The following is a 57,671-nucleotide window of genomic DNA, read 5'->3' as shown; positions in this document are numbered from 1 at the left end:
CAGGTGCGCGGACGCGTCGTGGGCGGGGTTCCGCGTCCTGCTGGATGACCCGACAGAGGACAACCGGGGAGAGTGGTTCCGTGAGCTGCACGCCCTCCGCGCAGTGGCCGAGCGGGTGGCCGCCACCGGCGAGGGGCTCGACGGCAAGACAGTGGACACCGCCGCCAAGGGCTTCCAGGAGAACTATCCCAAGATCCTGGACAAGGTCGCCAAGGCGCAGGACGTCGGGACGACGCCGTGGGAGGTGTGGCGAGGATTCCTCGGCTCCGGTGCGCCCAAGTCGCTCAAGTCCATCTTCGGGGACCTCAAGGGGCGGATCCACGGCGAACTGCTGTCCAACACCGCGTTCCACCAGGACCTCGAGGGCTACATCCGCGGTGTGTTCTCCTGCGCGGCGGACTGCATCGACGCCTACGAGGAGTTCAAGCGGGCCAATGCGCTCATGGACTTCGTGGACCAGGAGGCCAAGGTCCTGGAGCTGGCCCGGCACAACGAGGCATTCCGCATCGCGTTCCGTGGGCGGATCCAATTGCTGGTCGTCGACGAGTTCCAAGACACGAGCCCGCTCCAACTGGCCCTCTTCCTCGAGCTGGGCGCGCTCGCCGAGCGGGCCGTCTGGGTGGGCGATCCGAAGCAGGCCATCTACGAGTTCCGCGGCACCGACCCGGAGCTCATGGAGGCCGTCATGGCCCAGATCCCAGCAGAGCGGCGCGAGCAGCTCTCGGAGACGTACCGGTCGCAGCAGGCAGTTGTTGACCTCTCGAATGCCGTGTTCGAGCGGGTCTTCACGCGGGACGCGGACGGGCACCGCATGACACGCGAGTCGGTGCACCTCGAGCTGCCCGCCGTGAAGGCAGCCGAGTACGGTGACGACGCCGGGAGCGTCGAGGCGTGGTCCCGCTGCCAGGGCAGGGCCCAGGACCGCCTGCGCGCGACCGCGGCCGGCGTCAAGGAGCTGCTCGGGCGAGGGCTCCTGGTCAGAGGGGAGCCGCTGCGCCCGTGCGACGTCGCCATCCTGACCCGGACCAACGCCGAAGTGGGCGTCATCGCCACGGCCCTCGACGAACTGGGGCTCCGGGCGAGCCTCGACACCCGCGCGCTGGGCGGCTCCCGTGAAGTTCAGCTGACCCGCGCGGGCATGGCCTATGTCGCTGACCGTTTCGACACCGTGGCCCTCGCGGAGCTCGTAGCCCTGCATCCCGACCACCCCTCGCACGCGACATGGCAACGGGAGCTGCTGGGCGCCGTCGTGCCTCGCGACCAGACGCACGACGCCGAGGGGATCCTCGTCGCGGGACCGCGCCTCGTGCACGAGGCGTGGCGGGCCGCACCCGTGGTCGCCTCGCTGGACGCGCTGCGCGCGCAGGCCGTGGCGGCGACGCCGACGGAGGTCCTCGAGGCCGTCACCGGGGTGCTGGGGCTTCCCCGGCTCATTGCCGGGTGGTCCGCGCCGGAGCGGCGGTTGCGGAATCTGGACGCGTTCCGCGGAGCGGTGGAGCTGTACTACGAGAGGTGCCGGGCGCTGCGGGAGCCGGCTACCCTGCGGGGTTTCCTCGACTACTTCGCCTCGGGCGAGCACGCGTCGGCCGAGAGTGCCGGGCCGGACGTGGTGAATGTCCTCACCTACCACGAGGCGAAGGGGCTCGAGTGGCCCGTGGTGGTCATGGAGAGTCTGGACAAGGAGACGAAGGCGCGGCCGTTCGGGGCGGGGGTCGAGTCGACCCGGACGCTTGACCTCGCCGACCCGCTCGCGGGGCGCTGGATCCGGCTGTGGCCGAGCCCGTTCCCGTACGGCGGGTCCCCACTGGACGTTCGCGCGCAGGCCAGCGAGGCCGCCGCGCAGTTCCTTGGGCGCGAGCAGCGCAACCAAGCCAGGCTCCTGTACGTGGGCATGACCCGCGCCGCCCACACCACGGTGCTAACGGCGAAGAACGGCTCGCCGAGCATGCTCAACGACCTCGGCGTCGACTCGCTCGTGGGATGGAAGGCCCCCGCCGAGGGCTTCGCGGACGGGGTTGTGGCCGTGTGCCGGGAGACGGAGATCCCGGCACGGCTTACCTCCTTGGTGCCCGCGGAGGCTTCTGCGCCCGACGGCGTGTGGGAACCCCGGTGGGTCGACGCGCCCGAGTCGGGGCCCGCCGTCGTGCGTCTGCCCGCTCGGCTCACCGCCAGCTCGGTCGTCTCGGAGGGGCTCGAGGCGGAGGTGCGGGAGGCGGGCGTCCTCGGCACGCCGCTCGCGTCGCACGGTTCGGAGGACTGGGGTGCGGTGGGCAGCGCGGTGCACGCCTACCTCGGCACGGAGTTCCGGATGCTGGACGCGGCCGGCCGGGGACGCCTCGCGGAGCGCCTCGTGAGCCGTTGGGGCGTTGCCCGGACCGTCGAGCCAATGCTCCTCACCACGGCCGGCGAGCGGTTCGAGGCCTGGCTCGACGCGGAGTTCCCCGGGTGGGCGCGGCATCGCGAGGCCGCGATCGGCTGGCGCCCGGACGGCCAGACGATGGAGGGGTGGATCGACCTGTTGCTCGAGGGGCCGGAGGGGTTCGTCGTCGTCGACCACAAGACCTATCCGGGCTCCGACCCGGTCGAGCACATCCGCAGCCACTATCTGGGCCAGATGGCCACGTACCGCGAGGCGGTCGAGGCGGCGACCGGCAAGCCCGTGCTGCGGATCCTCATGCACCTGCCCGCGCTGGGACGCGTGTTCGAGGTGGGAACCGAGCCGGCGCGCGGCTACCGGTGCCGCCGATAGTGCAGGTTGACGATCCCATTGGGATAGGCGGTGTTGTTGACGAGGTCGAGCTGGTACGACTTGGGCTCCCCGTCGAACAGCCTGGTTCCCTCCCCCGCCACGTAGGGGTGCAGGTCCACGTGGATCTCGTCGATCAGGTCGAGCAGCATGAGCGACCGCCAGAGGCCCACGCCGCCCCACACCACGATGTGCCCGTCGCCGCCCTGCCTGAGCCTGTCGACCTCCTCCGACGTGTTCCCGGAGACGATGGTCGTGTTGGCCCAGTCCGCCCGCGTCATGGTGCGGGAGAAGACGACCTTCCGCCCGGCGTCCATGATGTCCGAGAACGGGTGGTCAGAGCCCGGGAGGTTAGCGGACATGCCCTCGTAGGCGGTCCGGCCCATGATGTGCGCGTCCGCGCTCCCGTAGAGGTCCACCTGCTCGGCGAGGTGCGCGGGGTCGAGGGGCATCCCGAAGGCGTATCGCCAGAAGTCGGTGCCCTCGTCTGCTAGGAGGCCGTCGAGCGAGTACAGGAATACCCAGGCAATGAGCGTGCGCATGGTCAGAACTATGCCCGGGTTGCGCCCGTCCGGCCAGCCCGCGGCGGGTGCACTTCCGAGGTGCGGCTGGACCTGCAGGACGATGCGGCGAGGGCGGGATCTCGGCTGGCCAAGGTGGTCTAGGACAAACTGGTGGGGTGAGCGGAATCCCCTGGGTGCTGCACGTTGACCTCGATCAGTTCCTCGCTGCGGTCGAGGTGCTCCGGCGCCCGGAGCTCGCGGGGAAGCCGGTCATCGTGGGCGGGCGCGGGGATCCGACGGAGCGGGCCGTGGTCTCGACCGCCTCCTACGAGGCCAGGGCGTTCGGGGTGCGCTCCGGGATGCCCCTGCGGATCGCGGCCCGGAAGGTCCCGGACGCCGTCATCCTGCCCGTGGACCGGGAGGCCTACCTTGAGGCTTCCGACGCGGTGATGGCCGCCGTGCGCGCCCAGCCCGGCGCCGTCGTGCAGGTGCTCGGCTGGGACGAGGCCTTCGTGGGCGTCGAATCAGAAGCTCCGGAGGCCTACGCCCGCGCGCTGCAGGCCGCCGTCCTCGAGCGGACGCGGCTGCACTGCAGCGTGGGCATCGGCGACACCTTGGTCCGGGCCAAGGTCGCCACCGGTTTCGGTAAGCCCGCCGGCGTCTACCGCCTCACCGCCGCGAACTGGCTTGAGGTGATGGGCGCCCGGCCCACCAAGGACTTATGGGGCGTCGGAGCCAAGGTGTCGGGCCGGCTGGCCAAGCTCGGCATTATCACGGTCGCCCAGCTCGCCGCGGCCGACCCCGAGGACCTCGTTCCGGAGTTCGGCCCGAGGATGGGCCCGTGGTACGCGCAGCTCGGACGGGGGGACGGCAGCAGCGTCGTGGACAGCACCCCGTGGGTGGCCCGCGGGCACAGCCGGGAGACCACCTTCCAGCGCGACCTGACCGAACCGGCCCAGGTGGATGAGGCCGTGCGGGAGCTGATGGCCCGCGTCCTGCAGGACGTCGCCAAGGAGGGACGCCCCGTGGTCGGGCTGACCCTCAAGGTCCGGTACGCACCGTTCACCACCAAGACCCACGCGCGGAAGATCCCCGAGACCTCGGACCGGGACGAGATCCTCGCCCGCGCCCTCGAGCTCGCCGCAGAGATCGAGCCCGCCCGCCCGATCCGGCTCCTCGGCCTGCGCGCCGAGATGGCCATGCCAGAGGATGCCCGGGAGGGGCACACGCCGACGCGCAGCGGGTGGTGACGGCGCTGGCCCCTCCACGGCGAGGATCCACCGAAGCCTATGCCCGTCCCCGAGACGGCGCTATCATCTCTCCACACACGCCGTCGCGGCTGGGTGCGCAGCCGCTCGAGGAAGAAGTCCGCAGTGGTCGCGCCGCAGCTCCAGTCAGTCAGGACCCCGGATGGGGGCGTCCTGAGCGTCTACAGCTACGGCACCGGGCCTGGTGCCGTCCTCGCCGCGGGCAGCCTGACCCGGACCATCCTGTACAGCACCTTCGCCAGCAGCCTCTCGGCGACCATCCCGGTGCACGTGTACGACAGGCGGGGCCGGGGCAAGTCGAGCCCCCTGCCGGCCGACTACTCCATGGACGCAGAGCTGGACGACCTCAAGGCCGTCCTGGACGCGACGGGCAGCTCGGTGGTCCTCGGCCACAGCTATGGCGGCGGCATAGCCCTCGAGGCCGCGCTCTGCCTGCCGGTGAGCCGCGTGGCCGTCTACGATCCCGCCGTCAACATCGCAGGATGCCTCCCCACGCGGATGCTGCCCGAGCTTATCGAGGCAGCGGCCAAGGGGGACTATGTCCGGGCCGTCCAGGCCTTCTCCCGGGAGATCGATCCGCGCGTTCAGAAGACGGTGCTCCCCGACCAGGCCGTCCGGCTGGTCCTGTGGGCCATCTCCCGGATGACCAAGGACGGCCGTGCGTGGAAGGAGATGGTACCTGCCCTGGCGCAGGAGATCGCCCTTCTGGACAGCAGTCATCCGGCTTCCACCCGATACGCCGGCATCGCCGTCCCGGTCCTGCTCCTGGCCGGCGCCGACAGCCCGGACTACTTCCACACCATCGCGGCCAGCCTCGCGGCGTCGCTCGCGAGCAGCACCAGCGTGATTGTGCCGCGGTCCAGCCACGGCGCCCTGCAGCACCCGTCCGGGATGATCGTCAACCTCTTCCGGCGGTTCCTCCGGCAGGAGGCGTAGGCGGGCTCTTCGCACGACGGCGCGCGCTCCCCTGTGCGGGCCGGCGGTCAGTGCGAGGAGGCCTCGTCCCGGTCGCGGTGAACCGGCTCGCGGACGGCGGCTGGGTGCGGTGGCGCCACCCCGGGACTACGCGTGCAAGGGATTGAGGCCCGGCAGTGTAGACTGTTACAGACGCGGACACTTCAGGTCGTGATTTTCAGACCGGTTCGCGTCCCGTTCCCTCTACCGAAAGTATCCATCGCACGTACTCTGATTCATCTGCCCGGCGACAGCGCGCAGTTGATGGACCCGTAGAGGAAGACCCCAACGGCCTTCAGGCCGTTCACATCCGGCATTCCCCCATTCTCTTCTCATCACCACAGTTGTCCGCTCTGGCACATTGCCCGCGCGGAACACAGGCCGACGTGTCGGCCTATCTCAAAGAAAAAAGGAAAAAACACATGGCCACTGGCACCGTGAAATGGTTCAACTCCGAAAAGGGCTTCGGCTTCATCGCCCCCGAGGACGGCACGCCGGACGTGTTCGCGCACTACAGCGCGATCGCGACCAGCGGCTACCGCTCCCTCGAAGAGGGCCAGAAGGTCGAGTTCGACTCCGAGCGTGGCCCCAAGGGCCCGCAGGCTGCGAACATCCGCCCGCTCTGAGCTCTGAGCTCTCTAGCGGCACCCGCCGTGCCGGCGGACCGTGGACTGCGGTCCGCCGGCACGGCAGCACCCCATCGAATCCCTGCTGACAATCGAATCACTGCTGAAGCAGCCCCGCCGCGCACGCGCGCTTGCCTGAAAGGGGTGCTCTGATCGCCACCGTATCGAGCCCCGCCCTCCGCCCCTCACTCACAGGCCGCGCCTCCGGCAGCATCCCGGGCCTCCAGCAGTACGCTGGCACCGGCGACTTCCCGCCGATCGCCCAGGCCTACCTCGAGGTCTCCAAGAGCGTCCGCGAACGCGGCCTGCTCAAGCGCACCCCCTGGTTCTACCTCCTCGTGGGCGCCGCCCTCGCGATCGGGCTCGCCGCCTGCGCCACGGGATCCGTCCTTCTCGGTGAGAGCTGGTTCCAGCTGCTGATCGCCGGCGGTCTGGGCGTCCTGTTCACCCAGGTCGCGTTCCTCGCCCATGAGGCCGCACACCGGCAGATCCTCTCCGCAGGCCCCGGGAATGACAGGCTCGCGAGGTTCCTCGCCGCCGTCGTGGGCATCAGCTACTCGTGGTGGGACTCCAAGCACTCCCGCCACCACGCGAACCCGAACAAGGTGGGCCGCGATCCGGACATCGAGGTGGACACCATCTCCTTCGTCGCCGAGGACGCCGCGAAGGCCCGTGGCCTGCGGGCCTTCATCACCCGCCGGCAGGGGTGGCTGTTCTTCCCGCTGCTGACCCTCGAGGGCCTCAACCTGCACCTCCTCAGCGTGCGGCACCTGTTCTCCGCCGGTCAGGTCAAGGGGCGGTGGTCGGAGATCGGGCTTCTCGTGCTGCGCTTCGTGCTGCTCCTGGCGCCGCTGTTCTGGCTCCTGCCGGTGGGGATGGCGTTCGCGTTCCTCGGCGTGCAGCTGGCCGTGTTCGGCGTGTACATGGGGGCTACGTTCGCGCCGAACCACAAGGGCATGCCCGTGATCGCGCCGGAGGCGAAGCTGGACTTCTTCTCCAAGCAGGTCCGGACGTCCCGGAACGTCGCGGGCGGCTGGTGGGCCACGTGGCTCATGGGCGGCCTGAACTACCAGGTGGAGCACCACCTGTTCCCTTCCATGCCGCGCCCGCATCTGGCCAAGGCGCGGCGGCTGGTCCGCGAGCAGTGCACCCGTCTCGCGGTGCCCTACACCGAAACGAGCCTGTGGCGCTCCTACGGGATCGTCATCCGCTACCTCAACCGGGTGGGCCTGGCGGCCCGCGACCCGTTCGAGTGCCCCGTCGCCGCCCAGTTCGGGCGCCGGTAGTGGCCTCACCCCGCCCCGGAAGGGCGCATCTCGAGTTGACCGCATCACAGCGCGGGGCCGAGCCGCGCGCCCGGACGGGGGCGGGGGCGTGAGGACCAACTACGTACGGGGCGCCTCGCTCAGCTGCGCCGCCCTGCAGGCCGACATCCAGGCGATGCTCGCCGAGGCCGCGGCCCAGGACATCCTCCTCGGTCCGGGCAACGGCGCCTCCGTGGCCTTCTCCCACGGGGGCCGCCGGTTCCGGATCGCCGCCCGCGCCAGCGGCCGAGCCCACGACCACGGCTCGGCGCAGGAAGCCGCGCGCCACCGCTGGCGACAGCTCGCCCTGCTCCTGCGGGCCAAGCTCGAGGCGGTTGATTCCGGAATCGTCACCTTCGACCAGGAGTTCCTGGGGTGCATGGTCCTCCCCGGCGGCGGCACCGTGTTCCAAGCCGCCGCGCCTGGGATCGCCGCGGCGTATCTGGTAACTGAGAAAGAGCGCGGAGCAGACGAAGCATGAATGAGTACGAGGCATCGCTGGTGCTCCGCGCGGGTGCGGAGCTGCTGCAGACCGCCTCCGGGGATCCCCGCTCTGACGAGGGCTACGAGGCGGTGAGGGCGAACGTCTCGGCGGCGCTGAACTCCCTCGCCGACGCCCTGCAGAACTTCGAGGGCGCCTCGCTTCACCGGAACCGGTCGATGGGCTGGTGCCAGGACCTCCGCCGGGTGGCGGACGACGTCGCCGAGCAGTGACGGCCGGCCCTGGCCTTAGCGCGTTCGCTCCGTGGATGCGGACGACGGCGCGGGCGGCCTTGCGCGCGCACCACACCTATCGCTTCTTTTGGGCGTTGTTCCTCCCCGCGCCGGTACTCACGGGAAGGTGAAGCCGTCTACGCTGAACCGCCTTTACTCGCCAGATCGGAGCGCATCACGCCAGCGGCGGGATCGCGCGGCCGGGGTTGAGGATGCCGTGCGGGTCCATGGCGCGCTTGACCGCATGGTGCAGGGCCAGGCTCGCCGGCGGGAGCTCCTTGGCCAGCCCGTCGAGCTTGAGGGTCCCGACGCCGTGCTCGCCGCTCACGGTGCCGCCAGCGGCGAGGGCGGCGTCGATGATCTCGCTGAAGGCGGCGTGCGCGCGGGCCTTCGCGGCGTCGTCCCCGGGCTGGGTGATGATGAGCGGGTGGAGGTTGCCGTCGCCGGCGTGGGCGATGTTGGCGATCAACACGTCGTGGGCCGCGGCGATCTGCTCAATCCGCGCGAGCACCTCGGGAACCTTGGCCTTGGGCACGCACACGTCCTCGGTGAGGACCGGGCCGAGCCGCTCGAGCGCCGGGTAGGCGAGGCGGCGGGCGGCGTAGAGGGCCTCGGACTCCTGCTCGTCGGCCGAGACCGCGGCGAAGCTCGCCCCGGCCTCCTCGAAGCAGCGCGCGAGCTCGGCGGCCTCGAACTCGCCCTGCTCGCCGCGCGCATCCGAGCGGCCGATCAGCACCGCGTTCGCGTCCGTGGACAGGCCCATGTGCTTCCACTCGTCCACGGCCTTGAGGCAGTGGCGGTCCACGAGCTCGAGCACCGAGGGGCTGATCCCGGACTCGGCCACGAGCGCGACGGCCCGGCCGGCGTCCACTAGCGAGTCGAACATGCCGGCCACCGTGATCGGCGCCGGCGGCAGGGGCCGCAGCCGCAGCACCACCTCGGTCACGACGGCGAGCGTGCCCTCCGAGCCCACGATGAGGCCCACGAGGTTGTAGCCCGCCACGCCCTTCGCCGTCCTGGTGCCCAGCCGCGTGATCTCCCCCGTGCCGGTGACCACCTCGAGCTCGAGCACGTAGTCGCGGGTCACGCCGTACTTGACGCAGCAGATGCCGCCGGCGTTGGTCGCGACGTTGCCGCCGATCGTGGACCACGGTGACGAGGCCGGGTCCGGCGGGTACCAGAGACCATGCTCGGCCACGTGGGCCCGCAGGTGGTCGTTGACCACGCCGGGCTGGACGCGGGCCCAGCGCTCGGCCTCGTTGACCTCGACCACCGCGTTCATCCGCTCGAACGAGACGACGACGCAGCCCTCGATCGCGTTGGCCCCACCCGAGAGCCCAGTCCCCGCCCCGCGCGGCACGAGCGGCGTGCCCGTCTCCACGCACCAGCGCACCACCGCGGCCACCTCCTCAGTCGTCTCCGGACGCACGACGGCGCGTGGGGTGCCATAGACGGCCCACTCGCCTTCGTCGTGGAGATAGCCTGCGAAGGACGCCTCCGCGGTCAGGACCCGACCCTCCGGGAGGCGGGCTTTGAGGGTGGACACGGTGGCGTGGTCGGAGTCGGGCATGTCTCGAATCTACCTGCCGTGCAATTCGGGCTCGACATGATAAACGTTGGCACCGCATGAAGCCGTCACCCATCAAAATCAGGCGGTCGAGCGGGCGATCTGCGCAGCGAGGGCGATGCCGCACCACTCACGACAGAGTCGCTGGGCACGTTATCGGGTGGCGCCGGGGCTGCCGATTGAACGTACAATGAACGTCTACAACGGTCCGCGCTTCGCACCCCGCGGCCCTCGAAGTGTTAATTAGGGGATTCACTTTGATACATACAATGGCGCGTCGTCGCGCCTTTCTGCTGCTTGCCGTTCTCGGCATCACCGTTCCTGGGGGACTTACTTCCTGCTCTTCAGACGGCTCTGTGCAGGCGAAGATCGTCCGGGTTGTGGACGGCGATACGTTTGAGGCCGAGTACAGCGGCCAGAAGAAGACGGTCCGCCTCCTGAACGTCGACACTCCCGAAACGAAGCATCCGAACAAGATCGTCCAGTGCCTTGGGCCGGAGGCGACACGGTTCCTCGAAGGCAAGCTGCCGACCGGGAAGACGGTCACCCTCCGGTTCGATGAGGAGAAGACGGACAAGTACGACCGCGCGCTCGCAGCGACGTTCGTCGGGGACGAACTGGTCAACGCGTCAATTGCCCGCGCGGGACTCGGGATCGCAATGTCGATCTCGCCCAACACCAAGTACTTCAGCGAGGTGAAGGCAGCCCAAGAAGAGGCCCAGGCCAAGAAGGCCGGACTCTTCCAGGACACCCTCGCCTGCAGTCCGGAGACCGTGGCACAGGACCAGGTCACGGCGCTCACTGCCATCACCGATCCAGCCGCGAATGCGTCATCGGCAGACATTTCAGCCTCCGCAGCCGCCCTCCTCACAACGATCTCCGGCGCCCGTGCCGGCACAGACATCCTGAACGGTGCGCAGAACGCTGTGCTGATCAGTGCAATCGGCAGCACTAGGCTCAGCGCGGCCACGAGCAGGGTCACTGAAGCGCTAGCGAGGGCGGACGGCCGCCACAAGGCGCTCACGGAACGGGCGGCGTCGGTCAAGGCTGAGGAAGAACGCAAAGCAGCCGAAGCACGGGCCGCCGAGGAGCAACGCAAAGCGGAAGAGGCCGCTGCTAAGGCCGCCGAGGAAGCACGAGCCAAGGCGGCAGCAGAAGCCGAAGCAGCCGCGAGGGCGCAGGCCGACGCGGCCCGGAACCGCGCCCAGCCTGCACCTTCACAGCAGAACCCCTATCCGGGGTACTACGGGCCGCGCTGCTACGCACCGGGGGGCCAGACATGGACCCCGTGCCCGGAGAAGGCCCCCGGCTACGGTGAGGCTCCGACCCAGAGCAATCCGTATCCGGGGTACGTTGGCCCGCGCTGCTATGCCCCCGGCGGGAAATCATGGACACCATGTCCCGAGAAGGCCAGGAAGTAGCCGGGATGGCTATGGTCCAGGAAAAGTGCCCAGCGTGTGGCAAAATCCCCACCAACCCGCCTGGCGGACGGGTCACCCGCCACGCCGGACGGGATGGGAATCTCTCTGCAAAGGCGTCGGCGAGCTGACCGTCATGTCCGAAACCGGTGCGGTCGGCCGCAGCCAGGCGCGGAATAAGGAGAAAGTGACCGCACGGAAAAAGGCGGGGCGGCCTCCAGCTAAAGCCGGCGACAGCCGCGAAAGCCGCGCCGACTTCAAGGAACGCGAGAACCGCAACTACTGGACGCTGTTCCCGGAAGCGTTCCATCAGGACCTCGAGGACGATTCCGACTGGCGCCGCACGCGCCGTGGCCCCTCACAGGGAACTGGACGCCGGAGGTAGGCACACGCCTACCGGCAGGCCATTGAGGCGGCGACCGGCAAGCGCGTCCTGCGGGTGCTCATGGACCTGCCGACGCTGGGACGGGTGTTCGAGGTAGCCGAGTCCCGACGCGACGGCCGCGTCGGCAATGCTCTCGGGGCATGCTCGTGATCGCCGAAGGAGGCAGGAAATGAGTGAATGAGCTGGAGGCGTCGCTGGTCCTCAAGGCCGGGGCTGAGCTGCTGAAGGGCGCGCCTCTGGCGGACGTCCCCGATGCCCGCGTCGCGGCGCATGGGTTTCCCGCAGAGCGGCACCCGGCCGTAATGTTGTGCCAACGGAGCATGAGGGGAGTGGCCTGTGGCACAGACGTTGCGGCGGAAGCCGAGCATCACGGACGTGGCCAGGATCGCCGGTGTCTCCTACCAGACCGTCTCGCGGGTCATCAACAGCGCCCCAGACGTCAGCCCCACAACGCGCGAACGGGTCCTAGCGGTCATCAAGGAGGTCGGCTACCGCCGTAACCGGACGGCGACGGCGCTCGTCACGAACCGCTCGATGGTGATTGGGATCCTCACGGACGGCTCCCCCAGATTCGGTCCCGTGGGCACCCTCATCGCCCTTGAGAACGTGGCGCGCCAGAAGGGGTACGGCACCACAGTGGTGACCGTCGAAGAACCGTATGAGGACTCAGTCCCCAAGGCCCTCGACTCGCTCGAGGATGTCGGGGTCGCGGGCGTCATCGCAATCGCCCCACGCGTTCCTCTGGCAGCGGCGGTCTGGAATACACCGCGGCGGGTCCCGCTCGAGATGATCGCCGCGGGCGCGTCATCGACCCCCAACGTGTTCACCTACTCCGAGAACCAGGAGTTGGGCGCACGCATGGCCACCCAGCACCTGATCGACTTGGGCCACACCGACATCGCGCACATCGCCGGCTCGATGGAGTGGTTCGACGGACGCGTGCGCAAGCGCGGGTGGGAGGCCGCCCTTCGCGACGCAGGCCTCACGCCGGGCCTCTGCCTCGAGGGCGACTGGAGCCCCCGGTGGGCCTATGAGACCGGCCTCCGCCTCGTCGACGAGGGACGAGTGCCGCAGGCCATCTTCGCGGTGAGCGACCACACGGCCCTCGGACTCATCCGTGCCTTCGCCGAGCATGGCATCCGCGTTCCCCACGATGTCAGCATTGTGGGTTTCGACGACGTCGAGGGCTCGGACTACTTCCTCCCGCCCCTCACGACGGTGCGGCAGGACTTCCGCGCTTTGGCCCAGGCCAGCATCGACGTGCTCATCGGCGCGATCGAGGGCCGCGAGGCAGACCGGACACCGAGCGTCCCTACCCTCGTAGTCCGAGAGAGCACCATGCCAGCCCGGCTGCGCGCCGAGGACTGAGCCGAAGCGAGATCTAGACCTCACTTTCCTGTGATGCTTGACACCAACAGCCGTGAACGTTCACGATGATAGGACCGTGAACGTTCACAGAAGGTGCTATGACCTCGAGGGAGAGGAGGACACCATGCACGACGGCGAGATTGCCGAGGTTCTGGCGCTCCACCCTGACGTCGAGGTCCTGAACATCGATGGCGGCCAATGGTCCCACGCTCAGCGGCTCCTCGACGGCAGCTCGGCGCTGGGCGCGGACTTCTCCCGGGCGATCGACGCCTTCGTCCGCCCAGGCTCCTCGGCGGTGGTCGGCGTCTTCCACAAGGGAGCGCTCTGGGCGAGCCTCGTGGTCACCGTGGACCCCGCGAAGGTCCTCGCGGCGGTGACGACCGCGGACCCGGCCCAGGTGAACCTGCACGGCGACATGGCGACGGTGTCGTCCGATGTCGTGGCATGGGTCCGCCGCAGGCTAGGGCCGTGCTCACTCGGACTCTTCTTCGACAAGCCCTACGCGGAGGCGTTCCTCGCCTCCCCCGACAAGGCTGCCGCAGTGCGCGCAGCCGCAACCGACGGCGCGCTCGTCCTCTCGCCGACCCCCCCTGCTCTCGCGATAGCGCTCGCCTGACCCCCCCGTTCCTCCCCACGGCAGCGATTTTCCTCGCCGAACGTCGGTAGCTGCCTGACTCCCCGCAATACTCCACCCATCCCCCATCAGGAGAAATACCATGATCCGCAGGACACCCCTCCTCGCAGCGGCGGCGGGCCTCGCGCTCGCCCTCACCGCCACCGGATGCAGCTCATCGTCGAACAGCGCCGGCACCGCCGATTCCGGCGTCTCCCAGAAAGCCGAGGCCGCCCTGAAGGAGATCACCGGCAAGGTTGTCAGCAAGGGCCCCAATGGGGAGACCCCCTCCCCTGTCTCCGCCGCGGACCTGACCCCTGACGAGGTCGCCAAGGTCAAGGCCTTGGGGGCCACCGCCGCCATCGTGATGCACTACGGCGGCAATGACTGGGCTACCGCCCAGGTGAACGGCCTCAAGGCGGAGTTCGAGAAGCTCGGCATCAAGGTCGTCGCCACGACCGACGCGAACTTCAAGCCGGACAAGCAGGTCTCCGACCTCGAGACCGTCCTGACGCAGAAGCCGAACATCATCGTCTCCATCCCCACGGACCCGGTCGCCACCGCCTCCGCATACAAGAAGGCCTCGGCAGCCGGCGCCAAGCTCGTCTTCATGGACAACGTCCCGCAGGGACTCACCGCCGGCAAGGACTACGTCTCGGCGGTCTCGGCGGACAACTACGGCAACGGCGTCGTCTCAGCCCACGAGATGGCCAAGGCCCTCGGCGGCAAGGGCAAGATCGGCGTCGTCTTCCACCAGGCCGACTTCTTCGTGACGAAGCAGCGCTACCAGGGCTTCAAGGAGACCATCCAGAAGGAGTACCCGGACATCAAGATCGTCGAGGAGAAGGGCATCGCCGGTCCCGACTTCGCAGGCGACGCGCAGGCTGCGGCCAACGCAATGCTGAGCAAGTACGCGGACCTCTCCGGCATCTGGGCCGTCTGGGACGTGCCGGCGGAGGGTGTCATAGCCGCCGCCCGCGCCTCGGGCCGGCAGGACTTGAAGATCGCCACCGAGGACCTCGGCAAGAACGTCGCCATCGGTCTGGCCAAGAACGAGCTCGTCGTCGGCCTCGGCGCACAGGTGCCGTTCGACCAGGGCGGCGCGGAGGCCCGCCTCGCGGCAGGTTCGCTCATCGGCAAGCAGGCCCCCGCCTATGTAGCCCTCAGCGCCCTGCCGGTCGACCACTCGAACGTCCTCGAGGCGTGGAAGAAGGTCTACCACGAGGACGCCCCCAAGGATCTCCAGGATTCTTTCAAGAAGTAGCACGAGCCGTAGGTGCGTGGGCCTAAGCCCCCGCACCCACCGAAAGGCAACCATGAACACCGCAGACAACGTCGTCGAGATGCGCTCCGTTTCCAAAGGCTTCAACGGCGTGCCGGTCCTCAAGGACGTCGGCTTCGACGTCCGACGAGGCGAGGTCCATGCCTTGGCGGGCGGGAATGGGGCCGGGAAGTCGACCCTCATGAAGATCCTTCAGGGCGTCTACCAGGCCGACGCCGGGGAGATCCTCATCAGCGGGAAGCCGGTTCGGATCACCTCGATCCAGGACGCGAAGGCCGCAGGGATCGGCATGGTCTTCCAGGAATTCAGCCTCGTGCCGAGCCTGACCGTCGCACAGAACATCTTCCTCGCGGCCGAGCCGTTGGACCGCGCCCGCCTCATTGACGACCGCACCGCTGTCCGCAGGGCCAGGGAGCTCTTCGCCGAGATGGAGGTCAACGTCGACCCCCGTGCCGGGGTCTCGCGCCTCGGCACCGCGTACTGGCAGCTGACCGAGATCGCCAAGGCGCTCTCCCAGAACGCCCAGGTGCTCATCATGGATGAGCCGACCGCCAGCCTGGCCCGCCACGAGTCCGAGGCCCTCTTCGAGCTCATCGACCGGCTCAAGGCGCGAGGCATCTCGATCATCTACATTTCGCACCGAATGGACGAGGTGTACCGTCTCGCGGACCGGATCACGATCCTCCGCGACGGGCGCCGGCTCCTGACCGAGCCCCTGACCAGCGTCACCCCCGAGCAGATCGTCGAGGGCATCGTGGGGAAGAAGATCGAGGGCCAGCTCGCCTACCGGCAGCGGGACCACGCGGCGCACGACGGCGCGCCCCTCCTCGAGGTGCGCGGCCTCACCGCGGGCCGCCGGGTGCGGGACGTGTCCTTCACGCTCCGTCCCGGAGAGATCCTCGGCCTCGCCGGCCTGATGGGCAGCGGGCGCACCGAGCTGGCGCGGGCGCTGTTCGGGATAGACCGTGTGGACAGCGGCGAAGTCCGGATCCGCGGGAAGAAGGTCAGCCTGAGATCCCCGCAGCAGGCCATCGACGCCGGCGTCGCCCTCGTCCCGGAGGACCGCCGCGCGCAGGGGCTCGTCCTGGACCACTCCGTCCGGGAGAACCTGCTGCTGCCGCTGCTGGGCCAGATCCAGCGGGGACCATTTTTGAACCAGGGCGCCGGGAAGGACCTCTCCAGCACGCTGATCGGAAAGTTCGCGGTCAAGGCCGCGCACCCGCAGCGTCCGGTCCGCCTCCTCTCGGGAGGCAACCAGCAGAAGGTCGTGATTGCGAAGTGGCTGGGCACCGACCCGGACATCCTCATCCTCGACGAGCCCACGGCCGGCGTCGACATCGGCACAAAGAGCGAAATCCTGGACATGATCCGGGACCTCGCCAGCGCGGGGAAGGGGATCGTTGTCATCTCCTCCGAATATCCCGAGCTCCTCGCGGTCAGTGACCGCGTCCTCGTCCTCAAGGACGGCTCCGTCATCCGTGACATCCCCCGCAGCGAGATCGCTGACGAGGAATATCTCCAACTCGCAGTCCAGGGAGTCTGACCAGTGAGCAAGGCAAGCACCATCACCCCCAGCGACACCTCCCGCACGTCCCGCAGCTTCGGTTCCGTGTTGAAGGAACTCGACTGGCGCCGCTACGTCATCTACATCGGCTTCGTCGTCGTCTTCCTCTTCTTCGCCATCCTGCTGCGCGACCAGGGCTTCCTGTCGCCGCAGAACCTGCTGAACATCTTCCGGCAGACAGCGACCATCACGGTCATCGCCGTGGGGATGACCTACGTCATCTCATGCGCCGAGATCGACCTGAGCGTCGGCTCCGTCGCCGGCCTCTCGAGCGTCTGCACGGCCATGGCCCTGTCCCAGTGGGGACTCATCCCGGGCATCCTGGCCGGGCTCGCCGTCGGTCTCGTGGTCGGGTCCATCAACGGCGCACTCGTGAGCCTCCTGGGCATCCCGTCCTTCCTGGTGACGCTCGGCATGCTCGGCATCGCTGTCGGCGCTGCCCAGTGGATCACCGCCTCGGCCCCGCAGCCGATCCTCAACGACACGTTCAACACCCTGTTCGGCGCCGGCAACTTCGGTCCCGTCCCCGGGCTGATCATCTGGAGCGCGGTCTTCGTGGCTATCGGCGCCGTGGTGCTGAACCGCACCAGGTTCGGCCGACAGGTCCTGGCCACGGGCGGCAACCGCACTGCGGCTGAGTTCACCGGCATCAACACCAAGCGCATCAAGTTCCAGGTGCTGCTCATCTCGGGCGCCGTGGCGAGCGTCGCGGGCATGCTCTACGCGGGCCGGCTCCAGTCCGGGCGCTTCCAGTGGGGCACGGGCGATGAGCTCTCGGCCATCGCCGCCGTCATCCTCGGCGGGACGAGCCTCTTCGGCGGCGCCGGGTCCGTCATCGGCACCCTCTTCGGGGCCCTGCTGATCGGCCTGATCAACAACGGGCTGATCCTCGCCGGCCTTGACAGCAGCCAGCAGCAGGTGGTCCGAGGCGCGATCATCATCCTCGCCGTCGCGTTGGCCCGGAAGAAGTAGCCGTGGACGCGCTCCCCTCCACGGGCCTGCGGTCCGGCATCATCGGCACGGGGTTCATGGGTTCCGTCCACGCACACGCGGTGCGGGCATCGGGGGGACTCGTGAGCGCCGTCGCCGGGAGCAGCCCGGCCAGCGCCGAGCGGGCGGCGACCGTGCTGGGGGCCTCGTCGGCGGCTGCCTCTGCGGAAGAGCTCATCGCGAGGGATGACGTCGACGTCGTGCACATCTGCACCCCGAACGCGACCCACGCACAGCTTGCGAGGACGGCGATCGACGCCGGCAAGGCGGTCGTGTGCGAGAAGCCACTGGCGACCTCCGCGCATGACGCCGCAGAGCTCGCCGAGCGGGCGGAGCATGCGGGGATCGTCGCGGCGGTGCCGTTCGTGTACCGGTTCTACCCGGCGGTGCGCGAGGCGCGCGGCCTCGTGGACCGGGGCGAGGCCGGCCGGCCCTGGCTCCTGCACGGCTCCTACCTGCAAGACTGGCTCGCGAGCCCCGACGCGACGAACTGGCGCGTGGACCCGCGTGCCGGGGGCGCCTCCCGCGCCTTCGCGGACATCGGCGTCCACTGGTGCGATCTGATGGAGTTCGTCACCCGGCAGCGGATCGTCCGCCTGGTCGCCTCGACTTCGCGGGCATTCGAGGAGCGGCCCACACCGGTCGGCCCCGCGCCCGTCGCGACGGAGGACGGCGCGACGGTCCTCTTCGAGACAGACCACGGCGCCATCGGCTCCGTAGTCCTCAGCCAGGTAAGCCCCGGGCGCAAGAACCGGCTCTGGTTCTCGTTCGACGGCACCGAGGCGTCCCTGAGCTTCGACCAGGAGCAGCCGGACACCCTCTGGGTGGGCCGCACGGGAGGCGCCACGCGGGTCGCCGTCGGGCCGGACACCCTGACCACCGACGGCGGGCGGCGCTACGCGCGGCTCCCCGCCGGGCACCCCCTCGGGTATCGGGACAGCTTCACCGCCTTCGTCACGGACGTCTACGCCGCGGTCCGCGGGGACACCCCGGAGGGGCTGCCGACCTTCCGGGACGGGCTCCGGGCCGCCCAGCTCACCGAGGCCCTCGTGGCGTCGACGCGGGGCGGCTCCTGGACCGACGTTCCCGCGCACCACGTGCCCTCTCACCCTTCCCCTCTTTCTCCCAGCGTCTGAAAGGCCTCATCATGAAACTCGGATACTGCACCATTACGTGGGGCGGCGTCGTTGGCCATCCCGTCGGGGTGACGAGCGTCAAGGACCTCTTCTACCTCACCCACGGGCCCATGGACCGGGCCGTGGCGGACATCGCCGCCGCCGGGTACGCCGGCGTCGAGATGTTCGACGGGAACCTCGCCGACTACGCCGAGAGGCCCGAGGAACTCCGCGGGATCCTGGACCGGGCCGGCGTGCAGCTCGTGAGCGTCTACACCGGAGCGAACTTCATCTACGCGGACATCCTCCCCGACGAGCTGCACCGCATCCGGCGCGCCGCCGAGCTCGCAGCCCAGTTCGGGGCCGAGCGCCTCGTCGTCGGCGGCGGCGCGCGGCGGGCGGCCGGGACCACGGACGAGGAGTACCGCCGGCTCGGCGAGGCCTTGGACCGGGTCACGGACATCGCGGAGGAGTTCGGCCTCTCGGCGAGCTACCACCCGCACCTGACCACGATCGTGGAGAGCCCCGACGAGCTGGAGCGGCTCATGGGCCTAACCCGGATCGGCTTCTGCCCGGACACCGCGCACCTCGCCGCGGGGGGCGCCGACCCGGCCGCCGTCATCCGCAGGTACTCGGAGCGGATCCGCCACGTCCACCTCAAGGACTTCCGGCGGGACCCGTTCGCGTTCCTGCCCCTCGGGCAGGGCGAGCTGGACTTCCCGGACATCGTCCAGGCGATCAAGGAGAGCGGCTACGACAGCTGGCTCATGGTCGAGCTGGACGAGTACGACGGCGACCCGCGCGCTGCCGCCGAGGCCAGCCGCAGGTACCTCGAAGAGCTCCTCCCGTAACCTCGCCGCCCCGACTCTGACCCCAACCCTGACCACCGAGAAGGAACTGATCACCGTGAAGAACCTCAACGTCGGCCTCATCGGAGGCGGCTTCATGGGCAAGGCCCACTCCCTCGCCTACTCCGCCATGCCCATGTTCTTCTGGCCGGCGCCGGCCATCCCCGTCCGCCACACGATCGCCGAGGCCAACGAGCAGCTCGCCGCCGAGGCCGGGCGCCGCTTCGGCTTCGAGCAGTCGACGTCGGACTGGCGCAGCATCGTGGACGACCCGGCGATCGACGTCGTCGACATCGCCACCCCGAACCACCTCCACGCCGAGATCGCGATCGCCGCCGCCCAGGCGGGCAAGCACATCATCTGCGAGAAGCCGCTCGCCCGCACCACTGAGGAGTCCAAGGCGATGTACGAGGCGGTCAAGGATGCCGGGATCGTGCACATGGTGGCGTTCAACTACCGCCGCACCCCCGCCGTCGCCCTCGCCAAGAAGTACATCGAGGAGGGCGCGATCGGGCGGATCCTGAACTTCCGGGGCACCTACCTCCAGGACTGGAGCGCCTCCCCGGACTCGCCGCTCTCGTGGCGCTTCCAGAAGTCGATCGCCGGCTCCGGCGCCCTCGGCGACATCGCCACCCATGTGGTGGACATGGCCCGCTACCTCGTGGGCGAGTTCGCCTCGGTCAGCTCGCTGCTCTCGACCTGGATCCCGGACCGGCCGCTGCAGACCGGCGGTGCCGACGCGCTCGGGAACGTCCGCGGCGGCGAGGGCCCGCGCGGCGAGGTCGATGTCGACGACGAGGTCATGACGATGATCCGCTTCGCCGACGGGGCCGTGGGCTCGATCGAGGCCACGCGCAACGGCTGGGGCCGGAACAACTTCATCACCTTCGAGATCCACGGCACCGAGGGCAGCATCGTCTTCAACTACGAGCGCCGGGACGAGCTCCAGGTCTGCTTCGCGTCCGACGGCGGCGACCGCCGCGGCTTCCGGACCGTCTACACAGGCCCCGCACACCCGTACGGCGAGGGCCTCTGGCCCATCCCGGCCCTGGGCATCGGGTACGGCGAGACGAAGATCATCGAGGCGCATGACTTCTTCAAGGCCATCTCCGAAGAAGGCAGCGTGAGCCCAAACTTCGCCGACGGGTACCAGACTTCGCTCATTGACGAGGCCATTGTGGCCTCGTCGGCGAAGGGCGAATGGATCGACGTACCACGCGTGGCCGAACTCGCGGGCTAGCAGGAAACGGCGCAGGGGGTGAGGGGCGGGGCGCACCGCCGCTCCTCACCCCTTCCCCCATCAGGAGGAAACATGACACCTCGTTCCCCACAGGCGCCAAACCAGCAGACATCGGGGGCGCGCGAAGTTTGGTTGATGCCGGTCTTCACGCCAAAACCCGGCCGCACCGCCGAGCTCCGGGCCGCTCTCCAGGACCTCCAGCAGACGAGCCGCCAGGACCAAGGCTGCCTCGAATACAGCGTGTACGCGTGTGACGAGCGATTCGTCCTCATTGAGGGCTGGGACAGCCAAGCCGACCTCGACGGCCACAACGAGCAGGCCCACGTCCAAGGATTCGTGCGCATCTCGTTGGACCTGCTCGCCGGTCCGTTCACCGTCACCGCGATCACCCCCGTGAATTGAGAACCCCGCCCAGCCAAGGAGGAGCAATGCCCCGCCCGTTCACCCTGTTCACCGGCCAGTGGGCCGACCTGACCCTAGAGGAGGTGGCCCGGTACGCCGCCGAGTGGGGCTACGACGGGCTCGAGATCGCCGTCTCCGGGGAGCACCTCGACGCCGCCAGGTGGGACGACCAGGCGTACATTGCCGAGCGGCTCGGGATCCTGGAGAAGCACGGGCTGAAGCTCTGGGCGATCTCGAACCACCTCAAGGGCCAGGCGGTGTGCGATGACCCGATCGACTTCCGCCATCAGGCCATCGTGGGGTCCAAAGTCTGGGGCGACGGCGACCCGGAAGGCGTGCGCACCCGCGCCGCCGAGGACCTGAAGGACACCGCCCGCCTCGCCAAGGCCCTCGGTGTCCGGACGGTCGTCGGATTCACCGGATCGAAGATCTGGCAGTACGTCGCGATGTTCCCGCCCGTCCCAGCCGAGGTCATCGACGCTGGCTACGAGGATTTCGCAAGGCGGTGGAACCCGATCCTGGACGTCTTCGACGAGTGCGGCGTCCGGTTCGCCCACGAAGTCCACCCCTCCGAGATCGCCTACGACTACTGGTCCACCCAGAAGAGCCTGGAGGCCATCGGGCACCGCGAGGCGTTCGGGCTGAACTGGGACCCCTCCCACATGCTCTGGCAGGGCCTCGACCCGGTGGCATTCGTCACCGACTTCGCCGACCGGATCTACCACGTGGACTGCAAGGACACCCGGATGCGCATGGGCAACGGCCGCGCCGGAATCCTCTCCTCCCACCTGCCCTGGGGCGACCCGCACCGCGGCTGGGACTTCGTCTCCGCCGGCCGTGGCGACGTCCCCTGGGAGGACTGCTTCCGCGCGCTCACCGCCATCGGCTACGACGGCCCCATCAGTGTCGAATGGGAGGACGCCGGCATGGACCGCCTCACGGGCGCCCCCGAAGCCCTGGCAGCCCTGAAGAAGTTCGACTTCGCCCCCAGTACGGCCTCCTTCGACGCCGCCTTCAGCAATCAGGACTGACTGATCGACCGCGATGTCTCGCCCGCCGGATTCAGCCAAGGGGCTTAGCGCTGCCAGAGACGCATCGCCACACTGGTGCCGTGGGCGGAAGCCTGTGGGTGCTGCACGTGGACCTCGACCAGTTCATCGCCGCCGTCGAGGTGCTGCGGCGGCCCGAGCTCGCGGGCCGGCCGGTCATCGTCGACGGCCGGGGCGACCCGACGGAGCGGGCGGTGGTCTCCACAGCGTCCTACGAGGCCCGCGCCTTCGGCGTGGGATCCGGGATGCCGCTGCGGATGGCGGCTCGGAAGGTCCCGGACGCGGTGATCCTGCCGGTGGACCACGAGGCCTACCTCGCGGCCTCCGAGACGGTCATGGCCACCCTGCGCGCCCCAGCCCGTCGCGACCGTGCAGGTGCTCGGCTGGGACGAGGCCTTCGTGGGCGTCGAGACCGAGGACCCGGAGGCGTACGCGCGGCGGCTGCAGGCCGCCATCCTGGAGCGGACGCGGCTGCGCTGCAGCGTGGGGATCGGCGACACCCTCGTCCTTCGGCAAGCCGGCCGGCGTCTTCCGCCTCACCGCTGGGAACTGGCTCGACGTCATAGGCCCGCGCCCCACGCGGGAGCTGTGGTGTCGGGGCGAAGGTCTCGGCCCGGCTCGCGAAGCTCGGTATCCGCACGGTCGCGGAGCTGGCCGCGGCCGACCCGCAGGACCTGGTCCCGGAGTTCGGCCCGAGGATGGGCCCCTGGTACGCGCAGCTCGGCCGCGGGGAGGGCAGCAGCGTGGTCGACGACACCCCGTGGACCGCGCGCGGGCACAGCCGGGAGACCACCTTCCAGCGCGACCTGACCGAGCCCCGCGAGGTGGACGAGGCCGTGCGAGAGCTGGCGGCGCGTGTCCTGGAGGACGTGGCGGCCGAGGGGCGGCCCGTGGTGGGTCTGACGCTGAAGGTCCGGTACGCGCCATTCACCACCAAGACGCACGCGCGCAAGGTCCCCGAGACCTCCGACCGGGAGAAGGTCCTCGCCCGCGCGCTAAACCTCGCCGGCGAGATCGAGCCCGGCCGGCCGATCCGGCTCCTCGGCCTGCGGGCGGAGATGGCCATGCCCGAGGACGTGCGGGAGGGGCACACGCCGACGCGCAGCGGCTGGTGACGGCGCCGCCGTCGACCGCCCGCCTATTTGATATCCAACTAGTCTCAATGAAGCCAAAATGAGTACTTCTCATGGATAAGCGCAGTCCATAGGCTCGATGGGTCATACCGCATCCCTGAGGAGTTCTGACATCGTGGTCACCAGCACCAAGGAGAGCCGCAAACTCTCACCCCGGCTCAAGAGGGTCATCCTGTCCGGGTATCTGGGCAGCTCCATCGAGTACTACGACTTCCTGCTCTACGGAGTCATCGCAAGCCTTGGCATCTTCTCGAAGGTCTTCTTCGCGGGCACCGGGGAACTCGGCGGTCTTCTCGCGTCCTTCGCCACCCTCGCAGTGGGCTACGTCGCACGGCCGATCGGTGGGATGATCTTCGGTCACTTCGGCGACAAGGTTGGCCGCAAGTCGATGCTGGTCATCACCATGTCGCTCATGGGCGGCGTGAGCGTTCTCATCGGGCTCATCCCCCCAGCAGCGTCGATCGGCGTCCTCGCGCCGATCCTCTTGGTGGTGCTGCGCATCGTGCAGGGGATCGCGGTGGGCGGCGAGTGGGGCGGCGCAGCGCTGCTCGCGCTCGAGCACGCTCCCACCGGCCGCCGGGGCTTCGCCTCGAGCATCGCGAACGTCGGGGCGGCCACGGGGACTTTGCTCTCGACGGGTCTTGTGTTCATCGTGCGGCTCTTCATGACCGACGCCGAGTTCTTCGCCTGGGGCTGGCGCATCCCGTTCCTCTTCAGCGCTGTCCTCGTCGCCGTCGGCCTGTGGATCCGGATGTCCGTCCAGGAATCGCCGCTGTTCAAGCAGATGATCGAAACGGCCGAGGCGAATAAGGCCGGCAAGGTTCGCGCCCCGCTCTGGACCGTCCTCACCAAGTACCCGAGGGCAGTCGTGCTCTCGGCCCTCAGCTCGGTGGGTGCTTTCGTCTACCTCGCACTCATGGGCACGTTCGCCCTGACGATGATGACGCAGAACGGCGTCTCTGTTGCGGACGCCCTCGCCATTCAGGCGGTTGCCGCCGTGGTCCACGTCGTGTCGATGCCGTTCTTCGGCTCGCTCTCCGACCGAATCGGCCGCCGGCCGGTGATCATCGGAGGGTCCGCGGTGGGTCTCGTCTTCGCCTACCCGATGCTCTATGCGTTCAGCACCGGGAACGGGTGGCTGTGCCTCGTGGCACTGCTGATCGGCAACGCGCTCGTGCATTCGGCCATCTTCGGACCCCTCGCGTCCTTCATCTCGGAAATGTTCGGGACGGGCGCCCGGTACTCGGGAGCATCGCTCGGATACCAGCTCGGGTCAACGCTCGGCTCGGGCTTTGCGCCGCTGATCGCAGTGTCCATTCTGGCCACCGGCAACGGGAACAACTACGGCATGGTGGCGCTTTTCACTGCCGCAATCTGCGCGGTCAGCATTGTCGCCACGCTGCTGACGCGGGAGTCCAAGGGTCGGAGCCTGACGGCGGCCGATACCACCGCACCCAAAGGAGCCAAGGAGGCTGTCCAGGCATAGGGAAGCGCCGAGGAGGGCCCGGTCTTTGATCGGGCCCTCCTCTGTTTCCGGAGGCAGATGGGCGGAATGCGCAGTCTACTGTCGCCCAGCGCAGCCGCGTGTCCGTGGCCGAGGTCTTGCACGTGTCGAGAGCTCCCATGGAGCTCACGCCCTGGGCGACGGCTGTGCTGCAGTACGCGCCCGGGGTGACGGTCGGGAGCGCGGGCGCCGGGGCGGGGGGCGGGCGGCGCGGCCGGGTCGGGCTGGTCCGTCGGGGCCAGCTGGCCCGGGCACTGGGCGAGGATGCCGGCGATGGCATCGTGCTCGGCCTGCGTGACCCAGAGGCTGTAGGTGGCCTTCACCGAGACCCGGCGGGCGACGTACGCGCAGCGGAAGGCGGTGTTCGGCGGCAGCCAGGTGGCGGCGTCGCCGTCGCCCTTCTGCTCATTGGTGGGCCCGTCGGTGGACTGGAGGTTGAGCGGGTCGTTGGCGCGGGCCACGCGCTGGGAGTAGGTGAGCTGCTGGGCGCCCTTCTGCCAGGCGTCGGAGAGGGCGACGACGTGGTCGATCTGCACCGCGTCGCTCGTACCCACCCCGCGCAGGAACGCGATGGTCGTGGTGGTGTAGGGGTGGGCGAGGGTGCCGGAGGCGACGGTGCAGGGGACGGACGTGACGTAGGTGATGTCCGTCAGGTCGCGGTTGAGCATGTCGTTGCGGTGTCGCAGCCATTCTCGTCCGCGTCGAGCCAGGCCGGGCCGAACTGGGAGCGGTCGTAGCCCGTGTTCAGCGCGCGGCCCTTGACCGGGATCGTCTCGAGGAGGGCCGCGGCCTCGGTGCCGTAGGCCGGTTCCGGGTTCGGTGCGGTGTAGGTGATGGTCGTCGTGGTCTGAGGGACGACGCCGGCCGCCTGGGCGGCCGCGGCCGTCGCCGTCGCGAGGCCCGCCACGGCGACGGAGGCGGCCAGGAAGGCGGAGGGGGCGAGCGGGCGGTTGGCGGTGGTGCGGCGCGGGTGGTGCAGGTACGGCGTAAGTGGTTCCCGGGTCGAATGATTTGGCCAAGTCCATTGTGCTCGCGCGTGCTCATCGTGGATCCAGCTTCAGGGAGTTCCTGCGCGAAACCTGCGTCGTCCCTCTCGTCGCCTAGCGAGCTGGCGACGGTTGTCGCGCTGGTCGCCATCAGGGAGTGGGCAGGCCCAGACAACACCTCCTGGGGAGGCAGCAGCGGAACCTATGGGACTCATCACGTTCCTGCCGAGGAAGCCTCACCATCCGTCCGTGACTCCCAACGCCTCCCCGACGCAGATCGGGGCACTCACGCGACAAGAAATGTGCCTCTCACCTGCAACCCAGCTGGTGGTCTGAACAGCAGCGCCACCGGCGATACCCCGGGGCTGAGAGGAGCAGGGACCCGCTCTACGGTCACGACCGCTTGACTCAACGGATCGGGGCACCGTGCCGTTCGGCAAGAATGTCGGATGAGCCGTATAGCGTGGCTTGCATGAGAAGGACAACCGCCCCCGACGCACATGCCGACGGCCAAGCCAGTGCGGTCTCGGCTCGCCTCCGAGCTGTGTGCAAAGGCGCAGGCGCCGCCCAGGTCGAGCGCCTTGGGCGCTTGGGAACGCCGACGGCCACCGCGACAGTAGAGGGCGAGCGTCAGCGGCTACATGCGACTAGCCGTGGGCCTGGCGCTCCAACCCTGAATCACCACGACGCCGGATTGGTCACTCCTGTGCGGGGGTCAATCTAATGGCGCCTCGCCCGAAGCGTTACGCCGCTGTCTCGTTGTTCTCAGGCTGCGGTGGCATGGACCTTGGCGCCGAGCAATCCGGACGCGCCCGTGTCGTGTGGGCCATCGACAATGAGCACTGGGCAGTGGAAACGTACCGTCGCAATATCGGCAAACACATCGTCGAAGGCGACATCACTGAGACGCCTGTTCCCGATGTACCGTGCGACATCCTTCTCGCCGGCCCGCCCTGTCAAGACTATTCCACACTGTGGAACCATGATGGCTTGATGACCGCCCGTGGCAACCTTTTCCGCCAGGTCGCGCGATATCTGGACGCACTCCAGCCAGCAGCTTTTTTGCTTGAAAATGTCCCCGGATTGCTTTCGGCAAACCGTGGTGTCGCTTGGACCCTTGTCCGGCACGCTTTGAAGTCGCCGAGCAGCTTCGTTGACGGGGCGCCGATGAATCGTCCCTATGGCCGTGGAGTCCACTACGACATCAGCGCTCAGGTGGTGGATATGGCGGATCTTGGTGTGCCGCAGAACCGAGAGCGCCTTATCGTCCTCGGCGTTCGTCGGGACTTGGGGGTCCGGCCACCGATCATCCCCACACCATTTCAAGGCTCACCCCGCACTGTGCGGGATGCTCTGGATCGACATCCTCTTCCTGATGATGCCCCTAACCACGAGCGCGGCCAGGATAGCCGGGACGTTGTCGAGCGGCTCAAGCTGATCCCACCGGGTTCGAATTTCGAGGTGATCCCCGCCGACCACCCTTTGGCCGTGAAGGGGCTGATAAGCCACGTGTACCGCCGGGTTGATCCAGACAAGCCCTCGTACACGATTATCGCGGGCGGAGGCGGGGGGACTCATGGATACCACCACATCGAGCCACGGCGCCTCTCCAATCGCGAGAAAGCACGCCTACAAGGCTTTCCCGATGACTTTGTCTTCGAGTTCGGTAAGGATCTTCGGGACGCGAGGTCGGCGTACCCACGGGTCAGGAGGCAGATCGGCAACGCCGTCCCGCCCCCGGCGGCCGAGCTCATCGTTGGGGCGCTGGCCCAGGTCTTGGAGACGGCAGGGGCTCCCGCCCGAAGCGGGGCCGAACTTCTTGCTGGCCGCCGTGGACAGCGCCAACTCGTCAGTGTGCCGAGGCCGGTACTAGGAGCCGCCTCCAGTGAGGAAAGGGCTGCGGTAGGCCAGTGAACAACATAGCTATGCCCCCACCAGAAGAACTTCCCGCGGTCAGGGCGTTGAGACTTCTCTCAGTCTTCAGCGCGGACCAGGCTGGAGCCTACCGGGAGCATTTCGCCCAGCTCGCCGACTCTCTTAGCGACGACGTGGAGACCAAGCTTGGCCGGTTCGTCGCTCACTGGGCAACCGAGGGCGCGCCGGGAGTCGTGGTGCTCACGGGCAATGCAGGTACCGGGAAGACTGCCGTCGCAGAGGCTTTTTGCCGCGCCGCTGGGGCGAGTCTGCCCACCGAGGACGTCCTTGTTGAGGTCGCGCCCGGGCAGCAAGTGGTCAAAGATCTTTCCGGCCTGCCCGACGCTCCGGCTCGTGCCTTGACCATGCGCTCCGCTCTCGACGCCAGTGACTTTAAGACGCTATTGTGCGCCAACGAAGGGGTCCTTCGTGATGCCCTCGAAGACATCGGAGCGCATAACGAAGCTGAGGTTCTAGATCGTGCTCTTAGGCACGGCGCGGCCAAGACCGACGGCCTCATCATCGTTAACGTGAACCGGCAACGGCCCACCGGGGACCGTCTGTGGAACCAGCTGGTGGACTATGTAACGCGTGAAGAGATCTGGAGCGGGTGTGCGGATTGTCCCTTCAGTAGCGGCGGCTGTCCGATGCGCAGCAATGCTGCTCACCTGCGCCGATCTGACGTTCGGGAGCAGCTACGCACTCTAGTGCGCCTGGCTACCGGCGAGGCAGTCCCCACGTTGCGAGAAGTCCTGGCGATCCTGTCGTGGGCGGTCGTTGGGCCCCACAGCTGCAAACAGGTGAAAGATGACAACCGCGACCGTGGCAACAGCGCCTTCACCGCCACGGACGGTTACTTCGCGCGCGTCCTGGGCGGAGGTCTCCCGGCCGATACCGCCGAGCGGTCGCCACTGCTGACAGGGATGAGGCACTCAGGCTTGGGCGCGCTTAGCGATCTCGAGGTGGACGGGTGGCTACGCGACGCAAGCGGGGCCCCCGAAGATGTGCGGCGCATCGCTGGCGACCCCCACATCACGCGCGCCGAGGTCGCCGAGCGCGGTCATCTTTCAGGGCTGGCCGGCTCGGTGTCGCCCCTCGACAGAATTCGCACGGCTCAGGGCGAGATGACCTTTTATGCGTTGGGGGAGATGGTCAGCACTGACGAGGACCCGATCCGCGTCGAAGATGGATTGGATTCCCTGGTCCGGGGTGACGGCGTCACAAACGCACCGGCAGAACGTCTCTGGAGGCAACGCATCTTCTTCGAAGCCCCAAGCGTCCTCGGAGGGCCTGCCGAATCCGCGCGGCGCCTCTTGGACTACCGCCATATCGTCGCCCTGGTTGCACTTGCCCGGAGGGTGGCCGGCGGCGGAGACACGGTGATCGAATTGAATGAGATTGTCCGTGGCCTGAACTTCCTCGTGACCGGGTTCTCAAGCCCGAACGAGGGCTTGATCGTGCCCGATCCCGCATGCCTGTTCGCACGTGATCCCGGCTCGTTCAGGCCCGCACGTCCGTCCCTGGTGCACGGGCAACTTCAGCTGGAAGAGCTGGCACTCAGAGTGCCCGATTCCGGTCTAGTCGAGGAGCTACTCGATGTTGACCATGTGGACGTGGAGCTGGTCGTGGCTCACGACCACGACCTCGCCCTGCGCATCACGCCTCGCATGTATGAGGCGATCCGGGAGGCTGCTGCGTTCCAGGGGCCCGTTGGCCAAGGTGTGGCTGAAATGAATGACCTGCGTGGCTTCTATGGGCGTCTGGCGGCATATCTGCCCACCGATCGTTCACTGCGAGTTGCCGACCCGGACTCCACCCCGCCTGCCCTGGTCACGATCTCCCTCCCGCACTTCACAAAACGAGGCGACTGATGGCATCGCAACGCAAGAACCTTTACCGGCTGAGCCCTGGGGCCGTCGCGGAAGACCTATTCTGCCTGGCACCAGACCGCGACGAGCGTGCGCCCCAACTGTGCGCAGAAACACTGTTAACTCTGCGCCAGAATGACTACTGCGCCCCGGACTCTATTGATGACCTCCAGTCCCCCAAGCGGCAGCTCTTTGCTGTGCGCAGTCTGGCCCTAGGGGAGAACTTTCTCGGTGGCCGCTCCAAGGGTCGAGTTGGGGATCCGGACACTTCGCCAGAGGAGTACGGTGATCGACTAGCATCGGGGGACCAAGTTCGTGGTTCTGCCAATCTTCAGCTCGCCCAGCTCACCCTGCAAGGCCTCATCGATCCAGAGACACAACGAGGTCAGAAGGGGGCTTGGCTGCTCCGCCCATTCCACGAGTCGCTACTGTGGTACGACGCGCGTAAGCCGAGCCCTCGCAGCAGCGAGTACACGGTCCGCAAGGTCTACATGCGAGGAAGCGGGATCACCCTCGCGCGGCTTCTGGCCGATCCAGCTGATTCCTCCGACGCCGCCCTCGGAAAGGTGGCGGTCGGGCGGATCCGAGAAGAACTGAATGCTGCCAGTCCGCTGGCCGACATCGGCTCGATCCTGGAGAGCGCGCTGCCGTCGAACGAGACCTGGACCGACCGGCGCATCGACCTTGAGGAAGATGAGGAATCAGCATGGAGACGTGGCGCCGACCCCCGACTGGCGGGCCTCGCCCGAAGTCTGTGCCGCCACGCCGAGGGAATCATGCTCCAGGGCAATGCCAGCGGGCCCGCGAAGCTCTGGCAGTTGCGCTGCATGCTCGGCCTCGACTTGGCTCTTCACGTCCTGCGCACCGCGTGGGACGCGACCGACACGCCGTCCGAGGACCGGTTCCTGCTGTTGAGTTTCGGGGGTTCCCCACGTGCGCAGGACCCGGTCCGGCAGCGGTCAGAAGAATCGTACCGGCGCGCCCGCATCCGACTAAGCGAGGCCACCGTTCGAACGCTCGCCAAGCTCATGCGCGAGCTTAAAGAAGAGGATAAGGTGACCGCCTTTTCCGGCGAGTTCCGGGACCGGACCTTAGCTGACGCGAGAAGCCATGACAGCGTCACCAATCAACTCACCCGCCTTCCCCTGCCCGCCGGACACGAGGAGTACCTCCGATTGGCACGGTTGGCAGTGGAAACGGCGAACTACAGCCGAGGATCCGAGGACGGCTTCCGGGTGCTATTGGAATCAGTGGGCATGCTGGTGGGGACGGGCTCGTACCGATACCTAACGGCGACCCCGGATCTCCTTGGCGCGATGGTAGGTGCCTTGTCGAACCGAATGCCGATGTCCAGCCGTGACTTCATTGCGGCAGCCCGAGAAGAGTGGGATCTCGTGATTAACCAAGAGTCAGCCGCAGAAACTGCTTTGGCAGCCCAGCTAGACGGCGCACGGCTCGCTCAGAACGCCCGCGCCGCGGAGCGGCTGATGAGCGACGCAGGTCTCGCGGTGGGGCTATCGGACCGCACCACGATGGTCGGGGAGCGCGCATCCAGGAGCCACCGTTGAGCGCCCGCCTTGGACGTGCTCTGGCGGAGCACCTACGTCGCCATCTGACAATCGGAGAGCGGAGCTTCGTCCTCGTCGAAGGTGTGCCAACGTCGGTCGCTGAGGGCATGAGCGCTGCCTGGGACAATCGCCTTCCCCAGCTGGCCATCGTCTCGTCCTCACCAGCTCGCTTCGGATCGCATGCGATGCACGACGTGTCGGGAACCCAGCTGCGGAACCAGAGCAGCGGAGGCGTGGTCCTTGTGCTCTGCGACGGCGAACAAGTGGCTGATCGGCAGTCACTGAACTTGTTCGACTCCGTCTCGCCCAGCGTCCTGCTGGAGACTGCGGAAGGCATGGGCATCCTTTCTCAGCAGCGTCCAGCGGTGGGCCTAGATGGCATGTCCCGCGCGGTACGCGAGGCGATTATTCAGGCTCCCGTGGCAGCAAGACCGAGTGCCCACGCGGTCGCGGCATATCTGGACCGGCTCGCGGCAGGAGACGATGTCCTCGACTCACTCCCCACTCTGGGAGCCTTCGCCGACAGAGTATCTTCAGGCGCGAGGGTGGATTCTGAGCGGATCGGGGACAACCTCGCTCTAGCTGCCCGCCGGACCAGCGACGACCTCCTAAAACCAACTGCATACAGTGATCTGAGAAAGCGCGCCGAGTCGGTTCTTGGCCGGCGCCCCGGGGTCGGTCCGAAGGGAGCAGCTGCAGCCGCGGACGCCGTAATGGCCCAGCTCCAGGCCGGAAGCACGGACCTGCTCAGAACGCTCCGGTTCGACGAGGCCCGTGAAATCTTCGAGCAACGCCCACAAAATCTGGCGGACATTGTTCTGCAAGAAATAGCTCTCTTCCGCACCGGCCTCGACATCATGAGCCAGGCAGCGAGTTTACCGTGGCATACTTACGAACTCCGCGCGGAAGAACTGCGCAGGGGCAGCGGCCAGCGCAATGCGGCCCAGGAGCTCTGCGACCTCGACGATGCTCAGCAGAGACAGATCTTCCAACGCATCACCCGGCGCAAGCTCGAACGGCTGCTGCGCGACAAGGCAGTCAGCGGCAGCAGCCCCTCATGTCCAGAAGCTGCGATCGTCCGGGCGGCGCAGCAGCTGGGCGGCATGGTCGAACGCGTCCAGGTACTTTTTCCCCATCCCCCAACAAGTGCGACTGCAGCGTCCAATCGTACCGGCGCGGGCCGCATCCTCACGCTTGCCTGCGCACGCCTGAGGCTCGGGGCGCTCATGCGGACGTGGGACCACTCTGGCGGCGACGTCGACGGCCTGCTCCTGCGTGCCGCGGACGATGGCGATCTCGGCGATGTGCTGGCGGCTTTCGGTGATGCGGGGCTCGCTTCAGGGGGACAACTGCCGGTACTCCAGCTGCGACTTCATGCCCAAGACGGAAGCACAGTTCAGGTCGACTGGAGGCCCGACCTTGACGATGCTGCGACCCTCCGTTCAGCCATCCTTTTCGCTGAGGCTCCCGTTCTGACCCTCGGACTTCCCGACGAGCCAAGCCTCCACGCTTTCTGTGGGCCCACGAGCCCCAGTGCGACCGAGGTCGTCCCCCGTCCCCTGCTCCCTCTCGCAACAGCCCTGAGGCAGTTGGCCCGCACATCGCTCGACAGGGGCCTCGACCCGGTCACGCTCAGATCCTGGGTGGACGCCTGGACGGCGACCTGCAAGGAGCGGGAGGCCACCGACGATTCCGGGACAGCAGAATCCCTAGCTCTCGCGGGAGCAGTTCGTAGCGAACGTGCGGTCGCACTGACCGCCTTCGCCCCAATGAAGGCAGAATGGCTGGCGCAGTACCTCGAAGCGCTCTGGAAGCTCGTTAACCGGGCAGAAGAACCCAAGACCGACTTTGACCCAGGCGATGCAGTTGCGACATCGAACGGCATCGCCCACGCAACTGCAACCCACCACCCAGCACACCTGCGTCTGTCCACCCAAGACCGCGCCTTACTCCCCACCAGCGAAGGACGCCTCTGGAGCCTGTATGGTGGAAGGTCGGCGCGGGACGAAAGCGGATACGCTGGCGACGCGCTCAGCTCGGTAATCATGCAACTGCTGACCCTCCAGCCCGAAGCTGCCGGACACTTGCGTTGCCTTGCCTGGGGTGGCGGCGCTGCCGACCTCTTGGTCGGTGAGGCAGTGAAGCTAATTGGGCGCCGCGCGGGACTGGCCACAATCCGGAAGATCGAGATCTTCTGCGTCGGGACAAGCGAGGATGACAGGCCGCTGCCTGAGACCCTCGCAATGGCCGATGATCGGCTGCGCAACGAGCGCGATGTCCTCGAGCTACGCTATATCAACGACCTCGCACGCGCGCAAGAACTTTTGCGTCCCGGCGGTGAGGCGCCCGCCGTGCACCTTGCCCTAGTCACCGGGCTGACGAACAGCCCGAATGCGCTGCAGATCGAGAACCGCGAAGTTTCGCCCCCCGCCGTCGACGACGAAGTCCTGTTCGCCCCTCGGGTATGGCAGCGGGCAAGGCAAGACCGCCGCACCCTTCTCATGCCCCCCGCAGCCTCGGCCGCCGGCCAAGCTTGGCTGCGTCTCCAGAACGCTGTCGATGAATCCTGGCCTGAAGAAGGGCAGCCTCTCCAGGTTCCCGAAGTGCGCACAGGCGCCCTCGACCTCGCGCCCAAGCTGCGGGAGATTCATGACCTCGCTCTGTGGGTCGCCACGCTGGATAGATACGCGACTCGGGATAGTCTCGAACACGCACTCGGCGCTGACAATGTCGCCATCCTCCATCAAGAACGTCGCCTTGGCGGCGACAGTCCGCTGTCTCTGGTACTGAGCCAGAAGTCCGGCGGCCCTGCTGACCGGGCAATCGGTCGAAGCCTCCGCAGCGCTGGCATCATTAACGAATCTGATGTCGCGCTCTCCATCGGCACGCAGCTTCGGCAGGTTGCATCCCAAGGGTATGGTATCCTCGCGCTGCAGGCAGCGACTAGCGGGGCCGGCATAAATGAGCTTGTCGGACACGTGGTTGCCTTCAGTCTGCTCGCAACCACGACGACGCCGTGGCCTCTGCCCCCGGGATGCCGCGTCCTTCTCGTCAGCCTCGACGAGTACCGCCACTGGTTCCCTAAGAAGAGAGCCGATCTGCTCGCGATCGCCCTTGACCCGCAGGACCAGGGCGTACACATCGCTACAATCGAGGTGAAGGCCCGACGCAGCGACGAGAACGACGCCGCCGCCGGCGCTCTCGACCAGCTAAACCAAAGCCTGGCGGCAACCAAATGGGCCGCCTACCCAGAGGCAGGCAGCGTTCACAGCCGCCTGTGGCTGAACCGCATCGCGGAAGCTGCCTACGCCGTCGCTCGAGAGTCCCGGTTTAGGCTGGATTCTTCCGAGATGGCTGCGCTCGAAGCATTCCGCCTTGGCAAAGGCACCCTGGAATGGGCTGGCGTGGGACTTGTGTTCGGCCCCAACGTCGAACCCATGCACCGCACCTACCGCACTGACGTCGCGAACGACATCGTGCCAGTCGTTCTTCACAGTATTCCGCTCACCGAGGAACTCCTTCGTACCGCGACCTCGACCAGTCTCACGACGCTGCGCACGGTGGAGAGTGACCGTCCGCCACTCCAAAGCACCCGAACTCGTCGACGTCCCGAGACCAATGGCGGAACTCCACGAGAGCTCGAACCAGACACCGGCGCTTCTAGCGGACCTCGGGATGCAAGCACGGAACAGAAGGAACAGGTTTCCGAAGCGGCGGCCGACACCACCACTCCGTCGACGGCGGAACATGGAACCACCGCTGAAACGCAATACCCCGGAGCTGGTTCCGTGATCACCCCTGCTGCACGCCCAGATTTCGTGGCCCCGCTCTTAGGGTGGGACGCCGTCACAGGAGAGGAGGTGCGGTGGCATCCCGCTGGCCCAGGCCAATCGAGCCTCCAGAACGGCCATACCGAGATCTGGGGATCCTCAGGGATGGGGAAGACACAGTTCGCTATGAGCCTGCTTGGGCAGCTCTCCAAGTTCAGCGGCAGCAGGTTCGGTGTCGCCGATTTCAAGAACGACTACAGCGACGAGACAGGCTTCCCCCCGTTCGCAGGCGCCGAGTTCGTCGATCTATGGAACGAGGGGGCGCCGTACAACCCGCTCGCGCTCGACGACGAATCTGACCGTGCCATTCAAAGCGCGGTAATCGAGCTGCGCGACACGGTCGATGAAGCGGTGAAGTCAGTAAGTGCGCGGCTTGGCGTCCGGCAGCGTGCCAAACTTGAGCAGGCGCTCAAAGACGCCTACGCCGTCCGCCATGCCGAACGTCGGTGGCCTACCCTTCGCACTCTCGATGACCATCTTGATGCTGACTTGTCGGGCGTGATCGGCGATCTGACCCATAATGACCTCTTCAAGTCGGGAGAGCCACTCGGGAACGTCATTGACTCCAATGTGGTGTTCGGGCTGTCGAAGATCCCCGGAAATGGGCAGACCACTGTGCTCGCAGCCGGATTCATCCTCTCCTCGCTCCTTCTACGGGTGCAGAATCTGCCGCCCGTGCCAAACACCATCCGATACGTCATGGTCGTCGACGAGGCACACCGGGTCTCACCATTCCGCGCCATCCAGACCATGATCCGCGAAGGTCGATCCAAGGGGTTGGCAGTAGTTCTCGCCACACAAGGACCTCTGGATCTGCCCGATGTGGTGGCCGCGAACGCGCAGACCAAGATCTGCTTTGGGCTGCCCGACGCGACTGTCGCCACCATGGCCGCACGAAAGCTCCAGCCAGACAACGCTCGCCTAGCGCAGCAGATCCGCACCCTAGGCATGGGAGAGGCCTTCGTCAGCTTGGCAGGAGAGGCACCCCGTCTAGTCCGCATGACTCAGGCCTACCGGGACGCCATAAGGTTGGGTCTCCCCGAGCTGGGCGCAGCAAGATGAACAGTCGCCAGGCGCGCGGAAATAGGTGGTCCGCCCCGGCCCGACAGGGCTGCCCGTTGCAGAGCTGCTCGAGCTAGGCACGGCCTCAGATCTCATGATTGCTGTGCGAGGACACCGCCGAGCTGGGTTACCTTGTTGAGGAGATTCTCGAGCGTAGGGTGCCTGTGTCGTCTGAGGCCGACTGGCGGGAAGCGAGATCGGTCGACGATCTCAGCCGAGACAGCCACCTCCTTTGGTGCAAACGCGACCGTCGTCGAACTCGGTTCTGAAGCGCACTGGGTCTGATGGAGACTCCTGACCTTGGAAACGAGGATGGAGTCATGGCAACGAGTCATGGATCTGGGAAGCCGACGGCACGTCGGTATTCGCCGGAGGAGAAGGCTGCCGCGGTGCGGATGGTACGGACGCTGCGCGCGGAGCTGGGGACCGAGCACGGGACAGTGCAGCGGGTCGCGGCCCAGCTGGGCTATGGCCCCGAATCGGTGCGGGCCTGGGTGCGGCAGGCCGATATCGACGACGGCGCGGCGCCGGGTGTGAGCACCGCCGAGGCCCGGCGGATCAGGGAGTTGGAACAGGAGAACCGCGAGCTGCGCCGGGCGAACGAGATCCTCAAGCGGGCCGCCAGTTTCTTCGGGGCGGAGCTCGACCGCCAACACCGGAAGTAGTCGCGTTCATCGATGCGAACAAGAACGACATCGTAGAAGGCCGCCCGCTCGGAGTCGAGCCCATCTGCAGCCTGTTGCAGGTAGCTCCGAGCACCTACTACGCCGCGAAGGACCGCGCCCCCTCGGCACGTGCGATGAGCGACGCAGCCCTCATTCCCAAGCTGGTGGCGCTGTGGAAGGAGAACTACTGCGTCTACGGAGTCCGCAAACTCTGGAAGGCGGCCCGCCGGTCCGGGATCGACATCGGCCGCGATCAGACCGGCCGGCTGATGCGCGCCGCTGGCATCGAGGGCGCGACTCGGGCCAAACGGGTCAAGAGGACCAGGGCTGATCCTGCGGCTGCTCGGCATCCGGACCTCGTGAAGCGGGAGTTCACCGCGGCGGCACCCAACCGGCTTTGGATGACGGACCTGACGTTCGTGCCCACGTGGGCGGGTGTGGCCTATGTCTGCTTCATCATCGACGTATTCAGCAGGATGATCGTCGGCTGGCGCTGCGCGTCCCATATGCGCACCGAGATGGTCCTGGACGCGATCGAGATGGCCCGCTGGTCACGAGGCCGCCACCACGAGGACCTGCGGTGCCACAGCGATGCTGGCAGCCAGTTCACCTCGATCCGCTACAGCGAGCGACTCGCCCAGATCGGCGCCACGCCGTCGATCGGGACCGTCGGCGACAGCTACGACAACGCCCTGGCCGAGACGGTGAACGGCTACTACAAGACCGAACTCGTCCGCGGCCCAGCCCGCCCGGGACCATGGAAGACAGTCGAGGACCTCGAGCTCGCGACCCTCGGCTGGGTCCACTGGCACAACACCGAGCGCCTCCACGGCTACCTCGGCGACATCCCGCCCGCCGAGTTCGAGCAGGCGTTCTATGCTGGCCAAGCGGACCGCAACCAGCTGGCGGTAATCAAATAGCGCGAGTCTCCATCAGACCCAGTGCGCTTCAGTTCTGCGCCACTGGTCAGTTTGTGAGTGCAGTTTTGATAGGGCGGCTGTGTCCGCCGTGGAAAGTTCGATCTCGACCGTCGGTTACGCAGGGCAGCGTTAAACCATATCGCAGGTGCCCGGGCGCGGGCTCCGCTCGCGGGCGGGTGACACCAGGGAGCCGTGCGAAAGTGAACGCGGCACGTCGCTTCTCGTGGCCCGTAAACACGCGTTGGATACCATGTCAAATCGAATAATTTGCGCCCATCTTGAGGGGAACTTGGCTTCAGAAGCCGGCAGTAGTTCGAATTCGCACAAATTTTGCTTAGGAGGATAACATGGCCGTGGGGTCAAATGGCTATGAGGTCGTTGGGGTCAGCCTCATAGGTCCGCCACCCCTGGAGCAGGTGCACCTTCCAATAGACGCCGGGCTCTTTACCTTCTTTGGACCCAACGGCGCAGGCAAGTCATCGATTCTCGACGGCTTATTGAACGTCCTTGGAGGACGACGAGGGTCAAGATCGCACGCCTATCTACATGTCCGGCTCACGGATCTGCCGGAGAATGACCCTGAGGAGATGAGCCATTTCGAACGCTCTCTCTGGCAAGGCCTTAATATTGATTCCAGGGAGATCTACGGTCGAACCCGCCAGGCGCTCTGGCGTGCAGCAGTTTCGGCTATCTCCGAGAAGGCTGAGGTTGAAGTACCGGCAGTCGAGGACAGCGTTTTCGTTTCTCTCGCAGCGGTGGGGACTGAGGATGAGCCGAAGTGGGAAAGCTTCTACGGATGGCCGCTGAGCGATGATGAGTGGTCTCGGGTACACAAATCCGCAAACCGGCAAATGATGATTCATGACTGGGCATTACGCCACATGAGGGGTGGGCGACAAGGACTTCCCGATGGCTGGCTTGAGGAACTCTCTGAGCCCGCCGGACTGCCGCTCCTCGAAGACAGCCCGATGTGGCAGGAGCTCCCACTGGTTGCGCCACGAGGGGAGGCCGACCAGCTGAACTTTTGGCCTAGGAACTGGCCGGTCCCTCAGCTCTGGCTTGGGCGCCTATCGATCTGCCCAATGGTCGCGATCACGGACGGCGTGTCGGCACCGCGGATCCGGGGGGCGACCAGCCAGAAGCTGGTCAGCATAGCCTCCCCCACAAAAGGCTTCATCAATGTTATTGATGAAGAAGTTGAATTCAACAGCGCCTTTCGAAAGCGGGTAAGAGCTATCGAATGCCGGGCCAACCAGTTTTTCTCTCTAATGGGCTATCAGCACTATCGCCTTGAGATTGACCTGAAGACGCCGAAGGAATGGTTTGTCGGGGCGACACCGGAATGGAAGGTGCTCGTTCCTGTCTCTAACGACGTAGAAGAGCTTTTTGCATTAACGGGTCTTTCGACTGCAGAACAAAGGTGGGCGGTTGCGGCTGTTCAATGGGCGCTGGCTGGCGTCGATGAGGGCAGCAGGCCGAGAATGCTGTTGATCGACGAACCGGAGCGAGGTCTTCACAGGCTCAGGGAGAAGGACTTGCCGGCGGCTCTAAACAAGCTGTGCGCGCAAGACCCGAGCCTCGTGGTGCTTACGGCATCACATGCCCCAGCTTTCCTTGACTTGCGTTCCAACTCAGAGATCCTGAGAACAACCCGCCTGCTAGGCCAACCCACCTTGGTCACGGTCATCGACTCTGCCGTCAAGGGGACGCTATCCCGAATCTGCGAGCAACTCGGACTCACCCCTGGGGACATCCTTCAGCTCACACGGGTCTTCGTTCTGGTCGAAGGGCAACACGACGAAATGGTTCTGAGCCGTCTGCTAGCCGACGACTTGAACAAAGCTTCTGCACAAATCTTGACGCTCCGTGGAGCGAGAGACTTGAGATCAGTTGCCGAAGCAAGGTTCCTCTTCACAAGTACCGAAGCCCTTTTCTTGATAGTTCTTGACGGGCTACTCATGGGTCAGATCCGCCCCATCTGGGAGGAAGCTCAAAGGCACCTTGATACGGGTAGCGTGAAAGAAGCGCGACGGGCGTTGGACAAGCTCGGGCGCGTTCATGGCGGTGGGGAAGTGAAGTGGCTCCAAGAGCTGGGACACGCTGCGGTCGACACAGCGAAGCTCGGGCGAATCAAGGTTCACGGCCTCGCAGCCCGCGACATAATCGTGTACTTGTCTGAGCGCAACTTCATGAACGCAGAGAAGACTTGGACACAACTCGAGCAGGACTACAACGGGTACAAGCGGACCGTCGATCCTGCAAGCGGTCTGTGCCAATCCGATCTCTTGGATTTCACGACTCGCGGCACGCCTGCCCGCCCTCCTTCACTTCATGGCGCACGAGCACGTCCGCACGGCCACGACCAGGACGGCGTCCTTGAGGAGGCCGCCCGGGTAGAGGACGAGGTCGGCAGCGAAGGCCTCCTGCCAGGAGAGCTTGGGGTCTTCACCATCCCGCCGAGCACACCGGGCATGTGCGAGACCACCATGGTCACCACGGCGCTGAGAGGAAGAACCAAAAGGGCGGGCGCTGGCCGGCAGGACCGCGGGTCTGCCAGAGGATGCCATATAGCTCCAGCGACAGGCACTTCAGCCGGCGTGAGCGCCCCTTACGGTCACGACGTGGCAGCATCATACGGAAGGGCGAACGGACCACACCGGGCGCCTGCTCGACATCGTGCATTGCCTACACCCGCGCCAGCAGCCCGCTGAGCTGCCTCGCCCCGCCGGCGAGCATGGTCAGGTCCGAGCCGGCGACGATGTAGCGGTAGCCGTGCGCCACGGCGTCGGCCGCGGCCTCCGCCGAGCCGGCGAAGATGCCCATCGGCACCCCCCGGGCAGCGGCGGCCGCCTCAACGGCCTCGGCCGCGGCCCGCATCGGCCCGGAGTCGAGCTCCCCCGGCGTGCCGAGGTCCACGGAGAGGTCCACCGGCCCGATGAACGCCACGTCCAGGGCGGCCATCGCGGCGTCGATCCCCTCGGCGTAGTCGGCGGTCTCGAACTGCCCCACCGCCAGCACGGTCGAGTTGGACCGCTCGAAGTGCCCGGCCAGGGTCACGCCCATGCCGTAGTCCGCCGCCGGCTGCGCCAGCGACACCGACCGGGTGCCCAGCGGCGGGTACGAGACCAGGTTCCGCAGCTCCACCGCCGCGGCTCCGGAGCCGCGGGCGAGCTGGATCCCGGCGGCGCCGGCCTCGAGCAGGCGGTTGATGTCGCCCCGGTCTAGAACGGGGACCCGGACCAGGACCGGAAGCCCGCGCGCCCGGCCGGCCCGCACGACGTCGCACGCCTCCCCCACCGACATCTGCGAGTGCTCGTAGTCGCAGACCACGAAGTCGAACCCGGAGAGAGCCAGGATGTCCACGATCTCGAACCGCGGGATCTTCAGGAACGTGCCGAGGACGGGGCGCTCGGCCATGAGCCCGCGCAGGGACGTAGGCAGGGACATCAGATCCCAGCAGGTCGGCGGGGTTGTCCGCGGTGAGCCGGCGCACGTCCTCCTTGGACACGCCCGCGTCCAGCAGGCCGCGCACCATGCGCGCGTAGGCGTCCACCGGCAACGGATTGTTCGCCTGCCCCAAGTCGGAGCCCAGGAGCGTGCTCTCCACGCCGGCGGCCTTCACGAAGCCCAGCAGGGTGTCGAGGCCCCACTGGTAGAACGAGGTGCGGTCGTTGTACTGGCAGATCGAGTGCTCGATCCGCGCCCCGAGGCCCACCCAGCGGCGCACCCGCTCAGGCTCGGCGCCGATCACGAAGTTCGGGTGGTTCACGAGGATGCGCTTGATCCCCATGGACGAGGCCTGCTCGATGAGCCGCTCCGTCTGGTCGGCGTCGAGGTGGCCGCAGGACATGATTGCGTGGTGGGCCTCGATGCCCTCGAGGATGTCCAGGACCTCGCCCAGCCGCCGACCCGAGCCCGGTGTGGCTCGCCCTCGTGGCGGTCGGCTTCCTCTTCCCCACCGAACTCTTCATGTCCCACCGTTACGGGGTGGCCCTCGGCTTCTTCACGCCGCTCATCATGGCCCTGACCGAGCTCGCCACCCCCACTTCACCCCTGACACTGCTTACCGACCGCGTAGTGGATACCGTCCTCGGCGTCGCGGTGGGGGCCGCCGTCGCGATGTCATCGGCGTCCAACCACCGAATCCGGTAGCGTGTCACAGGCACTTTCGGGGAAGGGACTTCATGTGGACATTCTGAGCGGCGTCAATGCCGAGTGGCTGAAGAACCTGACATGGATCGTGGCGGTCGCCGCCGGGCTGCTGCTGGGCCTCTGGCGGCTCCGCCGTCCGGATCTGGCCGTCCTGGGCGCGGTGCTCGTCTTCGCCGTGGCCAACACCGGAGCCGGCATCTACGTCCTGCTCCACCTCAGCGACCCCCGCTGGGGCGGCGACGCCCATGGGCGGCTCACTGCTCCCACGCTGGGTGGAACCCCTGTGGTCGGCCAGTACCTGAGACCGTTGGACGGGCTCCTCAGCGGGCTCGCGAACGGGGTGAACCAGTTCAACGACGCCCAGGCCGCGCTCCCCGCGGCGACGGGCTTCTTTGCCTCGGCCGGCTGGGCCTTCGCCCTTGCGGTACCCCTGTGCATCCTCTCGCTCGTGGTGGGCTTCTTCGTCGCACGGCGTCGTGAGGCCGAGTTCGCCCGGGTCAGGCAGCAGGTGGGAGAGCTCAGCGCCGAAGTCGCCGAACTCAAGAAGTCCCTCGGCACCCAGACCGGCTAAGCGCGTCTAACCCTTACCGCCCGGCACGCCCTGAAGGCCTCCACGGCCACGCTCTCGGGACTGCTCAAGGCGTCGACAGCTGCGTAGGCCGTCCCGAGCGAACGAGGCGGAGTGCTGCCCTGCGGACGCTGGCTTGGCTTTCACCCCAGGCATACACTGACCGCGTCACGTTGCGCGTTGATCTTCGGGGGGCTTCCAATGCTGCAGAGACTGGATGACAGGCAGTCACTGACCGAGTCGGACTGAACGCCATGTCATTGCGCATCCCGGGCGTACTTGCCGCCCTCGGCGGCTTTGCGTGGGTTCTCAAGACCGCGATGATGTGGGCGAATGGCGGAACCGAGGGCAGTAGCGGCGTAGTCGGCCTGCTCTTCGAGATTGGGATCGTCTGCATCGCGATGGCGGGCAGTGTCAGAGTGTGGTTCTTGGTACCCAGCACCAAGGCGCGGTGGAGAATACTCGCCGTACTTGTGTTTCTCGTTGGGCTCGTCCTCATGATCGATCTTCCGATCCTGATCGGCTGGCAGGTCCTGGGCCACGTGTGGATCGCCGAGGAACTCGGCATTATTCTCACCGCTTTGGTTGCGCTCGGAGCGGGTGTTCACTGGCTTTTCCGCGGCTTCGGAAGGACAAACGCAGCCCCGAATGCGGTCCGGTAGGGATCCAGAGCGCTGCTACGACCTCGACGCTCCGGCGCTTACGCACGGTGCATAGGCTTTTCGTGGCCGACGCGCACCCATCGCCTCCCGATATCAATCCCGGCGAAACAGGTATTTCTCTCTGTCCCAATCCCCGCATAGCCTCGCACAGCAGGCCAAACCGGGGGGACGCCGTCGTCCTCCCCGCAACCCCGCTGTGAGGAGCCAACGATGACCAGAGAGACCCTGAGCGTCCAGGACGCGATGGACCATTCCCGCATGGGGCTGTGGCGCTGGGCCGCCGTGGCGCTGTGCTTCGTGGTCGCGCTGCTGGACGGATTCGACACGCAGTCGATCGCCTTCATCGGCACGGCCATCGCCGACGAGTTCAGGCTCTCCGCAACGGACATGACGTGGGTCATCACCGCGAGCACGATCGGCATGGCGGTTGGCGCGATGACCCTCGGCACGTTCGGCGACCGGATCGGCCGCAAGCGCACCATCCTCGTGGCGCTGGCCCTTTTCGGCGCGTTCTCACTGGCTGGCGCCTTTGCCAGCACCGCGTGGCAAGTAGTGGCGCTTCGCTTCCTCATCGGCCTCGGCATGGGCGGAGCCACCCCGGCCCTGCTCGCGCTCACCGCAGAGTTCAGCCCGCGCAGGCGGCGCGGCTTCCTCATGACCCTCGTGCTCCTCGGCCTCCCCGGCGGGGCGATGATCGGCGGCCTCGTCGCGGCGGCCTGGCTCCCGGCCGTCGGCTGGCGCGGCATCTTCCTCATCGGCGGCGCCCTCCCCGTGGCGCTCCTGGCTGCCGCAGTCAAGCTCCTGCCCGAGTCCCCTGCCTTCCTCGTCGCGAGAGGCACTCCCGAGGCGGACCGGCGCGCCCGGGCGCTCATTGCCCGCACCACGGGCCTGTCCGTCCCGGACGCCACCGTGCTCACGGTCGAGGATGCCGGCCAGAAGCGCGGTTCAGTCGCCGCCCTCCTCTCCCCCGCCTACCGCACCGTGACCGTTGCTGTGTGGGCAACCTACCTGTTCAACTGGATCGCCTGGTACCTGCTGCTCCTCTGGATGCCGACGGCGCTCAAGGCCCTGGGCCTCGACGCCGGCAGCGCCGCCCTCGGCACCGTCACCGTCAACGGCGCCTTCATCCTGTTCGCCATCCCGCTCTCCGCCGTCCTCCCGCGTGTCAACGCCCGCACCCTCCTGCTGGGCATGTTCGGCGCAGGCATCCTCATCGCCCTCGGACTCGGCGCCGCCGGAACGAACTTCGGGCTCGTGTTCACGCTCATCGGCCTCGCCGGCTTCGGGATCGGCGGCCAGCAGCTCGCCCTGAACTACCTCATCGCCAACGCCTACCCCACCCAGCTGCGGGCGACGGCGACCGGCTGGGGCATCGGGATCGGCCGGCTCGGCTCAATCGTCGGCTCGGCACTCGGCGGGGTGCTGCTGACCGGGCTCGGTCCGTCCGGGTACTTCGCGGCCCTGGCGGTCCCGCTCGTCGTGGCGGGCGCAGCGACGCTGCTCGTCAGGGGCGCCGGCGCTGAGAAGCCAGAGGGCGAGCTCGAGACGGCACCGGCCGCCGCCTAAGCCCCTCCCGAGGCGCGCGGACGACGGCGGGTGCGCACCCGCCGTCGTCCGCTCCCTCCTCACCCGCCCGCCGTCAGCCCACCTCGAAGTACAGGTGCCTGTGCGCCGCGCACCGCTCGTTGAACCGGGCGCCGCAGCTCGGGCAAGAGGTGACCGCCAGGTAGGCCTCGATGGCCATCTCCCCCTTGCACACCCCGCACAGCACCGCCGGCTCGCCCCACTGCTCCCGCGGCCACGTCTGGGCCTCGTGGTCCGCGTGCTCCGCATGGCAGAGATGGCAGGGGTAGTACCGCAGACAGCAGCCGAACTTCATGGCGACGACGTCGGCCTCCGTGCGGTAGTGGACGCACCGAGTCTGATCGTCCACAGTGCTGCCGAAGACCCTTGAGGTCCGCGCTCCCCCGCTCACCGCACCCGCCTCACTTCACGCGGCGCACGAGGACGTCCGGGAACGCCCGGTGCACGGCCACGGCGGCGACGGCTGCCACAGCGTCCTTGAGGAGGTCGCCCGGATAGAAGACGAGGTCCGCGGCGAAGGCCGCCTGCCAGGAGAGCTTGAGGTTGAGCATCATGCCGAGCACGCCCGGCAGGTGCGAGGCGACCACCGTGACCACGGCCGCGGCGAGGAAGAACCACAGGCCCCTCCGCTTGGCCGGGAGGCGCTTGATGATCTGCTCGGCGGCGACACCGACGAGGAAGGCAGCGAGGACAAACCCCACGATGTACCCGGCCGATCCGCCGGCCATGACCTGCAGCCCGGCCCGGCCGCCGGAGAAGATCGGCAGGCCGGCGAACGCAAGGACCAGGTAGAGGCCCACGGCTGCGGCGGCGCGGGAGCCGCCGAGCACCAGGCCGGTGAGGATGATCGCGAAGGTCTGGAGCGTGATCGGAACCCCGAAGCTGCCCACCGGGATGCCGGGGACGATCGCCGAGGCTGCGATGAAGGCCGCAAAAACGGAGACCAGGGCCAGCGACCGGGAGTCCCACGTGCGGCGCGACGGCCTGGCGCCAGGCTCGGCCGGGCGGTCGGGTGCGGGGGTCGGCGTTGTCGGGTGGCTCATGGTTCCTCCAGATGGTCTTGCAGTCGTTCTGGACAGAAGGCTATGCAGCGCCGGCCGCCGCCGTTTTGTGGTGAATCCACCATGCGCATGGGTGGGCGATAGAGGGATCGCTACAAAGTGACTCGGCAGTAGCCCGCACTGGGGCCGAGCGCACGACGGCGAGCGACCACGCGCCGTCGTGCGCTCACCTGCACCGTCTGAGGACGCAGGCATCCCGCGGACAGGTCCTCGGCCTGTCCGCGGGATGAGCTATGTGAGGGAAAGGGACTGCCTACTGCAGATGGGCGACCTGCGCCGAGGATGCCCCCGCCTGCTCCACTGCTGCATCCTCGAGCGGCTTGCGCTTGCTCGGACCAATCCATACGGCGACGATCGTGATCGCGGCCTGGCTGATCATGTAGAGGGCGACCGGCCAGTACGAGTTGGTCGCTGCGAGCAGGAGCGTCGCCACGACGGGGCCGATGCCTCCCGAGATCGCGCTTCCGACTTCGCGGGCCGAGGCGAGTCCGGTGAAACGGATATGGGTCGGGAAGAGATTGGCAAGGTAGGCGCCCTGCGTCGCGGACATCCCGCGGACGGCGATCGCATAGATGATGACGATGGCCGTGAGGACGACCGGGACCACCTTCGTGTCGATCATCCAGAACATCGGGAAGATGAACAGTGCCACGGCCACGGCTGAGCCGATGTAGACACGGGAGATGCCGAGGCGGTCGCCGAGCCATCCGAAGAACGGGTAGGTGAAGAGGCTGACAAGGGCGGCGATGAAGAGGCCATTGAGCCCGATGCTCTTGTCCAGGTGGAGGAACGTTGCGGCGTACGCGAGGACGAAGGTCTTGACGAGATTGGTCGTCGCGTTCTCGGCGAAGCAGGCGAACATGGCCACGAACCAGTTGCGCGGGTAGGACGCGAAGACCTCCCTGATGGGGCTCTTGGGCTTCGCCTTGGCCCGGGTAACCGCGGCATACTCGGGGGATTCCATCACGCGCATCCGGATGAAGAGGCCAACCCCGATGCCGATCACGCTGGCGAGGAACGGAAGCCGCCAGCCATAAGCCATGAAGTCGTCCTTGGGCATGAAGTCCAGAAGGGAATAGAAGGACGTTCCGAGCATGATGCCGAGGGCCAGGCCTGCGCCGGGCAGGCTGGTGAGCAGGCCCTGGCGCTTCTTGCTGGCGTGCTCCGAGACCATGACCTGAGCGCCACCGAATTCAGCGCCTGCCCCGATTCCCTGCAGGATCCTGAGCAGGAGCATCAGGATCGGGGCCCAGATGCCGGCCTGGGCGTAGGTGGGGAGCATCCCGATGAGCGCGGTCGACACGCCCATGAGGACCAGCGTTGCGGCAAGGACGTTCTTGCGTCCGATCCTGTCGCCGAGGGCGCCGAAGACGAAGCCGCCGAGCGGGCGGAAGAAGTAGCCGATGGCGGTGGTGGTGAGGGCGGCGGCCGTACCCATCAGGGGGTCGAACTTGGGGAAGAAGAGGGTGTTGAACACCAGGGCTGACGCCGTGCCGAACAGGACGAAGTCGTACCACTCGATCGTGGTGCCGATGACGCCGGCGAAGATGGCGCGGCGGACCCACTTGGCCCGCTGCTCGGGGGTGGGGGTCATGATGTTGGACATGCTTGTGTTCCTTCTACTCCGTTGTAGTGAGAAGTGGACGGGCTATGGCTGGAAGACAAGCCGAGGGGACATCTCGGCGGCCTGACGGAGGGCCTCGATCATGCTGCGCACATCAGCGATGCCCTTGCCTGCGATGTCGAAGGCCGTGCCGTGGTCGACCGAGGTGCGGATGACCGGCAGCCCGACGGTAATGTTCACCCCTGCCTCGATGCCGAGAACCTTCACCGGGCCGTGCCCCTGGTCGTGGTACATGGCCACGATGAGGTCGTAGTCCCCGCGCCCGGCCAGGAAGAAGGCCGTGTCCGCCGGGAGCGGGCCGCGGGCGTCGATCCCGTCTGCTTGGAGTCGTTCAATCGCTGGCGTGATCTTCTCCTCCTCTTCGCCGTAGCCGAAGAGGCCGTTCTCCCCTGCATGGGGATTGATGGCGCAGACGCCGATCTTCGGCCGTGCCACCCCTGCACGTTTCATGGCCTCCTCGCCGCGGCGCACGGTGCGCTCGACGAGTCCGGGCTCGATCCTGCGGATCGCGTCGACGAGGCCGATATGGGTGGTGACGTGGATGACCTTGACCTTGGGGGTCGAGAGCATCATGGAGACCTCGTCGACGCCCATGAAGTGGGCCAGCAGCTCGGTGTGGCCGGGGTAGAGGTGGCCGGCCTTGTGCAGTGCGGCCTTGTTCAGGGGCGCAGTGCAGATCCCCTGGACCTGGCCCGCCATCGCCAATTCGCACGCGATCCTGACGTAGTGGTAGGCGGCGTTGCCAGCCTCAGCCGATTCCTCGCCCCAGGGCAGGTCATGCGGCAGGATCTCGGGGTCGATCACGTTCACACGTCCCGGGGTGAAGGCCGCTTCGGCGACGGTCTTGACCGCCATTACCTCTGCGTGGATGCCGAGTGCGTCCCCGGCGAGGCGCAGGCGGTGCGCGTCCCCGATAACCACCGGGCGGCTGTCGGTGTAGGCGCCGGGGTGGACTAAGGCGCCGAGGGTGACCTCTGGCCCGATCCCGGCTCCATCTCCCATCGTGACGGCGATGAAGGGCCTGTCGTCGTGTTCCGTCGTCATGCGGGTCTCCGTGTCTTTGGCTGTTCGAGTTGAGCTGTGGGCCGGTACGCCGGCCGACATGGTGGAAGGGTGGGAGGCGATCTGCCGGTACAGCTGGGCGAGGACGAGTTCGTCCCCGAAGCTGCCGGGCTTGGTGGCCACGAGCCGGCCGTCATCGGCCAGGCTGACGACGGCTCCGTGCTGGACGGCCGTGTAGGGAGTCAGGGTGGCGATGCCGAGGGCTTCGAGGACTTCTCGGGCGGTTTCCCCGCCAGTCAGGATGAGGTCCGCCCGAAACCCTTTCTGGCCCAGCTGGGCCAGATGCGCGAGGCGGGCCACGACCCCGGCCGACTGTTCCGGATCCACGGGCGAGTCGACGAGGGCAAATGCGACGGAGCGGCCGTCGGCGAGGCCCGCACGCAGGCGTTCAACAGCCTGGGTGTCCCGCTCAGGCGCCTTCATCTGAGCATCGACTGTGACAATGTCAAAGCCCTCGGCCGCGAGGTGCTCCAGCTGCCGCCGTGCTGACGGGGACGCCGAGCCGACTACCGCAAGGACAGGCGTGCGCCCCGATTCATGATCGAGCGGAGGTGCCACATTTACGCGAGGCTGCGCGTTGTGCGCAGTTTCCGCCGCAAGGCGCCGGGCGAGGAGCCCAGCGAGTTGACCGGTCCCGGCCAACGCGATGGGACGTCCTTCCGCGGCGAACCCGAGCTCGCCGAGGGCGTCGACGACGGCGGCGAGGTCCTCCTCCGTCTCGCTGTCGACTACGGTGATGGCCACGGGGCCAGACGCCGGAGCAGCTGCGAGAGACCGCGCGAAGGAGCCCGACCTCACATCCTCAAGCCGCGCGAAGCGCACAGTGGTGCCGGCGAACACCTCGCCAAGGTCCGCGGGAGGAGCTCCCGCCTCGGCACGCCAGAGGTCTGAGGAGCGCAGGGGCAGGCCGGCGACGAAGGGCTTGCCGCCTATGACCGTCCGCCCCATCGCGGGCAGGGCTCCGGCCAGGACAACGTGGTACCCCAGCTCGGTCAGCGCCGAGACCTCTGAACGGATGTTGCCCCGCCAGAGGGAGTCGGTCTTCTTGAACAGGACGGCGTTGCGCATCCCGGTAGCTTTGGAGAAGACCGCCTTCACGGCGGCCGCCGCCTCGGGAGCCGACGTGCCGCGCGAGTGGGTGTCGACCACGAGGACGTCAGGGCCTTCTGCGGTGGGATTGCGGCTCTGCACACTGGCTCGCAGAGCGATCCTGACGGCGAATCCTTGGGCGGCGAACTGCTGGCCGACTTCCGCGGCACCCGAGAAGTCGTCAGCCTGCACGAGGACTGTAGCCATGTCCCTCCTCCTTCCTGGCTGAGCGGTGAGTGTGCTGCGTCACCAGCAAGCATGACATATCTGCGCGAATCACGCTATACCTATTGCTCAATTCGCGCAGAGATAGGATAGTTGAGGCAATGGAAAGCGGAAGATTGCACGAAGGAGCGGTACTTGCCTGCGTCTTTCGCGCACAACGCGCAGCTATCGGTGGGCCTCGTCCCGCCGTCGTCGACGGGAAGACCATATGAGCAACCACGCGGACGCTGTTCACCCGGGGAAACCCCCCATCTCGAAGCTGGTGCTCGGCACCATGACGTTCGGCGACACCGCGGACGAGGCCACGGCACGCCGAATCTTCGAGGAGGCCCTCGATGCCGGAATCACAACGGTCGACACCGCCAACGGGTACGCGGGCGGGGCGAGCGAGGAGATTCTCTCCCGCCTTCTCAAGGGCCGGCGGGAAGAGGTTGTCCTCGCAACCAAGGCCGGAATGCCGCACCCGGACCATGGGAGCCACTCGCCACTGTCGGCTCCCGGGCTCCGCCGGTCGATTGAGGGCAGCCTGAAGCGCCTCGACATGGAGAGCGTCGACCTGTTCTACCTCCACCAGCCCGACCGCTCGACGCCGCTGGAGGAGACCCTCGGCGCCGTCGCGGAACTGGTCGCGGAGGGCAAGGTCAAGGCCATGGGCGTGTCCAACTTCGCCGCCTGGCAGATCGCCGACCTCATCCACGCGGCCGAGCGTTCCGGCGCGCCCCGCCCTGTTATCGCGCAGCAGCTCTACAACCTCCTCGCCCGGCGCCTCGAGGAGGAGTACCTCGAGTTCGCCGCAGTCCACGGCCTGCACACCATGGTCTACAACCCTCTGGGCGGAGGACTCCTCACCGGCAAGCACCGGTTCGAGGCGAAGCCCTCTCAGGGGCGTTTCGGAGACTCCCGGCTGGCCGCGATGTACACCGAGCGCTACTGGGACCCTCGCCTGTTCGAGGCTGTGCAGTCGCTGACCACTATTGCGGACGGCGCCGGCGTCGCCCTCGTTGAGCTGTCGCTGCGTTGGCTCGCGTACCGCGAGGGCGTGGGGTCGGTTCTCCTCGGGGGATCGAAGGTCGAGCAGCTCCGGGCAAACATCCAAGCCGTTGCCAGTGGCCCCCTTCCAGCCGACGTCGTCGAAGCCTGCGATAAGGTCGGCGCGACTCTGCGCGGCCCAATGCCCGCCTACAACCGCTGATCCCGCCGACAACGAATCGAAGAGTGGAACGAAGATGACTTCCTCCCCCCAGGTCCTCGAGTTCGCGAGGAAGATCCGGGCGCGGGAACGCGTCGTGGGCTATTGGAGCGTGCTCGACGCTCCTGTGGCCACGGAGCGCATCGCGCGTCTCGGCTACGACTACGTCGCGCTCGACGCCCAGCACGGACTCCTCGGATACTCGGGCGTCCTTGCCGGGCTCATGGCCATCGATGCCAGCCAGCGCGCCGTCGGAATGGTCCGAGTTGACGGCAATGATGCGACCTCGATCGGCCGGGCCCTCGACGCGGGCGCGATCGGTGTCATCGTGCCCCTCATCGATACGGCCGCGGATGCGGCGGCCGCAGTCGCCGCCGCCAACTACCCGCCCCTCGGGCGCCGCTCCTACGGCCCCATGCGTTCGGCGCTGCGCGTGGGCCCGATCCCGGCAGAGGCCAATGGGTCAACCCTCGTCTTCGCGATGATCGAGACGCCGGAGGGGCTGGCGAACGTCAAGGAGATCTGCGCGGTCCCCGGCCTCGACGGTATCTATGTGGGCCCCTCCGACCTCTCCCTCGCCGTCGGCGGGGGCTTCCCGGGAGACCCGGCAATCCAAGCCGAGTTCGACGAGGCGCTCGCCCTCGTCGCCGACGCCGCCGCCAGTGCGGGCATCGCCGCCGGCATCCACACCGCCGCCGGGCCGATCGCCGCCCAGCGGCTCCGGCAGGGCTACAGCTTCGTGACCATCGCCTCGGACCTCACCCATCTTGAACTGGCAGCCAAGGCGCACCTCGACGCCGCGACTGCGCAGGACTGAAGGAACACCATGACCAGCAGCACTATCGACAGCGCCTACAGCGCCATCACCTGCGACGGCGTCCTCCGCCATGCCGACGGGGCAACCTTCGCCTATCTCCCCGCCGCCACCGTCCAGTCACATGCGGCGAACCTCCAGACCCTCCCCGACGGGCGCTTGGGCTGCGTGTGGTTCGGCGGCACTCAAGAGGGCGTGAGCGACATCGCGGTCTGGTTCTCGGCCCTCGAACCGGGCTCGGACCGATGGTCGCGGCCCGAGCAGCTCTCGCACGACAGCACGCGCTCGGAGCAGAACCCCATCCTCTTCGCGCCCGGCGGTGAGGCGGTCTGGCTCCTGTACACCGCGCAGAAGGCCGGGAATCAGGACACAGCCGAAGTCCGGCGGCGGATCTCGGCCGACAGCGGGAAGACATGGGGCCCAGTGGAGACTCTCTTCTCGGCGAACGAGGCCGGCGGCGTCTTCGTCCGGCATCAGCCGCTCGTCCTGCCCTCGGGCCGGTGGCTCATGCCGATCTTCCGCTGCCTCACAACCCCTGGCGAGAAGTGGGCTGGCGACAACGACGACAGTGCCGTCATGGTTTCGGATGACGGCGGCCAGACCTGGCGTGAGCACCTCGTGCCCGGAAGCGTCGGCTGCGTCCACATGGACATTCAGCCCCTGCCCGACGGCTCACTCCTGGCCCTCTACCGCAGCCGCTGGGCCGACTCCATCTACGAATCCCGCTCCATAGACGACGGGGACACGTGGAGCGAGCCCGTACCGACGGAGCTGCCCAACAACAACTCTTCCATCCAGTTCACAGCCCTTGCCGATGGCCGGCTCGCGCTCGTCTACAACCACCGGCGCGCCGAGGAGACAACCGAACGGCGACCCTCGCTCTACGACGAGATCGACGACGACGGCCTGATCGAGCAGGCCTCCGACTCAACTGCGGCCAAACCCCCCGCCGCCGCGCCTGCTCTCGGGGCGCGAGCCGCTTTCTGGGGCACCCCACGCGCGCCGATGACTCTGGCCATCTCGGAGGATTCGGGCCGCAGCTGGCCCGTTCGGCGGAACCTCGAAGTCGGAGACGGGTACTGCCTCTCGAACAACTCCCGTGACGGGCTCAACCACGAGTTCTCCTACCCCTCCATCCACCAAGGGGCCGACGGCGCGCTCAACATCGCCTACACCTACTTCCGACAGGCCATCAAGTACGTCAAGGTCAGCCCCGAATGGGCCTACGATGGCTCGGCCACCCCCGGCGGAGACGATGCCTGAGCCGAGGCACGCCGTCGTCACCGGCTCCAGCTCGGGCATCGGACGGGCCATCGCCGTCCGCCTGCTCTCCGAGGGCTGGCGCGTCACCGGGCTCAGCCGCAGGGAGGCCGGGCTCGGAGAAGGGTTCACCTGGCGGCAGGCTGACCTTGCAGACCCAGAAGCCGTCGGAAGCGCAGCAGCAGGCCTCCTTCCTGCCGACGCCGTCGTCCACGCGGCAGGCCTCCAGCGCACCGGTCGCCTCGGCGCCCTGGACCCTGCCGCCCTCCAGGCAATGTTCGCGGTGCACGTCGCGGCTGCGAGCATCCTCGCGGATGCCCTCGTTCCCGCCATGCACGATGGCGGACGGATCGTCCTCCTCGGAAGCCGCACGGCAGCCGGGGCTGCCGGCAAGAGCCACTATGCCGCGACCAAGGCCGCGCTCCTCGGTCTGGGCAGGTCCTGGGCGAAGGAGCTCGCCCCGCGCCGCATCACGGTCAACCTCGTCTCGCCCGGCCCGACGGACACTCCCATGCTCTCCGATCCTGCGCGGGCAGACGTGCCCCCTGTGGCTCCGCCGCTCGGGCATCTTGTGGACCCGGAAGACGTCGCCGCACTGGTCAGCTTCCTCGTCGGTCCGCACGCCCGCTCGATCACAGGCCAGGACCACCTCATCTGCGCAGGAGCGTCGCTATAGCACGCGCCCCGCGCCCGCGGAGGAGCGGTCGCTACGATGGGGAAAGGTTCCGGCCCACGGCCGAGCCGATGGGCGAACTCGACCCGAAAGGGGCCCGGATGACAACTGCGAAGGCCAGGCGAGAAGAGATCTACCGGCTCGCCACCACAGCCGGTCTGACCTCTGTCGAGGAGCTCTCCCAGAGGTTCCAGGTCACAGCGTCCACGATCCGCCGAGACCTCGCTCTCCTGAACGAACAGGGCAAGCTCGCCCGGACCTACGGGGGCGCCCTCGCGATCGGCGCGCACCCCGAGGCATCTCTGCGCCAGCGGATCGGCGAGGCCTTCGAGGAAAAGCAGGCGATTGCCCGGTGGGCCGCAGCCCAAGTCCAGCCGGGCGAGTCGGTCCTCCTCGATGGCGGTTCCACCGTCGGAGCACTCGCCCACGCGCTGCGCGGCCACACCAACCTCACGGTCACCACTCCCGCCCTGAACACCGTCCAGGAGCTGTCGGACTCCCCGGGGATCCAGGTCGACTGTCTGGGCGGCCGCCTCCGCAGTGTCAGCCAGACTTTCGTGGGCCCGCTGGCCGAGGCAGCGCTGGAACGCTTGAGCTTCGACCGAGTCTTCCTCGGTGCCGACGCCGTCACCGCCGACGATGGCATCTGCGAGGCCGACCAGGCCCAGACCCGGCTCAAGGAACTCATGGCCCGCAGGGGCGCGAACGTCTACGTGCTCGCCGACTCGAGCAAGCTCGGGCAGCGGCCCTTCCACGCGTGGGTGCGCTTGCCCGTGCCCTGGACTCTGGTCACCGACGCCGCAGCGGACCCCCAGCAGGTCGAGCTCTTCCACCGCGCTGGCGTACACGTCCAAACCGTCCCGCCTGATCGCACAGTCCGAGTGGACGACCTCGTGGTCGAAGAAGCGAGCTGACAAGGGCGGGGCCTCCGCCATCGTATGGTGTTCCGCACCAGGCGATCATCTAGTTCGCAACGCGCCCGGGGCCATGAGGCGCCCCCGAGAACTGCCGAGCGCACGACGGCGCGTGCCCACCCGCCGTCGTGCGCCCCCTCGCGAACCCCGCATCAAGGCTGCAGGCTCGCCTCCTGCTCCCGACGCGGGCTGTCCGGGTTCACGAGCGAGTGCCGGCGGCCATACGTGAAGTAGATGGCCAGCCCGATCACGAGCCAAACAACGCGTCCACGTATCCGGAGATGCCGATCGCGACGACGGCCACGATGGCGATGTACTCCAGCAGCAGGTCCCACCCGATGAACCAGCCCGTGATCTCACCCAGCGCCACGTACCCGTACGTGTACTCGGACCCGGCCCGCGGGATCATGCCGGCGAACTCCGCGTAGGAGAGCGCCGCTGCGGCCGAGGCGAGCCCCGCCACCAGGAACGAGATGAGGACCGCCGGCCCCACCCCGGGATTGGCGGAGTCGCCGTGCGCCACGAGCCCGGCGAGCGAGAAGATGCCGACGCCGACGATCCCCCCTACGCCGATGGCCGTGACATTCCGGCGAGGGGTGACGGACCACGACCGAATCTCGGGGGGGAGGAGGCCACCGCGGCCCAGTTAGCGCGAGAGCGTGAACGAGCCTGCAAATACCGACGGTGCTATAGGAGAGGATGTCTGTCGTCGACTGTCCCCGGCGGACCGCTGCTCGCTCAGTCCTTGACGATGTCCTATCAACGGTTCCTTTGACAGGACTCGGGGTCTCTGGGGCTTCTCCCCTCCCCCGTACTCCCGCATTTGGATCTGATCGCTGTATGGCGGTGTTCTGTGAGCGCCTGATCGCGGTTAGCTGCCGATGACGAGGATGCTGGCGGCAGCTTCGATGACGTCGTCGGTGGTGGCCTCGAGGACGAGGATCGCCGGGGCGGCCTCGCGGATCACCTTGCCCTTGTTCTCCCCGAAGCGGTCGTAGAGCCGTTGGGGAGCTCTGGCGATCGGCGGACTTTCGACCTCCGAGGACTCGAGTTAGGCCGATCTGCCGATGCGGCGGGCCTCCGTCGGAGGCACGGTTGAGTCATGACACTCCACTCTTCGGCGTCCGTCCAGTCGGCGCTGGTTCGTCTCGGTCTGCTCTGGGTCGCGATCGTCGGTTCGATGTTCCTTGCCACGGCCATCGGCGGTCCCACCGGCGGGATCATCCCGCACCTCATGCTCCACGCCATCTTCATCCTGCTCGTCTTCCCGCTGTGGATCTGGCTTGCGCTCCGGTGGCGGGCGGCGTCCGCGTGGCGGACGATGCGGGTGTTCGCGTGGATCGTCATCGCCTTCACTGCGGCAGCTGCGGTCGGGCAGACCGGGGAGAGCGTGGTGGTGATCGCTCACGGCGGACTGTCAGCGCCCGCCTCGGTCATGAACGACCCCGCCCACTGGGCCTGGGCCGGCCCAGGGCTGTTGGGAATGTACTTCGCGACCTGGACCCTGCTCGTCGCCAGCGTGGTCTGCGGGATTCGCCTACTGCGCGCCGGTGACCGCCGAGGCTGGGCCGCGATGCTGCCAGCCATCGTCAACCTGGCCGAATTCTGGGTGCTCGGAGCGATCTTCCGTTCGGACCTCGCTCGGCTGGCACCCCTGACGCTGATCAGCGGGATCGTCCTGCTCATCGTCGCCCTGAGGACGGCTGACCGTCCATCCGCGATGGACCATGCCAAATCGCGTCGCGTCACGTCCTCCTCTCCGGCCCCTTCATGACAGGAGAAGACGTCGGTTCGTACGCTGGTCCTGGCCCGTTCGCCAGCCATAACGCGGCGGCGCGCACCCTCGGATTGCTGTCTCCGGCAACGTCGAGCTTGCGGAACACCGAGCGAAGGTGCGCGTCGACAGTGCGCTTGGAGAGCACGAGGCGATCAGCGATGCCCTGATTGCTCAACCCCTCGGACGCGAGTGCCAACACCTCCTGCTCCCGCCGGGTGAGGACGGCAAGGGATGCTTCCGGCAAGTCGGCATCGGCCAGTGCCGGATCGACATTCGGCCCCGGACCGGCGGCCCGGGCGTCTGCTGCATCAGGGGAGGGCAGGACTGCCGCAACGCACCGGGCGACGACGAACCGCCACGGCTGGAGCAAGACGCCGGCGAAGGCGATGGCGATCAGTCCTGCCCATGGTCCCGCGTCGTCGCCGGGTGCCACGAGCAGCGGCGCAAGCACCGCGAGAACTAGCGGCGCGAGCTGGACGGTGGCGACGGCAAAGACAATCCACAACGCCGCACGGACGATCTCTGGGGACTTTAGTGTATGGGTGTCGCGGCTCGGACCGGCGTCGTGGAGCAGCGCACTCGTCCACCACGATGAGGTAACAACGGCAAGCGACAGACCCAAGGCGAAGCCGTTGAACCCTCGTCCCAGGGGAACCGCGCGATCGACCGCGGCCAGCATCCCGCACGCTGCCACGACAGCGAGGGGAAGAAGCATTCCGGCGGCGGCCTGCGCCAACCTGACCCGCTCGGCGCCGCCGGCCCGTGCAGCCCGCACCCCCAGCACAGTAGGCACGGCGATCCCTATGACGAGCCAGACGCACGCCACGAGGGTCTCCACGAGGCGAGCCTGGGGCGATGTCAGGAAGGACGCCGGCAGGAGCGTGGGCATCGCCGGGACACGCGCCACCGTGTTGGAGCTGGGCAGCAGCACCCCGGCCACGATCACCGACGCGGTCGCGCCCACAACCGGCAGCGCCGCCCGCCGGCCATCGGCCTTGCCAAGCAACGCAGCGCCGGCAGCCTGAGCAATCGCGATCACCACCGTCCAGCCGACGATCGGCAGCGAGACGACCACAGCGAACACCCACGTCCCGCCGCCGGAGTGCAGGGCGAGCCAGCCTGATCCCGCCGAGATCAGGGACTCCGCGGCCATCGCGGCGGCGATGCCGGTCGACCAGCGGGCGGCGCGGGACTCGCCGCGACGCCTGTCGAGTGCCGCCCGGACCACACACGCCATCACCGTCAACGGAGCGAGTCCAAGCCAGACCGGGCTCGTCGAGAGCTGCGAAGGCCACAACCCGTCGGGGACGGCGGTCAGCGCGAGCCAACCAGCGAGAATCGAGGAGGCCGCGATCGCCGCGGCCGTGAGCACGGTGCCGACTGCGGCGACGCCCCGACGATCGACTCCCACCGATCTCACGCACCCATCGTGGCTCCGTCGGCGGACCGGGGCAATATCCTGCTCGCTGAGTTGTGACTGTCAGCGCTGCAAAACACCTCAAACAGCGATCACATCCACAGTCCCGTCAGTTCCTGACGTGGGTGCCCCATCAATTGTTCCTTCGACGAGACGCCCGCGTGCGGCCACCTCCCCTTCCGGTCGGCCGAGGT

At 67.5% G+C, this 57,671-nt stretch carries 45 protein-coding genes and 4 pseudogenes (1 of these 49 running past the window's edge); 37 read left to right on the top strand and 12 right to left on the bottom strand.

The features are described from left to right. Positions 1-2,749 carry the 3' portion of a UvrD-helicase domain-containing protein gene (locus LF262_RS15065; protein WP_235781221.1) on the top strand. The gene continues 539 nt to the left of window position 1, outside the view, so only the last 2,749 of its 3,288 coding nucleotides appear in the window; its start codon lies off the left edge, out of view; the stop codon is at positions 2,747-2,749. Here the strand turns inward: LF262_RS15065 and LF262_RS15060 are convergent. Beyond that, a complete protein-coding gene (locus LF262_RS15060) occupies positions 2,731-3,288 on the bottom strand; it encodes a dihydrofolate reductase family protein (protein ID WP_235781220.1) in 558 nt (185 codons plus the stop codon). The two genes, LF262_RS15065 and LF262_RS15060, sit on opposite strands and share 19 nt — an antisense overlap. 137 nt (positions 3,289-3,425) lie before the next feature. On the opposite strand from LF262_RS15060, the gene LF262_RS15055 reads away from it, so the two are divergent. The 6 genes from LF262_RS15055 to LF262_RS15030 all read left to right on the top strand — a co-directional run bounded on the left by LF262_RS15055 (position 3,426) and on the right by LF262_RS15030 (position 8,115). Continuing rightward, positions 3,426-4,499 (top strand): DNA polymerase IV, encoded by a 1,074-nt coding sequence (locus tag LF262_RS15055; RefSeq protein WP_443729157.1) that lies wholly within the window; start codon positions 3,426-3,428, stop codon positions 4,497-4,499. A gap of 123 nt (positions 4,500-4,622) precedes the next feature. Further along, positions 4,623-5,453 carry an alpha/beta fold hydrolase gene (locus tag LF262_RS15050; RefSeq protein WP_235781219.1) on the top strand — a complete coding sequence of 277 codons (831 nt, stop codon included), beginning with the start codon at positions 4,623-4,625 and terminating at the stop codon, positions 5,451-5,453. A gap of 440 nt (positions 5,454-5,893) precedes the next feature. Next, positions 5,894-6,097 (top strand): cold-shock protein, encoded by a 204-nt coding sequence (locus LF262_RS15045; protein ID WP_189693561.1) that lies wholly within the window; start codon positions 5,894-5,896, stop codon positions 6,095-6,097. Between the two features lie 212 nt (positions 6,098-6,309). Next, positions 6,310-7,383, top strand: coding sequence for a fatty acid desaturase family protein (locus LF262_RS15040; RefSeq protein WP_235781245.1), 1,074 nt, complete (start codon positions 6,310-6,312; stop codon positions 7,381-7,383). 88 nt (positions 7,384-7,471) lie between these two features. Continuing rightward, on the top strand, positions 7,472-7,882 hold the full coding sequence (locus LF262_RS15035; RefSeq protein ID WP_235781218.1) for a hypothetical protein: 411 nt from the start codon (positions 7,472-7,474) through the stop codon (positions 7,880-7,882). Next, positions 7,879-8,115, top strand: a complete 237-nt coding sequence (locus LF262_RS15030; protein WP_235781217.1) for a hypothetical protein — start codon at positions 7,879-7,881, stop codon at positions 8,113-8,115. The genes LF262_RS15035 and LF262_RS15030 overlap by 4 nt, the downstream gene beginning before the upstream one ends. Before the next feature lie 175 nt (positions 8,116-8,290). On the opposite strand, the gene LF262_RS15025 is transcribed toward LF262_RS15030, so the two are convergent. Continuing rightward, positions 8,291-9,685 carry an FAD-binding oxidoreductase gene (locus LF262_RS15025; RefSeq protein ID WP_235781216.1) on the bottom strand — a complete coding sequence of 465 codons (1,395 nt, stop codon included), beginning with the start codon at positions 9,683-9,685 and terminating at the stop codon, positions 8,291-8,293. A 353-nt stretch (positions 9,686-10,038) separates the two neighbouring features. Here LF262_RS15025 and LF262_RS15020 point away from each other — a divergent pair, with 353 nt between their 5' ends. From LF262_RS15020 to LF262_RS14955, 14 genes and pseudogenes are all read left to right on the top strand, one after another. Then, positions 10,039-11,103: a thermonuclease family protein gene (locus LF262_RS15020; protein ID WP_235781215.1), complete on the top strand. Its 1,065-nt coding sequence runs from the start codon at positions 10,039-10,041 to the stop codon at positions 11,101-11,103. A 184-nt stretch (positions 11,104-11,287) separates the two neighbouring features. Next, complete coding sequence (locus tag LF262_RS15015; RefSeq protein ID WP_235781214.1) at positions 11,288-11,485, top strand: hypothetical protein; 198 nt, start codon at positions 11,288-11,290, stop codon at positions 11,483-11,485. A 336-nt stretch (positions 11,486-11,821) separates the two neighbouring features. Beyond that, a complete protein-coding gene (locus LF262_RS15010) occupies positions 11,822-12,853 on the top strand; it encodes a LacI family DNA-binding transcriptional regulator (protein WP_235781213.1) in 1,032 nt (343 codons plus the stop codon). A 76-nt stretch (positions 12,854-12,929) separates the two neighbouring features. Continuing rightward, the gene (locus LF262_RS15005; RefSeq protein ID WP_235781212.1) at positions 12,930-13,469 is read left to right on the top strand and encodes a hypothetical protein; all 540 of its coding nucleotides are present in this window, start codon (positions 12,930-12,932) and stop codon (positions 13,467-13,469) included. Positions 13,470-13,569: 100 nt separating this feature from the next. After that, positions 13,570-14,730 (top strand): substrate-binding domain-containing protein, encoded by a 1,161-nt coding sequence (locus tag LF262_RS15000; protein ID WP_235781211.1) that lies wholly within the window; start codon positions 13,570-13,572, stop codon positions 14,728-14,730. A gap of 52 nt (positions 14,731-14,782) precedes the next feature. Beyond that, a complete protein-coding gene (locus tag LF262_RS14995; RefSeq protein ID WP_235781210.1) occupies positions 14,783-16,291 on the top strand; it encodes a sugar ABC transporter ATP-binding protein in 1,509 nt (502 codons plus the stop codon). Between the two features lie 3 nt (positions 16,292-16,294). Continuing rightward, positions 16,295-17,284 carry an ABC transporter permease gene (locus LF262_RS14990; protein ID WP_235781209.1) on the top strand — a complete coding sequence of 330 codons (990 nt, stop codon included), beginning with the start codon at positions 16,295-16,297 and terminating at the stop codon, positions 17,282-17,284. A 2-nt stretch (positions 17,285-17,286) separates the two neighbouring features. Next, a complete protein-coding gene (locus LF262_RS14985; protein WP_308190545.1) occupies positions 17,287-18,438 on the top strand; it encodes a Gfo/Idh/MocA family protein in 1,152 nt (383 codons plus the stop codon). 11 nt (positions 18,439-18,449) lie between these two features. Continuing rightward, positions 18,450-19,268: a sugar phosphate isomerase/epimerase family protein gene (locus tag LF262_RS14980; protein ID WP_235781208.1), complete on the top strand. Its 819-nt coding sequence runs from the start codon at positions 18,450-18,452 to the stop codon at positions 19,266-19,268. Between the two features lie 55 nt (positions 19,269-19,323). Further along, positions 19,324-20,505: a levoglucosan dehydrogenase gene (locus tag LF262_RS14975; protein WP_235781207.1), complete on the top strand. Its 1,182-nt coding sequence runs from the start codon at positions 19,324-19,326 to the stop codon at positions 20,503-20,505. A gap of 135 nt (positions 20,506-20,640) precedes the next feature. Continuing rightward, on the top strand, positions 20,641-20,907 hold the full coding sequence (locus tag LF262_RS14970) for a putative quinol monooxygenase (RefSeq protein WP_235781206.1): 267 nt from the start codon (positions 20,641-20,643) through the stop codon (positions 20,905-20,907). Between the two features lie 26 nt (positions 20,908-20,933). Beyond that, positions 20,934-21,938: a sugar phosphate isomerase/epimerase family protein gene (locus LF262_RS14965; RefSeq protein ID WP_235781205.1), complete on the top strand. Its 1,005-nt coding sequence runs from the start codon at positions 20,934-20,936 to the stop codon at positions 21,936-21,938. Between the two features lie 80 nt (positions 21,939-22,018). Beyond that, positions 22,019-23,071 (top strand): annotated as a pseudogene (locus tag LF262_RS14960) (DNA polymerase IV). A 133-nt stretch (positions 23,072-23,204) separates the two neighbouring features. Then, positions 23,205-24,575, top strand: a complete 1,371-nt coding sequence (locus tag LF262_RS14955; RefSeq protein ID WP_235781204.1) for an MFS transporter — start codon at positions 23,205-23,207, stop codon at positions 24,573-24,575. Between the two features lie 347 nt (positions 24,576-24,922). Here LF262_RS14955 and LF262_RS17160 read toward each other — a convergent pair. Together LF262_RS17160 and LF262_RS17155 are read right to left on the bottom strand one after the other, a co-directional pair. Then, a pseudogene (locus tag LF262_RS17160) lies at positions 24,923-25,261 on the bottom strand (HNH endonuclease family protein); the annotation flags it as partial. Further along, a complete protein-coding gene (locus tag LF262_RS17155) occupies positions 25,243-25,500 on the bottom strand; it encodes a hypothetical protein (protein WP_308190544.1) in 258 nt (85 codons plus the stop codon). The gene LF262_RS17155 and the pseudogene LF262_RS17160, both read right to left, overlap by 19 nt. An 802-nt stretch (positions 25,501-26,302) precedes the next feature. Between LF262_RS17155 and LF262_RS14945 the strand changes: the two genes are divergently transcribed. The 6 genes from LF262_RS14945 (at position 26,303) to LF262_RS14920 (ending at position 40,117) form a co-directional block, all read left to right on the top strand. After that, on the top strand, positions 26,303-27,493 hold the full coding sequence (locus LF262_RS14945; RefSeq protein WP_268933925.1) for a DNA cytosine methyltransferase: 1,191 nt from the start codon (positions 26,303-26,305) through the stop codon (positions 27,491-27,493). Between the two features lie 134 nt (positions 27,494-27,627). Then, complete coding sequence (locus LF262_RS14940) at positions 27,628-29,364, top strand: ATP-binding protein (protein ID WP_235781202.1); 1,737 nt, start codon at positions 27,628-27,630, stop codon at positions 29,362-29,364. Further along, complete coding sequence (locus LF262_RS14935) at positions 29,364-30,929, top strand: hypothetical protein (RefSeq protein ID WP_235781201.1); 1,566 nt, start codon at positions 29,364-29,366, stop codon at positions 30,927-30,929. The genes LF262_RS14940 and LF262_RS14935 overlap by 1 nt, the downstream gene beginning before the upstream one ends. Next, positions 30,926-35,821, top strand: coding sequence for a helicase HerA-like domain-containing protein (locus tag LF262_RS14930; RefSeq protein WP_235781200.1), 4,896 nt, complete (start codon positions 30,926-30,928; stop codon positions 35,819-35,821). The genes LF262_RS14935 and LF262_RS14930 overlap by 4 nt, the downstream gene beginning before the upstream one ends. A 320-nt stretch (positions 35,822-36,141) precedes the next feature. After that, positions 36,142-37,406 (top strand): IS3 family transposase gene (locus LF262_RS14925; protein WP_235781199.1). Its coding sequence is split into 2 segments (ribosomal slippage): positions 36,142-36,445 and positions 36,445-37,406, totalling 1,266 coding nucleotides; the frame shifts between segments, so codons are not numbered across the junction. A gap of 347 nt (positions 37,407-37,753) precedes the next feature. After that, positions 37,754-40,117 (top strand): AAA family ATPase, encoded by a 2,364-nt coding sequence (locus LF262_RS14920; protein ID WP_235781198.1) that lies wholly within the window; start codon positions 37,754-37,756, stop codon positions 40,115-40,117. Here the strand turns inward: LF262_RS14920 and LF262_RS14915 are convergent. Beyond that, positions 40,092-40,853 (bottom strand): HpcH/HpaI aldolase family protein, encoded by a 762-nt coding sequence (locus LF262_RS14915; RefSeq protein ID WP_235781197.1) that lies wholly within the window; start codon positions 40,851-40,853, stop codon positions 40,092-40,094. The two genes, LF262_RS14920 and LF262_RS14915, sit on opposite strands and share 26 nt — an antisense overlap. A 256-nt stretch (positions 40,854-41,109) precedes the next feature. Continuing rightward, a pseudogene (locus LF262_RS17245) lies at positions 41,110-41,307 on the bottom strand (DUF6282 family protein); the annotation flags it as partial. A 17-nt stretch (positions 41,308-41,324) separates the two neighbouring features. On the opposite strand from LF262_RS17245, the gene LF262_RS14910 reads away from it, so the two are divergent. The 4 genes from LF262_RS14910 (at position 41,325) to LF262_RS14895 (ending at position 44,354) form a co-directional block, all read left to right on the top strand. Further along, complete coding sequence (locus LF262_RS14910) at positions 41,325-41,558, top strand: FUSC family protein (protein ID WP_235781196.1); 234 nt, start codon at positions 41,325-41,327, stop codon at positions 41,556-41,558. A gap of 34 nt (positions 41,559-41,592) precedes the next feature. Continuing rightward, positions 41,593-42,129, top strand: coding sequence for a hypothetical protein (locus tag LF262_RS14905; RefSeq protein WP_235781195.1), 537 nt, complete (start codon positions 41,593-41,595; stop codon positions 42,127-42,129). Positions 42,130-42,380: 251 nt separating this feature from the next. Beyond that, the gene (locus LF262_RS14900) at positions 42,381-42,788 is read left to right on the top strand and encodes a hypothetical protein (RefSeq protein WP_235781194.1); all 408 of its coding nucleotides are present in this window, start codon (positions 42,381-42,383) and stop codon (positions 42,786-42,788) included. A 210-nt stretch (positions 42,789-42,998) separates the two neighbouring features. Beyond that, positions 42,999-44,354, top strand: a complete 1,356-nt coding sequence (locus LF262_RS14895) for an MFS transporter (RefSeq protein WP_235781193.1) — start codon at positions 42,999-43,001, stop codon at positions 44,352-44,354. 73 nt (positions 44,355-44,427) lie between these two features. On the opposite strand, the gene LF262_RS14890 is transcribed toward LF262_RS14895, so the two are convergent. The 4 genes from LF262_RS14890 to pdxA all read right to left on the bottom strand — a co-directional run bounded on the left by LF262_RS14890 (position 44,428) and on the right by pdxA (position 49,415). Continuing rightward, positions 44,428-44,721 (bottom strand): CHY zinc finger protein, encoded by a 294-nt coding sequence (locus tag LF262_RS14890; protein WP_235781192.1) that lies wholly within the window; start codon positions 44,719-44,721, stop codon positions 44,428-44,430. A 52-nt stretch (positions 44,722-44,773) separates the two neighbouring features. Next, on the bottom strand, positions 44,774-45,415 hold the full coding sequence (locus LF262_RS14885; RefSeq protein ID WP_235781191.1) for a biotin transporter BioY: 642 nt from the start codon (positions 45,413-45,415) through the stop codon (positions 44,774-44,776). Positions 45,416-45,686: 271 nt separating this feature from the next. Then, on the bottom strand, positions 45,687-47,039 hold the full coding sequence (locus tag LF262_RS14880; protein ID WP_235781190.1) for an MFS transporter: 1,353 nt from the start codon (positions 47,037-47,039) through the stop codon (positions 45,687-45,689). Between the two features lie 42 nt (positions 47,040-47,081). Beyond that, positions 47,082-49,415 (bottom strand): 4-hydroxythreonine-4-phosphate dehydrogenase PdxA, encoded by a 2,334-nt coding sequence (pdxA, locus tag LF262_RS14875; protein ID WP_235781189.1) that lies wholly within the window; start codon positions 49,413-49,415, stop codon positions 47,082-47,084. A gap of 226 nt (positions 49,416-49,641) precedes the next feature. Here pdxA and LF262_RS14870 point away from each other — a divergent pair, with 226 nt between their 5' ends. The 5 genes from LF262_RS14870 to LF262_RS14850 all read left to right on the top strand — a co-directional run bounded on the left by LF262_RS14870 (position 49,642) and on the right by LF262_RS14850 (position 54,283). Continuing rightward, positions 49,642-50,625, top strand: a complete 984-nt coding sequence (locus LF262_RS14870) for an aldo/keto reductase (RefSeq protein WP_235781188.1) — start codon at positions 49,642-49,644, stop codon at positions 50,623-50,625. A gap of 34 nt (positions 50,626-50,659) precedes the next feature. Beyond that, positions 50,660-51,439, top strand: coding sequence for an HpcH/HpaI aldolase family protein (locus LF262_RS14865; RefSeq protein ID WP_235781187.1), 780 nt, complete (start codon positions 50,660-50,662; stop codon positions 51,437-51,439). Between the two features lie 9 nt (positions 51,440-51,448). Further along, complete coding sequence (locus LF262_RS14860) at positions 51,449-52,699, top strand: sialidase family protein (protein ID WP_235781186.1); 1,251 nt, start codon at positions 51,449-51,451, stop codon at positions 52,697-52,699. After that, positions 52,692-53,372, top strand: coding sequence for an SDR family NAD(P)-dependent oxidoreductase (locus LF262_RS14855; protein ID WP_235781185.1), 681 nt, complete (start codon positions 52,692-52,694; stop codon positions 53,370-53,372). The genes LF262_RS14860 and LF262_RS14855 overlap by 8 nt, the downstream gene beginning before the upstream one ends. A 98-nt stretch (positions 53,373-53,470) precedes the next feature. Beyond that, complete coding sequence (locus tag LF262_RS14850) at positions 53,471-54,283, top strand: DeoR/GlpR family DNA-binding transcription regulator (protein ID WP_235781184.1); 813 nt, start codon at positions 53,471-53,473, stop codon at positions 54,281-54,283. A 262-nt stretch (positions 54,284-54,545) separates the two neighbouring features. Here the strand turns inward: LF262_RS14850 and LF262_RS14845 are convergent. Continuing rightward, positions 54,546-54,866: pseudogene (locus LF262_RS14845) on the bottom strand (amino acid permease); the annotation flags it as partial. A 519-nt stretch (positions 54,867-55,385) separates the two neighbouring features. Here LF262_RS14845 and LF262_RS14840 point away from each other — a divergent pair. Further along, the gene (locus LF262_RS14840) at positions 55,386-56,057 is read left to right on the top strand and encodes a hypothetical protein (protein WP_235781183.1); all 672 of its coding nucleotides are present in this window, start codon (positions 55,386-55,388) and stop codon (positions 56,055-56,057) included. Here LF262_RS14840 and LF262_RS17150 read toward each other — a convergent pair. Next, a complete protein-coding gene (locus LF262_RS17150; RefSeq protein ID WP_235781182.1) occupies positions 56,029-57,480 on the bottom strand; it encodes a response regulator transcription factor in 1,452 nt (483 codons plus the stop codon). The two genes, LF262_RS14840 and LF262_RS17150, sit on opposite strands and share 29 nt — an antisense overlap. Between the last annotated feature and the right edge of the window lie 191 nt (positions 57,481-57,671).

Origin of the sequence: Sinomonas notoginsengisoli (assembly GCF_021554725.1) — a bacterium.
In the GTDB taxonomy this organism is placed as follows: domain Bacteria; phylum Actinomycetota; class Actinomycetes; order Actinomycetales; family Micrococcaceae; genus Sinomonas; species Sinomonas notoginsengisoli.
This window is presented reverse-complemented; position numbering and strand designations above follow the sequence as displayed.

Bases quoted from the DNA above. Each gene is read 5' to 3' on its own strand.
- LF262_RS15060 (WP_235781220.1), bottom strand. From the start codon at position 3,288: ATGCGCACGCTCATTGCCTGGGTATTCCTGTACTCGCTCGACGGCCTC.
- LF262_RS15045 (WP_189693561.1), top strand. From the start codon at position 5,894: ATGGCCACTGGCACCGTGAAATGGTTCAACTCCGAAAAGGGCTTCGGC.
- LF262_RS15030 (WP_235781217.1), top strand. From the start codon at position 7,879: ATGAATGAGTACGAGGCATCGCTGGTGCTCCGCGCGGGTGCGGAGCTG.
- LF262_RS15025 (WP_235781216.1), bottom strand. From the start codon at position 9,685: ATGCCCGACTCCGACCACGCCACCGTGTCCACCCTCAAAGCCCGCCTC.
- LF262_RS15000 (WP_235781211.1), top strand. From the start codon at position 13,570: ATGATCCGCAGGACACCCCTCCTCGCAGCGGCGGCGGGCCTCGCGCTC.
- LF262_RS14995 (WP_235781210.1), top strand. From the start codon at position 14,783: ATGAACACCGCAGACAACGTCGTCGAGATGCGCTCCGTTTCCAAAGGC.
- LF262_RS14980 (WP_235781208.1), top strand. From the start codon at position 18,450: ATGAAACTCGGATACTGCACCATTACGTGGGGCGGCGTCGTTGGCCAT.
- LF262_RS14970 (WP_235781206.1), top strand. From the start codon at position 20,641: ATGCCGGTCTTCACGCCAAAACCCGGCCGCACCGCCGAGCTCCGGGCC.
- LF262_RS14965 (WP_235781205.1), top strand. From the start codon at position 20,934: ATGCCCCGCCCGTTCACCCTGTTCACCGGCCAGTGGGCCGACCTGACC.
- LF262_RS14945 (WP_268933925.1), top strand. From the start codon at position 26,303: ATGGCGCCTCGCCCGAAGCGTTACGCCGCTGTCTCGTTGTTCTCAGGC.
- LF262_RS14935 (WP_235781201.1), top strand. From the start codon at position 29,364: ATGGCATCGCAACGCAAGAACCTTTACCGGCTGAGCCCTGGGGCCGTC.
- LF262_RS14920 (WP_235781198.1), top strand. From the start codon at position 37,754: ATGGCCGTGGGGTCAAATGGCTATGAGGTCGTTGGGGTCAGCCTCATA.
- LF262_RS14915 (WP_235781197.1), bottom strand. From the start codon at position 40,853: ATGTCCCTGCCTACGTCCCTGCGCGGGCTCATGGCCGAGCGCCCCGTC.
- LF262_RS14900 (WP_235781194.1), top strand. From the start codon at position 42,381: ATGTCATTGCGCATCCCGGGCGTACTTGCCGCCCTCGGCGGCTTTGCG.
- LF262_RS14895 (WP_235781193.1), top strand. From the start codon at position 42,999: ATGACCAGAGAGACCCTGAGCGTCCAGGACGCGATGGACCATTCCCGC.
- LF262_RS14885 (WP_235781191.1), bottom strand. From the start codon at position 45,415: ATGAGCCACCCGACAACGCCGACCCCCGCACCCGACCGCCCGGCCGAG.
- LF262_RS14880 (WP_235781190.1), bottom strand. From the start codon at position 47,039: ATGTCCAACATCATGACCCCCACCCCCGAGCAGCGGGCCAAGTGGGTC.
- pdxA (WP_235781189.1), bottom strand. From the start codon at position 49,415: ATGGCTACAGTCCTCGTGCAGGCTGACGACTTCTCGGGTGCCGCGGAA.
- LF262_RS14870 (WP_235781188.1), top strand. From the start codon at position 49,642: ATGAGCAACCACGCGGACGCTGTTCACCCGGGGAAACCCCCCATCTCG.
- LF262_RS14865 (WP_235781187.1), top strand. From the start codon at position 50,660: ATGACTTCCTCCCCCCAGGTCCTCGAGTTCGCGAGGAAGATCCGGGCG.
- LF262_RS14860 (WP_235781186.1), top strand. From the start codon at position 51,449: ATGACCAGCAGCACTATCGACAGCGCCTACAGCGCCATCACCTGCGAC.
- LF262_RS14855 (WP_235781185.1), top strand. From the start codon at position 52,692: ATGCCTGAGCCGAGGCACGCCGTCGTCACCGGCTCCAGCTCGGGCATC.
- LF262_RS14850 (WP_235781184.1), top strand. From the start codon at position 53,471: ATGACAACTGCGAAGGCCAGGCGAGAAGAGATCTACCGGCTCGCCACC.
- LF262_RS14840 (WP_235781183.1), top strand. From the start codon at position 55,386: ATGACACTCCACTCTTCGGCGTCCGTCCAGTCGGCGCTGGTTCGTCTC.